General features: G+C 70.1%; 48 protein-coding genes, 2 pseudogenes and 1 riboswitch (1 of these 51 running past the window's edge). Of the genes and pseudogenes, 29 read left to right on the top strand and 21 right to left on the bottom strand.

Translation table 11 applies throughout. The features are described from left to right. The 6 genes from Raf01_RS43645 to Raf01_RS43620 form a co-directional block, all read left to right on the top strand. A protein-coding gene (locus Raf01_RS43645; RefSeq protein ID WP_203924039.1) for an AfsR/SARP family transcriptional regulator crosses the window boundary here: on the top strand, positions 1 to 1,682 show its end. Its footprint begins 1,762 nt before the window's first position; the window shows 1,682 of its 3,444 coding nt (coding positions 1,763-3,444); its start codon lies off the left edge, out of view; it ends in the stop codon at positions 1,680 to 1,682. 926 nt (positions 1,683 to 2,608) lie between these two features. Beyond that, a complete protein-coding gene (locus Raf01_RS43640; protein ID WP_239134440.1) occupies positions 2,609 to 5,485 on the top strand; it encodes a beta-glucosidase in 2,877 nt (958 codons plus the stop codon). Positions 5,486 to 5,601: 116 nt separating this feature from the next. Then, positions 5,602 to 5,991 (top strand): MmcQ/YjbR family DNA-binding protein, encoded by a 390-nt coding sequence (locus Raf01_RS43635; protein ID WP_203924037.1) that lies wholly within the window; start codon positions 5,602 to 5,604, stop codon positions 5,989 to 5,991. Between the two features lie 36 nt (positions 5,992 to 6,027). Beyond that, entirely contained in the window at positions 6,028 to 6,426 is a 399-nt protein-coding gene (locus tag Raf01_RS43630; protein ID WP_203924036.1) for a MarR family winged helix-turn-helix transcriptional regulator, read from the top strand. Continuing rightward, a complete protein-coding gene (locus Raf01_RS43625) occupies positions 6,426 to 6,857 on the top strand; it encodes a hypothetical protein (protein WP_239134438.1) in 432 nt (143 codons plus the stop codon). Before Raf01_RS43630 ends, Raf01_RS43625 begins: the two co-directional genes overlap by 1 nt. Before the next feature lie 94 nt (positions 6,858 to 6,951). Then, entirely contained in the window at positions 6,952 to 7,263 is a 312-nt protein-coding gene (locus Raf01_RS43620) for a helix-turn-helix domain-containing protein (protein WP_203924035.1), read from the top strand. Between the two features lie 271 nt (positions 7,264 to 7,534). On the opposite strand, the gene Raf01_RS43615 is transcribed toward Raf01_RS43620, so the two are convergent. The 6 genes from Raf01_RS43615 to ppdK form a co-directional block, all read right to left on the bottom strand. Continuing rightward, complete coding sequence (locus Raf01_RS43615; RefSeq protein WP_203924034.1) at positions 7,535 to 9,409, bottom strand: hypothetical protein; 1,875 nt, start codon at positions 9,407 to 9,409, stop codon at positions 7,535 to 7,537. Between the two features lie 127 nt (positions 9,410 to 9,536). After that, on the bottom strand, positions 9,537 to 10,790 hold the full coding sequence (locus tag Raf01_RS43610) for an NAD(P)/FAD-dependent oxidoreductase (RefSeq protein ID WP_203924033.1): 1,254 nt from the start codon (positions 10,788 to 10,790) through the stop codon (positions 9,537 to 9,539). Between the two features lie 96 nt (positions 10,791 to 10,886). Beyond that, complete coding sequence (locus tag Raf01_RS43605) at positions 10,887 to 12,224, bottom strand: deoxyguanosinetriphosphate triphosphohydrolase (protein WP_203924032.1); 1,338 nt, start codon at positions 12,222 to 12,224, stop codon at positions 10,887 to 10,889. After that, on the bottom strand, positions 12,208 to 13,338 hold the full coding sequence (locus Raf01_RS43600) for an AI-2E family transporter (RefSeq protein WP_203924031.1): 1,131 nt from the start codon (positions 13,336 to 13,338) through the stop codon (positions 12,208 to 12,210). The genes Raf01_RS43605 and Raf01_RS43600 overlap by 17 nt, the downstream gene beginning before the upstream one ends. 109 nt (positions 13,339 to 13,447) lie before the next feature. Beyond that, positions 13,448 to 13,795 (bottom strand): VOC family protein, encoded by a 348-nt coding sequence (locus Raf01_RS43595; RefSeq protein WP_203924030.1) that lies wholly within the window; start codon positions 13,793 to 13,795, stop codon positions 13,448 to 13,450. A gap of 97 nt (positions 13,796 to 13,892) precedes the next feature. Beyond that, positions 13,893 to 16,574: a pyruvate, phosphate dikinase gene (gene ppdK / locus Raf01_RS43590; RefSeq protein ID WP_203924029.1), complete on the bottom strand. Its 2,682-nt coding sequence runs from the start codon at positions 16,572 to 16,574 to the stop codon at positions 13,893 to 13,895. A 694-nt stretch (positions 16,575 to 17,268) separates the two neighbouring features. On the opposite strand from ppdK, the gene dusB reads away from it, so the two are divergent. Beyond that, complete coding sequence (gene dusB / locus Raf01_RS43585) at positions 17,269 to 18,378, top strand: tRNA dihydrouridine synthase DusB (protein WP_275413192.1); 1,110 nt, start codon at positions 17,269 to 17,271, stop codon at positions 18,376 to 18,378. A gap of 15 nt (positions 18,379 to 18,393) precedes the next feature. Here the strand turns inward: dusB and Raf01_RS43580 are convergent, their stop codons facing one another. The 4 genes from Raf01_RS43580 to hrpA all read right to left on the bottom strand — a co-directional run bounded on the left by Raf01_RS43580 (position 18,394) and on the right by hrpA (position 25,785). After that, positions 18,394 to 20,019: an asparagine synthetase B family protein gene (locus Raf01_RS43580; RefSeq protein ID WP_203924028.1), complete on the bottom strand. Its 1,626-nt coding sequence runs from the start codon at positions 20,017 to 20,019 to the stop codon at positions 18,394 to 18,396. Between the two features lies 1 nt (position 20,020). Then, positions 20,021 to 20,890, bottom strand: a complete 870-nt coding sequence (locus Raf01_RS43575; protein ID WP_203924027.1) for a DUF5715 family protein — start codon at positions 20,888 to 20,890, stop codon at positions 20,021 to 20,023. Positions 20,891 to 21,284: 394 nt separating this feature from the next. Beyond that, entirely contained in the window at positions 21,285 to 21,836 is a 552-nt protein-coding gene (locus Raf01_RS43570; protein ID WP_203924026.1) for a universal stress protein, read from the bottom strand. A 46-nt stretch (positions 21,837 to 21,882) separates the two neighbouring features. Beyond that, positions 21,883 to 25,785, bottom strand: a complete 3,903-nt coding sequence (gene hrpA / locus Raf01_RS43565) for an ATP-dependent RNA helicase HrpA (RefSeq protein ID WP_373319759.1) — start codon at positions 25,783 to 25,785, stop codon at positions 21,883 to 21,885. Between hrpA and Raf01_RS43560 the strand changes: the two genes are divergently transcribed. From Raf01_RS43560 to Raf01_RS43550, 3 genes are all read left to right on the top strand, one after another. Further along, positions 25,750 to 26,235 (top strand): XdhC family protein, encoded by a 486-nt coding sequence (locus Raf01_RS43560; RefSeq protein ID WP_203924024.1) that lies wholly within the window; start codon positions 25,750 to 25,752, stop codon positions 26,233 to 26,235. The two genes, hrpA and Raf01_RS43560, sit on opposite strands and share 36 nt — an antisense overlap. Positions 26,236 to 26,347: 112 nt before the next feature. Continuing rightward, on the top strand, positions 26,348 to 26,851 hold the full coding sequence (locus tag Raf01_RS43555; protein ID WP_203924043.1) for a SigE family RNA polymerase sigma factor: 504 nt from the start codon (positions 26,348 to 26,350) through the stop codon (positions 26,849 to 26,851). Continuing rightward, a complete protein-coding gene (locus Raf01_RS43550) occupies positions 26,848 to 28,020 on the top strand; it encodes a hypothetical protein (RefSeq protein ID WP_203924023.1) in 1,173 nt (390 codons plus the stop codon). The genes Raf01_RS43555 and Raf01_RS43550 overlap by 4 nt, the downstream gene beginning before the upstream one ends. A gap of 108 nt (positions 28,021 to 28,128) precedes the next feature. Here the strand turns inward: Raf01_RS43550 and Raf01_RS43545 are convergent, their stop codons facing one another. The 4 genes from Raf01_RS43545 to Raf01_RS43530 form a co-directional block, all read right to left on the bottom strand. Beyond that, the gene (locus Raf01_RS43545) at positions 28,129 to 28,950 is read right to left on the bottom strand and encodes an SGNH/GDSL hydrolase family protein (RefSeq protein WP_203924022.1); all 822 of its coding nucleotides are present in this window, start codon (positions 28,948 to 28,950) and stop codon (positions 28,129 to 28,131) included. Between the two features lie 180 nt (positions 28,951 to 29,130). Beyond that, entirely contained in the window at positions 29,131 to 30,510 is a 1,380-nt protein-coding gene (locus tag Raf01_RS43540) for a glycine--tRNA ligase (RefSeq protein WP_203924021.1), read from the bottom strand. A gap of 114 nt (positions 30,511 to 30,624) precedes the next feature. Continuing rightward, positions 30,625 to 31,323, bottom strand: a complete 699-nt coding sequence (locus Raf01_RS43535) for a hypothetical protein (RefSeq protein ID WP_203924020.1) — start codon at positions 31,321 to 31,323, stop codon at positions 30,625 to 30,627. Further along, positions 31,320 to 31,679 (bottom strand): antibiotic biosynthesis monooxygenase family protein, encoded by a 360-nt coding sequence (locus tag Raf01_RS43530; protein ID WP_203924019.1) that lies wholly within the window; start codon positions 31,677 to 31,679, stop codon positions 31,320 to 31,322. Before Raf01_RS43530 ends, Raf01_RS43535 begins: the two co-directional genes overlap by 4 nt. A 66-nt stretch (positions 31,680 to 31,745) precedes the next feature. On the opposite strand from Raf01_RS43530, the gene Raf01_RS43525 reads away from it, so the two are divergent. The 3 genes and pseudogenes from Raf01_RS43525 to Raf01_RS43515 all read left to right on the top strand — a co-directional run bounded on the left by Raf01_RS43525 (position 31,746) and on the right by Raf01_RS43515 (position 33,151). Further along, positions 31,746 to 31,991 carry a hypothetical protein gene (locus tag Raf01_RS43525; protein ID WP_203924018.1) on the top strand — a complete coding sequence of 82 codons (246 nt, stop codon included), beginning with the start codon at positions 31,746 to 31,748 and terminating at the stop codon, positions 31,989 to 31,991. Positions 31,992 to 32,010: 19 nt separating this feature from the next. Beyond that, a pseudogene (locus Raf01_RS43520) lies at positions 32,011 to 32,295 on the top strand (ArsR/SmtB family transcription factor); the annotation flags it as partial. 226 nt (positions 32,296 to 32,521) lie between these two features. After that, positions 32,522 to 33,151, top strand: a complete 630-nt coding sequence (locus Raf01_RS43515) for a hypothetical protein (protein ID WP_203924016.1) — start codon at positions 32,522 to 32,524, stop codon at positions 33,149 to 33,151. 10 nt (positions 33,152 to 33,161) lie between these two features. On the opposite strand, the gene Raf01_RS43510 is transcribed toward Raf01_RS43515, so the two are convergent. Continuing rightward, on the bottom strand, positions 33,162 to 33,638 hold the full coding sequence (locus tag Raf01_RS43510) for a hypothetical protein (RefSeq protein WP_203924015.1): 477 nt from the start codon (positions 33,636 to 33,638) through the stop codon (positions 33,162 to 33,164). Next, positions 33,635 to 34,159, bottom strand: coding sequence for a SigE family RNA polymerase sigma factor (locus Raf01_RS43505; protein ID WP_203924014.1), 525 nt, complete (start codon positions 34,157 to 34,159; stop codon positions 33,635 to 33,637). The genes Raf01_RS43510 and Raf01_RS43505 overlap by 4 nt, the downstream gene beginning before the upstream one ends. Before the next feature lie 236 nt (positions 34,160 to 34,395). On the opposite strand from Raf01_RS43505, the gene Raf01_RS43500 reads away from it, so the two are divergent. Together Raf01_RS43500 and Raf01_RS43495 are read left to right on the top strand one after the other, a co-directional pair. Next, entirely contained in the window at positions 34,396 to 35,802 is a 1,407-nt protein-coding gene (locus Raf01_RS43500; RefSeq protein WP_203924013.1) for a S8 family serine peptidase, read from the top strand. After that, positions 35,799 to 36,605, top strand: a complete 807-nt coding sequence (locus tag Raf01_RS43495; RefSeq protein WP_203924012.1) for a hypothetical protein — start codon at positions 35,799 to 35,801, stop codon at positions 36,603 to 36,605. Before Raf01_RS43500 ends, Raf01_RS43495 begins: the two co-directional genes overlap by 4 nt. 118 nt (positions 36,606 to 36,723) lie before the next feature. On the opposite strand, the gene Raf01_RS43490 is transcribed toward Raf01_RS43495, so the two are convergent. Then, on the bottom strand, positions 36,724 to 38,556 hold the full coding sequence (locus Raf01_RS43490) for a hypothetical protein (protein ID WP_203924011.1): 1,833 nt from the start codon (positions 38,554 to 38,556) through the stop codon (positions 36,724 to 36,726). A gap of 225 nt (positions 38,557 to 38,781) precedes the next feature. Here Raf01_RS43490 and Raf01_RS43485 point away from each other — a divergent pair, with 225 nt between their 5' ends. Continuing rightward, complete coding sequence (locus Raf01_RS43485; protein ID WP_203924010.1) at positions 38,782 to 39,174, top strand: MmcQ/YjbR family DNA-binding protein; 393 nt, start codon at positions 38,782 to 38,784, stop codon at positions 39,172 to 39,174. A gap of 239 nt (positions 39,175 to 39,413) precedes the next feature. On the opposite strand, the pseudogene Raf01_RS43480 reads toward Raf01_RS43485, so the two are convergent. Further along, a pseudogene (locus Raf01_RS43480) lies at positions 39,414 to 41,447 on the bottom strand (acyl-CoA dehydrogenase family protein); the annotation flags it as partial. A gap of 148 nt (positions 41,448 to 41,595) precedes the next feature. Then, positions 41,596 to 41,706, top strand: a riboswitch (TPP riboswitch). 65 nt (positions 41,707 to 41,771) lie between these two features. Between Raf01_RS43480 and Raf01_RS43475 the strand changes: the two are divergent. The 5 genes from Raf01_RS43475 (at position 41,772) to Raf01_RS43455 (ending at position 47,756) form a co-directional block, all read left to right on the top strand. Next, positions 41,772 to 42,350 carry an ECF transporter S component gene (locus tag Raf01_RS43475; RefSeq protein ID WP_203924009.1) on the top strand — a complete coding sequence of 193 codons (579 nt, stop codon included), beginning with the start codon at positions 41,772 to 41,774 and terminating at the stop codon, positions 42,348 to 42,350. Continuing rightward, complete coding sequence (locus Raf01_RS43470) at positions 42,347 to 43,876, top strand: ABC transporter ATP-binding protein (protein WP_239134437.1); 1,530 nt, start codon at positions 42,347 to 42,349, stop codon at positions 43,874 to 43,876. Before Raf01_RS43475 ends, Raf01_RS43470 begins: the two co-directional genes overlap by 4 nt. Continuing rightward, entirely contained in the window at positions 43,873 to 44,622 is a 750-nt protein-coding gene (locus Raf01_RS43465) for an energy-coupling factor transporter transmembrane component T family protein (RefSeq protein WP_203924008.1), read from the top strand. The genes Raf01_RS43470 and Raf01_RS43465 overlap by 4 nt, the downstream gene beginning before the upstream one ends. Before the next feature lie 135 nt (positions 44,623 to 44,757). Continuing rightward, complete coding sequence (locus tag Raf01_RS43460; RefSeq protein ID WP_239134436.1) at positions 44,758 to 45,993, top strand: LCP family protein; 1,236 nt, start codon at positions 44,758 to 44,760, stop codon at positions 45,991 to 45,993. Positions 45,994 to 46,190: 197 nt separating this feature from the next. Further along, positions 46,191 to 47,756, top strand: coding sequence for a PstS family phosphate ABC transporter substrate-binding protein (locus tag Raf01_RS43455; protein WP_203924007.1), 1,566 nt, complete (start codon positions 46,191 to 46,193; stop codon positions 47,754 to 47,756). A 19-nt stretch (positions 47,757 to 47,775) separates the two neighbouring features. Here the strand turns inward: Raf01_RS43455 and Raf01_RS43450 are convergent, their stop codons facing one another. Together Raf01_RS43450 and Raf01_RS43445 are read right to left on the bottom strand one after the other, a co-directional pair. After that, on the bottom strand, positions 47,776 to 48,639 hold the full coding sequence (locus tag Raf01_RS43450; protein ID WP_203924006.1) for an ABC transporter permease: 864 nt from the start codon (positions 48,637 to 48,639) through the stop codon (positions 47,776 to 47,778). Next, positions 48,636 to 49,547 carry an ABC transporter ATP-binding protein gene (locus Raf01_RS43445; RefSeq protein WP_203924005.1) on the bottom strand — a complete coding sequence of 304 codons (912 nt, stop codon included), beginning with the start codon at positions 49,545 to 49,547 and terminating at the stop codon, positions 48,636 to 48,638. The genes Raf01_RS43450 and Raf01_RS43445 overlap by 4 nt, the downstream gene beginning before the upstream one ends. Before the next feature lie 132 nt (positions 49,548 to 49,679). On the opposite strand from Raf01_RS43445, the gene Raf01_RS43440 reads away from it, so the two are divergent. The 7 genes from Raf01_RS43440 to Raf01_RS43410 all read left to right on the top strand — a co-directional run bounded on the left by Raf01_RS43440 (position 49,680) and on the right by Raf01_RS43410 (position 55,823). After that, positions 49,680 to 50,849: a sensor histidine kinase gene (locus Raf01_RS43440; protein ID WP_203924004.1), complete on the top strand. Its 1,170-nt coding sequence runs from the start codon at positions 49,680 to 49,682 to the stop codon at positions 50,847 to 50,849. Beyond that, positions 50,846 to 51,475, top strand: coding sequence for a response regulator (locus Raf01_RS43435; RefSeq protein WP_203924003.1), 630 nt, complete (start codon positions 50,846 to 50,848; stop codon positions 51,473 to 51,475). The genes Raf01_RS43440 and Raf01_RS43435 overlap by 4 nt, the downstream gene beginning before the upstream one ends. A 109-nt stretch (positions 51,476 to 51,584) precedes the next feature. Beyond that, positions 51,585 to 51,956 carry a nuclear transport factor 2 family protein gene (locus tag Raf01_RS43430; protein WP_203924002.1) on the top strand — a complete coding sequence of 124 codons (372 nt, stop codon included), beginning with the start codon at positions 51,585 to 51,587 and terminating at the stop codon, positions 51,954 to 51,956. A gap of 72 nt (positions 51,957 to 52,028) precedes the next feature. Beyond that, positions 52,029 to 52,619, top strand: a complete 591-nt coding sequence (locus Raf01_RS43425; protein WP_203924001.1) for an SMI1/KNR4 family protein — start codon at positions 52,029 to 52,031, stop codon at positions 52,617 to 52,619. A gap of 223 nt (positions 52,620 to 52,842) precedes the next feature. Next, positions 52,843 to 53,490 carry a TIGR03086 family metal-binding protein gene (locus Raf01_RS43420; RefSeq protein ID WP_203924000.1) on the top strand — a complete coding sequence of 216 codons (648 nt, stop codon included), beginning with the start codon at positions 52,843 to 52,845 and terminating at the stop codon, positions 53,488 to 53,490. 47 nt (positions 53,491 to 53,537) lie between these two features. Then, a complete protein-coding gene (locus Raf01_RS43415; protein ID WP_203923999.1) occupies positions 53,538 to 54,563 on the top strand; it encodes a sigma-70 family RNA polymerase sigma factor in 1,026 nt (341 codons plus the stop codon). A 93-nt stretch (positions 54,564 to 54,656) separates the two neighbouring features. After that, positions 54,657 to 55,823, top strand: a complete 1,167-nt coding sequence (locus Raf01_RS43410; RefSeq protein WP_203923998.1) for an aminoglycoside phosphotransferase family protein — start codon at positions 54,657 to 54,659, stop codon at positions 55,821 to 55,823. A gap of 46 nt (positions 55,824 to 55,869) precedes the next feature. Here the strand turns inward: Raf01_RS43410 and Raf01_RS43405 are convergent, their stop codons facing one another. Continuing rightward, entirely contained in the window at positions 55,870 to 56,541 is a 672-nt protein-coding gene (locus tag Raf01_RS43405) for a YwqG family protein (RefSeq protein ID WP_203923997.1), read from the bottom strand. Between the two features lie 204 nt (positions 56,542 to 56,745). Here Raf01_RS43405 and Raf01_RS43400 point away from each other — a divergent pair. After that, positions 56,746 to 57,671 (top strand): glycoside hydrolase family 25 protein (locus tag Raf01_RS43400; protein WP_203923996.1); only part of this gene is annotated, 926 nt, incomplete at its 3' end.

The raw sequence follows: 57,671 nt of genomic DNA, 5'->3' as shown, positions 1-57,671 counted from the left end.
CGCTCGCCGCCGTCGTGGGATGGAGCTGGGATCTGCTCGACGACGCGGAGCGGACGCTGTGGCGGCGGCTGTCGGTGTTCGCCGGCGGCGCGACGCTGGAGGCCGTCGAGCGGGTCTGCGCCGACGACCTGGTCGCCACCGACCGGGTGCTCGACCTGCTGGCCGCGCTGGTGGACAAGTCACTGCTGGAGATGCGCGAGGACACCGGGACGCCGCGGTACCAGATGCTGGAGATCATCAAGGCGTACGGTCACGACCGGCTGGTCGAGGCGGGCGAGCTGGACGCGGCACAGCGGGCCCACGCCGGATACTTCCTGGAACTGGCCGAGAACGCCGAGCATCACCTGCTGACCGCCGAACAGTTGGCGTGGTTGGCCCGGCTGAGTGCCGACCACGACAACCTGCAGGCCGCGGTACGCGGCACGGTCGCGGCCGGCGACACGCGCAGCGCGTACCGGTTCGTCGCTTCGCTCGGCCTGTACTGGTGGTTGCGCGGGCACAAGATCGAGGGCGCCGAGCTGTCCAGCGCGGTACTGTCGCTTCCCGGCCCGGCCGAGGAGAAGCCCGACGCGGTACCCGAGGAGTCCCGGGTCGCCGCGTACACGCTGGGTGCCCTGCTGGCCGTGGACAGCCGGTACAGCGCGGAGGCAGCACTGGGCTGGTTCCGGGAGGCCGGGCGGCTGGCCGAACGGATACCGGATCCGGGGCACCCGTTGATCCGGCTGATCGGCCCGCTGGCGCACGTGTTCGAGAACTCGTGGGAGGCTGGCAGGCCGACGTCCGTGGCGGCCCTGGACGCGCTGGTGGACGACCCGTTTCCGTGGCTCGGCGGGACCGCCCTGATGATCCGGGCACATCTCGCGCTGAACTACGGTCACTCGCACATCGACGCGGAGGCCGACATCCGTGCCGCGCTGGAGCGGTACCGCGCGCTGGGCGAACGGTGGGGCATCTCGTTCGCCACCGGCACCCTGGGGACCTTCGCCCTGTGGCGGGGCGACTTCGCGGAGGCGACGGCCTGCTGGAGGCAGGCGGTGGCGGCGATCGCCGAGTTGGGCGGTCCCGAGGAGGAGGTCCAGTCCCTGACCCAGTTGGCCCGCGCCCTGTGGCTGCGGGGTGACCGGGACGGGGCGCGCGAGCAACTGGCCCGGGCGCGGCGCAACGCACAGCGCCTCGGCCTGCCCGAGCCCCGGGGAATGGCCGGGCACGTGACCGGCGACCTGGCCCGGCTCGACGGGGACCTGCCGCTGGCCCGGTCCGAGCTGGCCAACGCGGCGCGGTTCGCCGGGAACCGCACCGTTGCCCCCCAGCTGCGCGCGGTGATCGCCGCCGCCCGGACCCACCTCGCCCTGGCCGACGGGGACCTGCCCGCCGCCCGGGCCCGGTACGCGGAGGCGGTGGCCGCGGCGACCAGCTCGGTCGACGCCCCGGTGACCGGGGTGGTCCTCGTCGCCGGTGCCGACCTCTCCCTGTACGGCGGCGACCCCGTCACGGCCGCTACGCTGCTCGGCGCCAGCGCCGGGGTACGGGGGATCCGCGATCTGTCCATTGTGGACGATGAAAGGGTGGCCGCGGCGGCCCGGGACGCGCTCGGTGATACCGGTTTCGACGAGGCGTACCGGGCGGGCCTGGCAGCGACCGTCGACACCTGGCGCGAGTTGCCCGGCGTCGCCGAGGGGTGACGTCGGGGGTGCTCGCCCGCCACAAGACCGGCCCCCCACAAGACCGGCTCCCCCACAAACCGGCTCCGGCCGCGCCCCCCGAGAACACGTTGGGGTGAGCCTGGCCGCGGGTACGCGCCGGTCCGGCACTCGCCCGAGTTCCGCCGGGCAGGCCACGGACCCGCGGCCAGCCAGCGCCCGGCCTCGACTTGCCCGGTCGAGGCACGAACAACTGGGTGGCCCTCCGGTCCGGCCGACCCGAGTGCCGAATTTCAAGCCCGGAGCGGCGCCCCGGACCCGATCGACGCTATGCCGCCGCTGAGTTTCGGGTCAAGGCACGCTCCGCCACGAGAAAGCCCGATCTGCCGGTTACGGACGCGTTGCGGAATTGTTACCCGCAACAACAAATCTAACTCTCTCGAATACTTGCGCTGAGGCAATCGATCGCAATATGTTCTGGCACACAACAAAGCTTCGTCGCACCTCCGGCCAGGTCGGCGAGGCACCAGCGGTGCGATGTTCCAGCCCGGTATCGCCGGGCACCTCGCCTGATCCGCCGCCGGTCGACCGTTGGTCACCGGGTGTGCCCGCACCCGGGACGGCCCACCCCCAGCCAGTGTCGGACCCGCCCCCAGACCACTGCCCAGCCCAGACCACTGCCCGGCCCAGACCACTGCCCGGCCCCGGCCCCGGCCTGCGCGGTATGGCCCTGGCGCCGTCCGCACCCGTTCCCCCGGGACCGCTTGACCCGGCTCACCCACAAACCGGGCGAGCCTGGCGGCCCTGAATTCGCGGAGCCCCCGGCTCCGCATCGACCATAGGGAGAACCGACCGTGTCTTCCACTCAGACAACCTCCGCGTCACCACCTCCCCTCCGCCGCTCACCGCGACCAGGGCGGCTACGGCGTGCCGGAATCGCCGCCGCGTGCCTGGTCGTCGTGTCCGCGATGGTCCCCACGCTCAACTCGGCCGCCGCCAGCTCGCAGGCCGGCTCGGCCTGGGGCCAGGGCACCCTCACCGACTCCGACATGCTCAAGCTGGTCTCGCAGTTGACCCTGCCGGAAGAGACCGGCATGGTGCACGGCTCGTCCGACACCACCTGCGCGACCACGCTCCCGCTCGGCTGCGTCGGCCAGGCCGGCTGGATCCCCGGCGTACCACGCCTGGGCATCCCCCCGCTGCGGATGACCGACGGTCCGGCCGGCATCCGGCTCAGTCACGTCGAGACGGCGATGCCGGCGCCGGTCGGCCTGGCCGCGTCGTTCGACACCGCGGCGGCCGCGACGTTCGGCCGGACGGTGGGCGCAGCGGGACGCGCGACCGGTGAGGACGTGTGGCTCGGCCCGATGATCAACGAGGTGAACTACCCGACCGGCGGGCGCAACTTCGAGACCCTGGGCGAGGACCCGTACCTCGCCGGCCAGTTGGCCGCCGGTGAGGTCACCGGCGCGCAAAGCCAGGGACTGGTCACCGAGCTGAAGCACTACATCGAGAACGACTTCGAGAACGGGCGCAACTCGACCAGTGTCACCATCGACGACCAGACGCTGCACGAGACCGAGTTGGTCGCGTTCGAGGCGGGCATCCGGGCCGGCGCCGGCTCCGTCATGTGCTCGTACAACCGGATCAACGACCTCACCGGGTGCGGCGACAACGACACCCTGATCACGATCCTGCGCCAGCAGCTGGCGTTCACCGGCTTCGTGCAGTCCGACTGGGGCGCCGTGCACCAGACGACCGACCTGGTCAACGGTACGGACATCCAGCAGCCCAGCCCCTCGTTCTTCTCCGACGCGACCCTGGCCGCGGCGGTGGCGAACGGTACCCCGGCCGTGGCGGCCACCGCCGACTACCCGGCCTACCCGGCGATCTCCGGCGCACAGTGGAAGCAGGCGCTGGACACCGCCGTGTTCCACATCCTGTCCACGATGAACCAGGCCGACCTGTTGGAGGGCACCCAGTACGGGTCGCACTTCACCGGTACGCCCACCCCGTGGGTACCGGCGCGACCCGACCTGGCCAACCTCAAGGACTCGGCGGCCGCCAGCGCCCAGTCCATCGCCGAGGACAGCGCGACCCTGCTGAAGAACGGCGACCAGATCCTGCCGCTGACCAACGCCGACCTGAAGGCCAAGGCGGGTGGGGTCGTGGTGATGGGCCCGACCGCCATCGCGTCGTACTACGGCGGCGGCGGTAGCGCCCACGTGACCCCGTACGACGGCTCCGCCAGCCCGTACTCGGCTCTGGCGGCCCAGGCCGGCTCCGGCGCCGCGCTGTCCTACCAACCCGGGTACGACCTCGACGGCACGGTCGTCCCGTCCACTGCGCTGACCGCCCCGAACCCGGCCGACGCGTACCCGAACTGGACGCTGACCCCGGCCGACGCGGCCTTCGCCGGCCAGCCCGGCCTGGTGCGCCAGCAGATCACCACGTCGGCCGTCGCCTCCGGGGCGCAGCCGGTGCTCTACACCGGCAGCGACGCGGCTCCCGACCGGCTCGACCCGACCGTGAACTACACCGGATCGTCCACCCTGCCGGCCGGTACGGCGTGGCGCTGGTCCGGCCTGCTCACCGCGCCGAGCAACCCGGGCGGTACCGGCTGGCAGCTCAAGGTATTCGTGCAGAACCAGGCCGGCTCGCAGTTGTTCGTCGACGGCCTGACCACCACCCAGCGCCGGATCAACGTCGCGGCGTACCCGGCCGCCCCGTCCTCCTCGTACGCCGGCCTGGCCGAGGCCGCCCGCTCGCACGACCCGGCGAACCCGGCGCTGCAGCAGGCCAGCTACTCGGTCACCCTCACCCCCGGCCAGCAGCTCCACCTGGACCTGCGGGTGACGGCCGGTACCCAGCCCACCCAGGTCCAGCTGCGTTGGGTGCCGCCGGACAACCAGACCACCGCGATCAACAACGCCGTCACCGCGGCGAAGAGCGCCAAGAAGGTCGTGGTGTTCGCCTACGACGACGGCCAGGAGGGCTCCGACCGGGGCGGCTCCGACCAGGCCACCGGGCTGACCCTGCCGGGCTACCAGAACAGCCTGATCAGCGCGGTCGCGGCGGCGAACCCGAACACGGTCGTCGTGCTCAACACCGGAGACGCCGTCCTGATGCCGTGGGCCACGTCGGTCAAGGGCATCCTGGAGATGTGGTACCCGGGCCAAGAAGGCGGCAAGGCGACCGCCGACGTGCTGTTCGGCAAGGCGAACCCGGGCGGCAAGCTGCCCATCACCTTCCCAGCAACCGCCGACCAGCAACCGATGTACGACCCGAACTGCACGGACACCTCGGCGACCGGTAACTGCCCGCTGTACCCGGGCGTCGCGGGACCGAGCAAGTACCTCGCCGGCGCGACCGCCAGCTACCGGACCATCACCGGCATGGCGGTCAACGGGATCGACGAGGGCTACCGCTGGTACGACGCGAAGGGCGTCACGCCGCTTTTCCCGTTCGGGTACGGGCTGTCCTACACCAGTTTCGGCTACTCCAAGCTGAAGGTCAGCGCCGACAAGGCCGGCGGGATCGATGTGAGCTTCACCGTGAAGAACACCGGTTCCCGCAAGGGTTCGGAGAGTCCGCAGGTCTACCTCGGCGCATCGCCGGACCTGCCGTCGAGCGTCCAGCAGGCGGTACGCAAGCTGATCGGGTTTGACCGGGTGACCCTCGCGCCCGGCGCGTCGCAGTCCGTCACCGTGCACGCGACCGCGGAGCAACTGTCGTCCTGGTCCACCACGGCCGGAAAGTGGACGCTCGGAACGGGCAGCCGCACGGTCTCCGTCGGCTCGTCCTCCCGCGACTCGCGCCTCCAGGTCACCTTCACCGTGAAATAGCGCGCGAGACGACACCGCACGAGCAGCCGCCGTGGCGACCAGCCGCGGCGGCTGCCGGCTTGAGGCATATTTCCGCTCGTACCCTGGGCGCCGGCCGGCCGCCATAGAGTGAGGGCATGGCCACCTGGGACGACGTGCGCCAGATCGCGCTGGCGCTACCGGAGACGACCGAACAGGCATCGCGTGAGGGAACCGCCCAGTGGCGGGTCAAGGACAAGGGATTCGTCTGGGAGCGGCCGCTGCGGCGCGGAGACCTCGAAGCGCTCGGCACCTCCGCGCCGACCGGGCCGGTCCTGGCCGCCCGGGTGCCCGACCTGGGTGCCAAGGAGGCGCTGATCGCCGACGACGAATCCGTGTACTTCACCACGCCGCACTTCAACGGGTACCCGGCCGTGCTCGTGCGCCTGGACCGGATCCCGGTACCGGAGCTGGAAGAGCTCATCGTCGAGGCGTGGCTGGCTCGCGCCCCGAAGCGCCTGGCGGCGGAGTACACCGGTACCGTATAGTTCATTTCCGTGATATCCAAGTCCGGACTAACCTCGGTGCTGCTCCCCCTTCAACGGGCGACCCACCGCACACTGCACGTGCTGGCCGCGGCGCTCGCCGACCTCGACCTCACCCCATCGGAGATCAACACTCTGGCGAACCTGAGCGACGGCAGGGCGCGCAGCGTGCGCGAGCTGGCCGCCGACACGGGCACCCGGGCGACCACCCTCACCGGCGTGCTGGACCGGCTGGAGCGGCGTGGGCACCTCACCCGGCAGCTCGATCCGGCGGACCGCCGCTCGTTCCGGCTGTGCCTGACGGACTCGGGCCAGGCGGTGGCCGCCCGGGTCCGCGACGCGGTCACCGGGCTCGAACACGACGCGCTGGCCGGACTGTCCGCCGACCAGCTCGCCGGGTACCACGCCGTCGTCAGCGCGCTTCAGGAGGTCCGGTGATGTCCGCTCACCACCCGCAGACGCCGGCCCACGGTGGAGTCGACCCGGAGCTGACCGCGATCCTGCGCGACATCACCGGCCCGGACGGCCGGTTCGGGCACCGGCAACACATTCACCTCGCATTCCTCGCCGTGCGGCGCTATGGCATGCCGGACGCGACCGAGAAGGTCTGCGGGTGGATCCGCCAGGTCACGGTCTACGAGCGGGCGCCGCAGAAGTACCACCACACGGTGTCGCGGGCCTGGGTGGAGCTGGTCGCGCACCACGTCGCCGCCGGGGACACAGACTTCGACGCCTTCGCCGGGCGCTGTCCGGAGCTGCTGAACAAGCGCCTGCTGGCCCGGCACTACCGGTCGAGCACGCTGGCGGCGGACGCGGCCCGGCGCTCCTGGACGACTCCCGACCTGGCCCCGTTCCCCTGGGCCGCCTGACCGCATCCCACCCCGCGGTCCCATGTTCGTCTCGCTCCGTCAGGTTCAGAATATTCTTAACCCGAGGGCGCCCTCTCGTGGGTACGGTGACCGCATGAAACGCTGGCGAGACACCGACAACCTCGACAAGGCGATCGAGACCGCAGGTGGTAAGGAAGCCTTCGACTCCGCGATCGGACGCATGCTCGACGAGGCGCGTGGGTGGCGGCTCGCCGACATGCGCAAGGGCCGGGGCCTGATCCAGGAACAGGTCGCCGACCGCATGGGTGTGTCGATGTCTCGCGTCTCACAGATCGAGGCGGGCGACGTATCGACACAGGACGTGCTGACGCGGTACATCGCGGCGCTCGGCGGCACGCTGAAACTGATCGCAGACTTTGGCGATGAGCAATTGAAGGTCGCGTAGCGAGCCCAGGTGCCGTATGCATAACCACCAGCGACGTTCCGGCTGTGAACCTGCACCGGCTGCCGACGGAGAAAGCCGGGCTCCTGGCACAGCGACCCCGAACCGCGAATCCCTCGACCGCCGCCGGCTCGCTGCCGCCGCCGACTGGCATGCCTCGTTGACCGGCGACGATGCCACCGCGCTCGCGGAGTTCGACGCGACTTGGTAACCGGCCGCGAAGAAGGGCGGGTACCGGCCGAAGCCGGCACCCGCCCGAGTGAGCTCCGACGCGTCAGTCGGAGTTGACGTTGAAGTAGTACGTACCCGGATCGGACACCACGCTGCCGTTCTGGTCGACCGCGAACACGTCCAGTTCGTGGAGACCGTCGTAGTCCGGCGTATACGAGACCGTTGCCGTGCCGTCCGGTCCGACGGGCACCGTGAAGCTCTCGTTCCAGTCGATCCAGTACTGGTAGCCCGCGATGCCGGACAGCGGCGAGTCGAACGTGAAGTGCCCGGTGACCCCGACGCCACCGCCGCTCTCATTGGTGGCGAAGTAGTCCGGGTAGATGTCCGAGGTCACCGTGGGCGCGTTGGTGAGGGACGTCGAGTACCTCGCCAGCGGGCTCACCCAGCCGTTGGCGCTGTGGCTGGCCGCCTGAACCGTGAACTGGCCATAGTTCTGCGGAGTGACCGTGATGGTCGCCGAGCCGTCCGGCTGCGCCGCGACCGTTTGCGTGGCGCTGTTGTTCACCTGGTACGTGTAGTTGAGCACCTGCGTCACCGCCGGGTTCGGGGTGAGGGTGAGCGTCAGCGGCTGACCGACCGCCGGCGTACCGGACGCGGTGATGGTGGGCGAGGTGTCGTTGACGTACACCTCGTAGGTGAACTCTTCGGAGACGTTGCAGGCGCGGTCGACGCTCTGCACGTAGAGCCTGTTGGGCCCGGCGTTGGGCGGTGAGAGGTCGACCGTCGCGGATCCGCCGAGGGCGTCGGCGCGCACCATCCCGGGCAGCGTGTACGGGTCCCTCCACTGTGGCTCGCCGTCGGGGCTGGTGGTGTACCCGCAGTTGACGCTCAGGTCGTTCCACGAGTATTGGAACCCGGCCACGTCCGGCGCGCCGTTGGCGTCGAAGGTGAAGTGTGCCGGTGTGCCGCCGTCGACGAAGGTCGACTCCGGGTAGTTCGACGAGCTGACCGTCGGCTGGCCCGGCGCCGTCGCGTCGGTCGTGAAGTAACAGGTCGTGGACGGGGCCGACGTCTCGCTGTCGTCGTTGAGGGTCGCCTGCCACGCGTAGGCGGTGTTGTCGGCGAGCGCCCCGGCCGGGACCTGCGCGCTGCTCCAGTGGCCGCTCACCGCCGCGTTGGCGTTGAACACGGTTCGCTGGTCCGGGTGGTCCACCGGCCAGACGGCGAACGACGCGGTGAGCCGGTCGTTGGAGTCGGCGTCCTGGAACAGCGCCGAGAGCACGGGGCCGGCGAACGCGGGACGCATGGCCAGGTACGGGCCGGGCGCCTGGTCCACGCACGCCTGCCCGGCGTTGTAGAGCTTGGTCGGTTGGGCGGGCAGGCTGTCGTAGTTCACCGACAGCGTCACGCCGTAGTACCCGCTGAGGAAGCGACCGAGGTCGAGCTTGCCTTCGTCGTGAGCGGGTACCCGCAGTTCGAGGCTGAGGGTGGATTGCCCGGCGGCGAGTGCCTGCTGCACCAGCGAAGTCAGATCGAGTTGCAGATTGGCGGGGCAGGCGGTCGTGGTGCCGATGGTGCCGGCCAGCGCCAGTTCGGCCGGCGGCTTGACCCAGGTCGGGTTCGTGGCCGGCGCGGTCTTCCACACCTGGATGGCCCGGTCGGCGCAGTCGGTCGCCTGCGACTCCCGCGTGAACAGTGTGGCCGTGTAGAGCTTCTTGCTGGCGAACGACGAGATGTCGAAGGCCGCGTAGACCCTGGAGATGTGCTGCGTTCCGTTCGCGTCGCGCCAGGCACCGACCGGGATGTCGCCGTCCGGAGTGTTGCTGGCGTGGACGTCACGCGAGTCGGTGTACCGCAACGAGGTCTGTTGCGCGTACTGGTTGTTGTGTCCGGCCGCTGCCGGCTGCGCCGCCGCGAAGGCTCCGACCGTCCCCGCGACCAACGCGGCGACGATCATGGCAACTGCACGGCGGCGCACGAATGGGCTCGTTCGCATCTCGCACCCGATTCCCCGTGGACCCGCGATCATCGCGGGATGAGAATCGCAGGTTAACGCCGTTCGGCCCGGGTGTGATCGGCCGGACGGTCGCGCGGGATTCGCCCGTTCAGATGATCAATTCGGTCAGCGGCACCTGCGGATCGGCGAGCTTGTCCAGGTTCACTTTTCCGCCCGAATAGCCGGCCCGGATCAGCGCCTGAACGTCGTCGGTCACGTCCCAGACGTTGACGTTCATCCCGGCCAGTACCCGGTCGTCCTTGACCCAGAACGCGATGAACTCCGGCACCTTGCCGTCCACAAAGGACGGATCACCGCGGTACACGATCCGGTCGTAGCCGCCCGGCTCGACATAGCCCGAGTACTCCATGCCCAGGTCGTACTGGTCGGTGAAGAAGTACGGCACCCGGTCGTAGGTCACGTCCTCGCCGGCCATCGACCGGCCCGCGGCTTCGCCGCCATTGAGCGCGTTGGCCCAGTGCTCCACCCGGATCGGCCGGCCCAGCAGAGCGTTGTGCGTGCTGGCGACGTCGCCGGCCGCGTACACGTCCGAGTCGGAGGTGCGCAGCGCGGCGTCCGTGACGATCCCGTTGTCCACGGTCAGGCCGGAGGTCTCCGCCAGCTCGGTGGCCGGCTGGATGCCGACGCCGACGATGGCCAGGTCGGCCGGCAGCTCGGTGCCGTCCTCCAGCACCACGGCGGTGAGCGTGCCGGCCGAGCCACGGAACTCCCGGACCCCGGCGCCGAAGCGCAGCGTGACGCCGTGCGCCTTGTGCAGCTCGGCGAAGAACGCGGCCAGCTCGTCGCCGAGCGGGCGGCGCAGCGGCAGCGTGTCCAGCTCGACCACGGTCACCGTGGCGCCGTACCCGCGGGCCGCGGCGGCGGTCTCCAACCCGATCCAGCCGGCCCCGATGACCACCACGTTGCCGCCCCGGCTCAGCCGCTCCCGGAGCCCGTCGGACTCCGGCATCGTGCGCAGGTAGCGCACCCCGTTCAGCTCGACACCGGGCACGGTCAGCTGGCGTACCCGCGATCCGGTGGCCAGCAGGAGCTTGTCGTACCCGACCGTCTCGACGCCGTCCAGCGTCAGCGAGTGCGCGGCGGGGTCGAGGGCGGTGACCCGGGTGCCCAGCCGCAGGGTCACGTCGTGCTCGGCGTACCACTGCTCGGGGTGCACGAACGCGCCGTCGCGCGGGTCGTTGCCCTGCAGGTAGCCCTTGGACAGCGGAGGCCGCTCGTACGGCCGCTCGATCTCCTCACCGATCAGCATGATCTTCCCCTCGAAGCCGGCATCACGCAGACCTTCGGCTGCTTTCGCGCCGGTCAGCGAGGCCCCGACGATGACGAAAACCCGCTCGTCCACGCTGCCACCTCCATCTAGAGAACTACCGACGTCAACCTAACCCCACGCGCCGGTTCCGGCATCCGGTTCACTCCCCTGCGGGCTTCGCCGGACGGGTCAGCCCCCGACCAGACGGCGGTGCCAGGAGATCGCGGCCGGGTCTGTCAGGCTCGCCACCTGGTCGATGATCACCCGCAGCCTCGCCGCGTCGTCCGGAGCGGCCTGCCAGAGCGGAGCGAACACCGGGTCGAGCCCGTGCGGGGCGCGCAGGGTCAGCGCGTGCACCAGCCCGGTCAGGATCTCCCGCTGCTGCTCATACCACGGCCGGGCGCCCGGACGGCGCATCACGTACCGCAGTGCGAGCCCCTTGAGCAACGCACACTCTGCCCGGGTGAATCGCGGTACGACCAGATCGGCGGCGTACCGGCGCAGCGGGCCGGGTCCGGCGGCCGAACGGGTGGCGCCCACCGCCGCGGCGACGAACCTGCCGGTCAGCACGCTGGTCACCTGCTTGAGCGCGACCAGTGCGCGGTGGCTGCCGTCGTACTGGTAGAGCGGGGCGAGCACCGGGTCGGAGAGCAGCTCGTCGAGCACGGCGACCAGGTCGGACGGCGACTCGGCCGAGTAGGAACCGGCCACGTCGGCACACAGCGCGGCCCGCTCGACGTTGTCGTCGCGAAGGTTGCGCAGCGCGATGTACCCGCCGTGGATGCCGTCCTCGACGTCGTGGACGGAGTAGGCCACGTCGTCGGCCCAGTCCATGACCTGGGCCTCCAGGCAGCGCCGGCCCGGATCGGGCACGCCGGTGCGCAGCCAGTGGAAGACCGGCATGTCGTCGGCGTACACCCCGAACTTGCGCATGCCATCGGCCCGCGGCCACGGGTACTTGCAGCAGGCGTCGAGCGAGGCCCGGGTGAGGTTGAGGCCCGCGGAGCTGCCGTCGGGCGCCACGGCCTTGGCCTCGAGCCGGGTGAGCACCCGCAGGGTCTGCGCGTTGCCCTCGAACCCGCCGCACGCGCGGGCCATCTCGTCGAGCGCGGCCTCCCCGTTGTGTCCGAACGGCGGATGCCCGAGGTCGTGAGCGAGCCCGGCGGTGTCCACGACGTCGGGATCGCAGCCCAGCTGGGCACCCATCTCCCGGCCGATCTGCGCGACCTCCAGGGAGTGGGTCAGCCGGGTGCGCAGGAAGTCGTCCGAGCCGGCCGTGTGCACCTGGGTCTTGGCGGCCAGCCGGCGGAACGCGGCCGAGTGCAGGACCCGGGCCCGGTCGCGTTGGAACTGGGTGCGCTCGCCGTCGACCGGCAGCGTACGGGTGTCCTTGGGCGGCTCTTCGACGCAGCGCTCCTGCTCGAAGCGGGACGCGGCGTCGGCGTCCGGGTCGTGCGCGACGGGCGGACCGGCGAGGCCGGTGCCGCTGGCGGGTCCGGCCAGATCCAGGTCATCGTTGTGGGCCATCGGCGTCGAGCGTAGCCCCGGCCTGCTCCGCATCGCGGGCGCGGAGCACGGGTGTCATGATTACCTTCACGGCGGCGGCCAGCGGGATCGCGATCAGCGCGCCGACCAGGCCGAGCACGGTGCCGCCGAGCAGGGCCGCGAGCAGCACCGCGAGCGCCGGGATGGCCACCGTGTTGCGCAGCACTCTCGGAGCGACCAGGTAGTTCTCCAGCTGCTGGTAGAGCAGGAAGAACAGGCCGAGCAGGATCGCGTGCGGCCACAGGTCGGTGGTGGCCAGCGCCACGATCACGGCGACGAGCGCGCCGAGCGCGGCGCCGATGAGCGGGATCAGGTCGGTGACCGCGACGAACACGGCCAGTGGCAGCGCGAACGGAATCCGCAGGGCCTCCAGAGCGGCCAGAGACGTAACGCCGGCGATCCCGGAAATGATCAGATTTCCGATCATGTACGAGCCGACCTTGTCGATGACCACGTTCACCGCGTCGTTGACCGGCCGCCGGTACCGGCGGGAGAACAGCCGCACCAGGCTCCGGCGCAGCCTCGGCAGGTCCGCCATGAAGTAGATGGTCAGCACCAGGATCAGCAGCGCGGAGACCACCGCGCCGAGGAACTTCTGGGTGAAGCCGAGCGCCTGGCGGCCGAGCCGGGCGGGCAGCGTCCGGGTCAGGTCGTCGATCGTGCCCTGGAGATGAAACCGGTTCTCCAGTTTGCGCAGCCCGGGTGAGCTGGACCGCAGGTGGTTCAGGTAGTCCGGGAAGCTACTGGTCAGCTTGCCGCCCTGCTGGATCAGCGGCGGGATGAACAGCATCAGCAGCCCGGCCGCCACGATCAGGACGAGGACCAGGACGATGGCGACCGCCCGGGAGCGCTTGATCCCGTGCCGGATCAGCCACCGTACCGGCGGGTCGAGGCTGATCGCGATGAACGCGGCGATGAGGATCTCGACCAAGACGTCGCGGACGGCGTTCACCACGCGGTACGCGAGGTAGACCGCCACCACCCCGAGACTGGCGGCCACCGCCCAGCGGAAGACGGTACGGGGGCTCACCGGCTCGGGCGGTGCCGCCTCCTCCTCCTCCTCCACCGACCTGGCCAGGTCCTTCTCGGTCGCCATGCCGGATAGCCTGACATGAGCCGACGGCCGTCGCCCGGCGGTTACCCGGGGTAGTTGGGGCGACGGAGCCCGGAATCAGAGATCCGCTCGGGTCAGCGCAGCGGCGGGTTCAGCCGTCGTGCCTCGTCAGGATGATGAACTCGTTGCCCTCGGGATCGGCCAGCACGATGCGGGCTCCGCCGGCCGGCCCCGCGGCCACGTGCCGGGCACCCATGTCCAGCAGCCGCTCCAACTCGGCGTCCCGATCGTCCGGGTCGAGTTCGATGTGCAGCCGGCCACGATCCGGTCTCGCGGCCGGCGCCCGAGTGAACAGCAGCCGCGGCCCGCCGTCGCGGCCGATGACCACCTCCCCGGCGACCTCGCGCAGCAGCCGGAAGTCGAGCACCTCCGCCCACCAGCGGGCGAGCCGGTTGGGGTCCATCGCGTCGACGACGACGGAGTACCACCGGCTGCCCATGCATACCTCCGCGTTACCCGGGATGTCCGGCACAGGTTACGCGCTGGACATCCCGGCCACGCACCCGGACGGTGGCCGGGCCGGTGTCTGGCAACCGTCAGCGGCTGTCCGATCCCCCCGTCTCGATCGCGGCGCGACCCGCCTCCAGCCGGGCCACCGGGACTCGGAACGGCGAGCAGGACACGTAATCCAGGCCGACCTCGTGGAAGAAGTGCACCGAGTCCGGGTCGCCGCCGTGCTCGCCGCACACTCCGATCTTGAGGTCCGGACGGATCGCCCGGCTCTCGCTCACCGCGATGGTGATCAGGCGGCCCACACCGTCCCGGTCGATCGACTCGAACGGGGACACCCGGAAGATGCCCAGATCCAGGTACCGCGAGAAGAACGAGCCCTCCACGTCGTCCCGGGAGAAGCCCCAACCCATCTGGGTCAGGTCGTTGGTTCCGAAGGAGAAGAACTCGGCCGCCTGAGCGATCTGCGCGGCGGTCAGCGCCGCCCGGGGCACCTCGATCATCGTCCCGATCAGGGTGTGCGGGGTGTTGTCCACCTCGTCCAGTACGGTCAGCGCCTCGGCCTTCACCGTCTCCAACTCCTGTACGGCGCCGACCAGCGGCACCATGACCTCCGGATGCGGATCCTCGCCGGCCAGGCCGACCGACGCCGCCGCCTCCGCGATCGCCCGCACCTGCATCGCGAACAGCCCCGGGATCACCAAACCCAGGCGCACGCCGCGCAGGCCGAGCATCGGGTTCTCCTCGTGCATCCGGCGCACCGCGGCCAGCAGCCTGCGGTCCCGGCCCGGATCCTCGCCGCGCTCCTCGGCGAGGGCCACCCGCACCGACAGGTCCTCCAGCGACGGCAGGAACTCGTGCAGCGGCGGGTCGATCAGCCGGATCGTCACCGGCAGCCCGGCCATCGCGGTGAACAGGCCCTCGAAGTCCTTGCGCTGCAACGGCAGCAGCGCGTCCAGCGCCAGTTGCCGGTCGGTGTCGGTGTCGGCGAGGATCAGCGACTCGACCAACTCCCGCCGCTCGCCCAGGAACATGTGCTCGGTGCGGCACAGCCCGATGCCCTGCGCCCCGAACCGCCGCGCCCGCGCCGCGTCCTCGGGAGTGTCCGCGTTCGCGCGTACCTTCAGCACCCGGCGCTCGTCCGCGTGCGACAGCAGCCGGTGTACCGCCACGACCAGCGCGTCGTCGCCCACCTCGCCGGTCTCGAAATACCGCACCACGGCCGAGTCCTGCACCGGCATCTCGCCCGGGTAGACCCTGCCGGTGGTGCCGTCGATCGAGATGACGTCGCCCTCGGACACCGTCGTGCCGTCCACAGTGAACTGTCCACTCGCGACATTCACGTCCAGCGCGTCGGCGCCGCACACGCACGTCTTGCCCATGCCCCGGGCCACCACCGCGGCGTGGCTGGTCTTGCCGCCCCGGGAGGTCAGGATGCCGCGCGAGGCGATGATGCCCGGCAGGTCGTCGGGGTTGGTCTCGCGCCGTACCAGGATCACCCGCTCCCCGGCCCCGGCCAGCTCCACCGCCCGGGCCGAGGCGAACACCACCTTCCCGACCGCGGCACCCGGCGAGGCGCCGATCCCCTGCGCCAACCGCTCCGGCTCATCCGACAGGTCGAACGTGGGGAACATCAGCTGGGCGAGCTGGTCGCCGGTGACCCGCCGTACCGCCTCGTCAAGGCTGATCACGCCCTCGTCGACCAGTTGGCTGGCGATGATGAAGGCCGCCGCGGCGGTGCGCTTGCCCACCCGGGTCTGCAGCAGCCACAGCTTGCCGCGCTCGATGGTGAACTCGATGTCACACAGGTCGCGGTAGTGCCCCTCCAGGGTCTCCATGGCACGCATCAGGCTGTCGAAACTGGCCTTGTCCAGCTGCTCCAGCTCGTCCAGCGACACGGTGTTGCGGATGCCGGCCACCACGTCTTCACCCTGGGCGTTGGCGAGATAGTCGCCGTACACGCCCTGGCGCCCGCTGGCCGGGTCGCGGGTGAAGGCCACGCCGGTGCCCGAGTCCGAACCCAGGTTGCCGAAGACCATCGCGACCACGTTGACCGCCGTACCGAGGTCGGACGGGATGCGCTCCTGGCGCCGGTACAGCACGGCACGCTCGGCGTTCCACGAGTCGAACACGGCACGGATCGCGAGGTCCAGTTGCTCGCGGGGCTCCTGCGGGAAGTCCCGGCCGGCGTGCCGGGCGAAGACGTCCTTGAACGTGGCCACCAGCCCGCGCAGGTCGCCGGCGTCCAGGTCCAGGTCGGACTCGGCGTTCTTGGCGCGCTTCGCCTCGTCCAGCGCCTCTTCGAACGCCTCGGCCGGAACGTCGCACACGGTCCGGCCGAACATCTGGATCAGTCGCCGGTACGAGTCCCAGGCGAACCGCTCCCCGCCGTCGCCGCCGGCCTGCGCGGCCAGGCCGTGCACGGACTCGTCTGTCAGGCCGACGTTGAGGACCGTCTCCATCATCCCGGGCATGGAGAACTTCGCCCCGGACCGCACCGAGACGAGCAGCGGATCGGCCGGGTCGCCGAGCTGCCGACCCATGGTGCCTTCCAACTTCAGAAGGTGTTCGTCGATTTCGGCGGCCAATTCGGGGGGTTGGCTGCCGGTATCGAGGTACACCCGGCAGGCGTCGGTGGTGATGGTGAAACCGGGGGGTACCGGAAGGCCGAGATTGGTCATCTCGGCGAGATTCGCACCCTTGCCGCCGAGCAAGTCGTTCAGGTCTTTGTTTCCCTCGGCGAAGTCGTAGACGAGTTTCTCAACCATGTCGCGCCCTACCTCTCTCGGCAGGGGTGTGCCCCGCCGCCTCGCAGCGGCTTGACCGGCTCACCCGCGTTCCGAACGCCGTGCCCTATGTAAGTGGTACCCCGGAGGTAAGGCCGGACACTAGGGCAGTTCTCACTGCGTTGGCGCCGTTCGTGATTATTGGCACAGGGGTACCCGCCAATCACGTCCGTACCATTCTGCGAGAGCGCTCTCACGCGCACTAATGCGCACCTCAGTCGGATTTCCGTCGTGGCTGAATCGACAATTCAAATTGATTGACTTTTTCTGGTTTAGCGACCAGTGGCGGAGGGCATTAGGCCAAACCTGTGCGACGTGGGACTGTGCTCGCCTCCGCCACAACCCGGCTCCGGCTGCGCCCAGTCGGGTGCGACGTGGGACTGTGCTCGCCTCCGCCACAACCCGGCTCCGGCTGCGCCCAGTCGGGTGCGACGTGGGACCGGTGACTGTGCACACCATCCGCCCTCGGCTTGCCGGCGTGCCGGGCCGGCGTGCGATCCTCGAAGGCGTGACCGGCACGCTCACCCGGCCGATTCCCGGCCCGAACCCGACCCCGGACCCCTCCGGGCCGGATTTCCGCCATGCTCAGGACCAGCCCGCCTACGACCAGCCCGCCCACGACCAGCGCGCCCAGGACCAGCCCGCCCAGGACCAGCGCGATCCGCGGGGATCGGGTTTGCGCCTGGGGCCGTTCTCGGTCGATCCGCCGGTGGTGCTCGCGCCGATGGCCGGCATCACCAACGTGGCCTTTCGCCGGCTGTGCCGGGAACAGGGAGCGGGCATCTACGTCTGCGAGATGGTGATGACCCGGGCACTGGTCGAGCGCAACCCGAAGACGCTCCGCATGATCGCCTTCGGGGCCGAGGAGCGCCCGCGCAGCCTCCAGCTCTACGGCGTCGACCCGCAGACCACGGCAGCCGCGGTACGGATGATCGTCGACGAGGACCTGGCCGACCACATCGACCTCAACTTCGGCTGCCCGGTGCCCCGGGTCACCCGCAAAGGCGGCGGATCCGCGCTGCCCTGGAAGCGGCGGTTGTTCGGCCGCATCGTCGCGGAAGCGGTCGCCGCCGCCGGCGACATCCCGGTCACCGTGAAGATGCGCAAGGGCATCGACGACGACCACCTGACGTACCTGGAGGCCGGCCTGGCCGCGCAGGACGCCGGTGCGACCTGGGTGGCGCTGCACGCCCGTACGGCGGCCCAGCGATACTCCGGCTCCGCCGACTGGGACGCGATCGCGGCGCTGAAGCAGGCGCTGGACGTTCCGGTCCTGGGCAACGGCGACATCTGGGAAGCCGATGACGCGCTGCGGATGATGCGCGACACCGGATGCGACGGCGTGGTGATCGGGCGCGGCTGCCTGGGCCGGCCCTGGCTGTTCGCGGATCTGGCGGCCGCGATGGCCGGCCGGTCGGAACGGGCACTGCCGCGGCTCGGTGAGGTCGCCGCCGTCATGCGCCGGCACGCCCGGCTGCTGGTCGAGTGGATGGGTGTCGAGGCCGACGGCGTGGTCGACTTCCGCAAGCACGTCGCCTGGTACCTCAAGGGGTTCCCGGTCGGCTCGGAGCTGCGCCGGTCGATGGCGATGGCCTCGTCGCTCACGGAGTTGGACGACCTGCTGGACAAGCTGGACGCGGACGCGCCGTACCCGACGGCGATCCTCGGCCAGCCGCGCGGCCGGACCAACTCGCCGGGCAAGGTCGCGCTGCCGGAGGGCTGGCTCGCCGACCGGGACGACGAGGCGGTACCTGAGGGGGCCGAGATCGAGGATTCCGGCGGCTGAGCTCGCCGGCTGCGCTCAGACTGAAGGCTCCACCGTCCGGTCGGCCGGCGGCGCGGACGGCGGTACCGTCGCCATCGCCTTGCGGCGCATCATCGCCCGCGCGTTCCAGCGCAGCGCGCCGGCCAGGTCCCGGGCGTGCTCCAGCAGCGTGTAGTCCTGCCGCGCCGCGATCTGGCCGAGTGCCCGGTCGAGGTCGTTGCCGCACTTCATCAGGACGCTGTCGAAGTCCCGGCGGATCGGCTCCAACAGGTCGTAGCCCATCTCCCGGTGCAGCCGGGCGAACCGCGGCTTGTAGAGCCGGGCCCGGTCATGCAGGCCGGTCGAGTAGGACATCGGGTTCTTCGGGCGCGTGCGGATGTAGTCGGGCAGCACATCGGCGAACGCCTGGCGGACTATCCACTTCTCCTGGCCGTCGCGCACCTTCAGCTCCACCGGCAGGCGCATAGCCAGCTCGACGAGCGCCAGATCGAGGAACGGTACCCGCGCCTCCACGCCCTGGCCCATGCTGGTCCGGTCGACGCGTTGCAGCTCGGTGCGGTACAGGTTGGCAATCTTGTGCAGGAACAGCCGGCGGGCCGAGGCCGGCCCGACCTCGTGGTACATCGGGTACCCGCCGAACAGCTCGTCCGAACCGTCGCCGGTGAGCACGACCTTCACGCCGGTCTCGTGCACCCGCCGGAACAGCGGCACCGACACCACGGCGTTGATGATGTCGCCGTACTCGGTCAGCTCCGCCATCCGGATCGCCTCACGGATCTCTTCCGCGCGTACGTCGCGTGGTCGCAGCTCGATGACCTCGTGCGGTACGTCCAGCTCGGCGGTCAGCCGCCGGGCGTAGGCCAGGTCCGGGCTGTCCGGGGTGCCGACCGTGAACGCCACGCAGTCCGGGTGCGCCTCGCGCACGGTCAGCAGGGTGAGTGAGCTGTCCAGGCCGCCGGAGAGGATGACACCGACAGTCAGGTCGGTGTCGACCCGGACCCGGATGCTGTCCTCGATGGCCGCCCGGACCAACTTCGCGGCCTCATCCGGATCGTCGACGCGCGGCTGGCTCTCGCCGAGCCGGTTCAGGTCGGCGTACGGGCTCAGCACCGGCTCGCCCTGCCGCCGCGACCAGCCGTGGTGGCCGGGCGGTACCTCGCGGATCGCGGCACCGACCGGAACCAGTGCCTTGGCCTCCGAGGCGACATACAGCCGGCCACGGGCCCGCGACCAGTACAGCGGCTTGACCCCCAGCGGGTCCCGGGCCAGGTACACGTCGCCGGTGTCGCGCTCCGCGATGGCGAACGCGAACTCCCCGCGGAACCGGCCCACCGCCTCCGGTCCCCACTGGCGGAACGCCTCCAGTACCACCTCGGTGTCGCTCTCCGAGCGCGCCGGCCCGCAGCCGGCCGCCAGTTCGGCGCGCAGCTGCCGGTGGTTGAAGACCTCGCCGTTGTAGCACAGCACCAGCCGGCCGTCCCGGCTGCGCCACGGCTGGACCGCCCGCTGGCGGTCGACGATGCGCAGCCGGTGCACCCCGGCCAACAGCCCGTCCTCGGCCAGCATCTCCTCGACCTCGCCCCGGCCCGCCAGGTACTCCATCAGGTGCTGGAACTCGGCGCGGTCCGGATCCGGCCCAGCGGCCAAGACGATGCCGCACATGTCAGCCGGCCGGGGTCTCGCCGGTGTCGCGGCGCAGCCGGGCGACGGCGGCAGGGCTCAGGCACACGTGCCAGACCTGACCCTCGTCGATGACGTTGACCTCACCGGTCGCCAGGTGCTCGAACAGGATCCGCTGCAGCGCGGTGTGCGCGTTGAACCGGCGCATCCAGGTCATCTCCAGATCCATCGCGTACCCGACGCAGTGCGCGCTGGGCAGCACGGTCAGGTAGCCGAGGCCACGCAGGTGGTTCTGGTGCTCGATGGTGCGCGCCATGCTGTTGACCCACAACGGTGGCGCGGCGGCGTCGCCGCAGGCCGCCCGGAACTCGACGCCGAGCGCGTTGAGCCAGGCCACCGCCTCCGGTCGGGCGTACGGGAACCGCATGCCGGCGGTGTGCGGCACCCGGTGCGGCCACACCCGTCGCTCCGCCTTGCGCAACGCGCGACCGGGCAGCCCCCGGGGTTGCCGGCGGTAGCGGAAGCGGAGTGCACCCTGCCGGCGCAGCGCGGCGAGGCTGGCCAGATCGTGCGAGTTGACCAGATCGGCCCGGGTCAGGTACGGGTCGAGGTGCCCCCACCACGCGACGTCGACCTGCGACTGCAGGTACACCCGCATCCAGGTGGCCAGCAGCGACATCGGCCCGTGTTCGTCGGGCCGGAAATTCCAGATCTCGCGCAACAGCGTCTGCGCGACGGTCTGCGGACCGCCCGGCGTGCGGGACAGCACGTCGTTCATCGCGGCCATGGCGAGGTGCTCGTGGATGGTGCCGGCCACCCTCACCACGCCGTCCGGCCCGGCGTTGCCGTCGACGGCGGTCAGCAGGTCGGCGACCGCGGCGCGGTAGAGGTCAAGCGTGTTGTCGGATGCCATCGCGCCGGCGGATCCCGTCGCGTCTCGGGATGCCACCGCGCCAACGGCTGTCGTGGCGCCGGTCGTTGTCGTGGCGCCGGCAGATGCCGTCGCGCCGGCGGATGTGGTTGCGGCAGCGGTTGTCGTTGCGGCAGCGGAGAGCACCGCGGCACCTTCCGCCCCCGACGTCACGGATCCGGTCTGAAGATCCCGCCCAATGGTTGCCAAGGCAAATCATCCCCAATCAACTGGTACGGGCACAACTGGGGTAAAGCTAACATCGGCTCATCATTAGCGAACAGCAACTTCGCCGATTTCAGGCATCAGTGAGACACGAAGAGACCAACGAGCCGCGAGCGATGCTGTCGCTCACGGCGCGCGATTAATTCGACTAAGGGCCTGTTGGCAACAGGCTCTAACGCTCGTCGAGCGGTCGCTTGCCCTGCGCCTTGTGGTCCGGTTTCGACTCGTGACGCACGACGAGTACCGGACAGGTCGCATGTTCGAGGACGTCACGGGAGGTACTTCCCAGAAATCTGCTGCTGATCGGCCCGCGGCTGTGCGAGCCCAACACGATCGCCTGACCATCAAGTTCCCGCGCGAGCCGCACCAGAGTGTCGGCCACCGTTTCCTGGTCGGCGGCGGCCATCGCGTCGGCGGCCAGCCCGGCCTGCCGGGCCAGCTGCGCACCGCGTTCGGCCGTGCGCCGGGCGGCGTCGTGCATGTCCTCATCGACCTGGAACGCGTCGCCGGAATCCAGCGGCGCGGCCGGCGCCTCGAACGCGCGCACCGGCAGCGCCGAGACCTGGAACCCGATTCCCGCTTCCCAGACGGAGACCACCAGGGCATGCCGGGTGGCGAACACCGCGGCGCCCTCGCGCAGCGCGTGCTCGGCGGCGGGACTGCCATCGAAGGCGTAGATGACCGGACCGGAGCGCATGACGCTGTCCACGCTACCTGCGAGCACGCTCAGTAGCGGGTACAACACGCAAGAGTGCGCCCTGAAGCGCGGCTCACGCCGACAGGTCGTCCAGCGCGCGGGTGATCCGCTTCTCCGAGATCGGGTACGGCGTGCCGAGCGCCTGCGCGAAGTAGTTGACCCGCAGCTCCTCCAGCATCCAGCGCACCTGGCGCAGCCCCTCGGGGATCGGATGACCCGCCGGTACCTGGTCGAGCAGGTCGCGGTACTCCCGCTCGATCCGCTGGACCGCCTGAGTCCGTTCCCGGTCCCGGCCCGGGTTCTCGGCGAGCTTGTCCAGCCGGCGGTCGATGGCCAGGACGTACCGCGGCAGGTCGGCCAGCCGCGCCGCTCCGGTCGCCTCGACGAAGCCCGGGAACACCAGGCGGCCCAGCTGGTCGCGGACGTCGGTCAGCGACACGACGAGCACCAGGTTGGTGGTGCCGGCAAGCCGGCGGGAGACCTCGTACGCCGCGGTCAGCACCGGCCCGACCCGCTCCACCACCTCGACCAGGGTGCGGCCCAGCCCGGCACGCACCCGATCCTCCAGCGCGGCATAGGACTGCGCGTCCCAGGCCGGCCCGCCGGCCTCGACCATCAGCGCGTCGATGGCGGCGGCGACGCAGTCGTCCATCAACGCCGGCACGCTGCCGTGCGGGTTGCGGCTCAGCGCGAGCTTCGCCTGGTTGGACAGCCGGCCCTGCAGCGCCTTCACCGGCGCGGGAACGTTCAGGGTGAGCAGCCGGCGGGTGCCGCGCCACATCGCGTAGGCCGCCTCGTCCTCGGTGTCGAACAGCCGTACCGCGACCGAGTCGCCCTCGTCGCGCAGCGCCGGGTACGCCTTCACCGGGTACCCGCCCCGCTGCTGCGCGAAGATCCGGGGCAGCGTACCGATCGTCCAGGACCGCAGCCCGGAGCGCTCGATGTTGCCGGCCGCAGCCGCGATCGCGGCCTGGGTCCGGGGGCGCAACTGCTGCTTGAGGGCGGCCAGGTCCTTGCCCTCGGCGACCGTGGCGCCCTTGTCGTCGACGATCCGGAACGTCATTTTCAGGTAGTCCGGTACCCGGTCGAGCTGCCACGCCTCGCGCGGCACCACCACGCCGGTCAGCCGGTGCAGTTCCCGCTCCAGCCCGTCCAGCAACGGCTCGGCGTACGGCGTCAGGCCGGACAGCGCCGCCCGGGCGTGGTCCGGGGCGGGCGCGAACTCCCGGCGGATCGGCTTGGGCAGGCCCCGGATCAGCGCGGTGACCAGATCCTCGCGCAGTCCAGGGATCTGCCACCCGAACGCGTCCACCCCGATCTGGTTGAGTACCGGCAGCGGCACCTGGGCGGTCACCCCGTCCACACCGGAGCCCGGCTCGAACTGGTAGGTCAGCGGCAGCTCCAGACCGTCTTGCCGCCAGGTGTCCGGGTAGTCCCGCGGGTCGACCAGCGAAGCCGACTCGTTCACCAGCAGAGCGGCCGAGAACGACAGCAGGTCCGGCTGCTCGCGCCGGGCCTTCTTCCACCAGCTGTCGAAGTGCCGCCCGGAGACCACGTCGGCGGGGATGCGCCGGTCGTAGAAGTCGAACAAAGTCTCGTCGTCGACCAGGATGTCGCGGCGGCGGGCCCGGTGCTCCAGGTCCTCCACGTCCTCGCGCAGTTCCCGGTTCTCGTGGAAGAACTGGTGGTGAGTCTGCCAGTCGCCCTCCACCAGGGCGTTGCGGATGAACAGCTCCCGGGACAACGGCGGGTCGATGCGCCCGTAGTTCACCTTGCGCCCGACCACGATCGGCAGGCCATACAGGGTGACCCGCTCGTACGCCAGCACCGCGGCCTGTTTGCGTTCCCAGTGCGGCTCGCTGTAGGTCCGCTTGACCAGGTGCCCGGCGTGCTCCTCTATCCACTGTGGATCGACGCGCGCCACCATCCGGGCCCACAGCCGGGAGGTCTCGACCAGTTCGGCGGCCATCACCCAGCGCGGCTGCTTCTTGAACAGCGCCGAACCCGGGAAGATGGCGAACTTGGCGTTGCGGGCGCCCAGGTATTCACGGGTCTCCGGGTCTTTGAGCCCGATGTGCGAGAGCAGGCCGGGCAGCAGGGACTGGTGGATGCGCGCGGACTCCTCGGGCGCGCTGGACAGCGGGATGCCCAGGTCCTTGACCACCTGGCGCAGCTGGCTGTCCAGGTCCTGCCACTCCCGCACCCGCAGGTAGTTCAGGAACTCGGCGCGACACATCCGGCGGAACTGGTTGGCCGACCGGTCCTGCTGCTGCTCCCGCAGGTACGCCCACAGGTTCAGGTACGCCTGGAAGTCCGACTCCGGGTCGGCGAAGCGCGCGTGCGACTGGTCGGCGGCCTGCTGCTTGTCCGACGGCCGCTCTCGTGGGTCCTGAATGGACAGTGCGGCCGCGATGACCAGAACCTCGCGCACGCACCCGTTGCGCTCGGCCGCCAGCACCATCCGGGCCAGGCGCGGATCGATCGGCAGCCGGGCCAGCTTGCGCCCGATGCCGGTCAGCCGACCGTTCTCGATCGCACCCAGCTCGGCCAGCAGGGCCAGGCCGTCGGTGATGTTGCGCCGGTCCGGCGGGTCGATGAACGGGAACGACGCGACATCGCCCAGCCCGGCCGCCGTCGCCTGAAGGATGACCGAGGCGAGGTTGGTGCGCAGGATCTCCGGGTCGGTGAACTGCGGTCGGGCCTCGAAGTCCGCCTCGGTGTAGAGCCGGATGCAGATCCCGTCCGAGGTGCGTCCGCAGCGACCCTTGCGCTGGTTCGCGGACGCCTGCGAGATGGGTTCGATGGGCAGCCGCTGCACCTTGGTGCGGTGGCTGTACCGGGAGACGCGGGCGGTGCCCGGGTCGATGACGTACTTGATGCCGGGCACGGTCAGCGACGTCTCCGCGACGTTCGTCGCGAGCACGATCCGGCGCCCGGTGTGCGAACCGAACACCCGATGCTGCTCCGGGGCGGACAGCCGGGCGTACAGCGGCAGCACCTCGGTCAGCGGTAGGTCCCGACGGCGCAGAGCCTCCGCGGTGTCCCGGATCTCCCGCTCACCGGACAGGAAGACCAGGATGTCCCCCTGCCCCTCGGTGCGCAGTTCGTCGACCGCGTCCAGGATCGCCTGGGTCTGGTCCCGAACCCCGGAGCCCTCCTCCGCGTCGGCGTCCTCGTCCGGCGAGTCGTCGACGATCGGCCGGTACCGCACCTCGACCGGGTAGGTGCGGCCGGACACCTCGACGATCGGTACGTCCGAGAAGTCGTCGCCGTCCAGCTTGCTGAAGTGGCGGGCGAAGCGCTCCGGGTCGATCGTCGCCGAGGTGATGATCACCTTGAGGTCCGGCCGGCGGGGCAGCAGCCGCTTCAGGTACCCGAGGATGAAGTCGATGTTCAGGCTGCGTTCATGCGCCTCGTCGATGATCAGCGTGTCGTACCGGCGCAGCTGCCGATCTCGCTGGATCTCGGTCAGCAGGATGCCGTCGGTCATCACCTTGACCAGCGTGTCGTCGCCGACCCGGCCGGTGAACCGCACCTGGTACCCGATCGCCCCGCCGAGCTGGGTGTCCAGCTCCTCCGCGATGCGCTCGGCCACGGTACGGGCGGCCAGCCGGCGCGGCTGAGTGTGCCCGATCATCCCGTTGATCCCCCGGCCCAGCTCAAGGCAGATCTTCGGAAGCTGGGTGGTCTTGCCGGAGCCGGTCTCCCCCGCGACGATCACCACCTGGTGGTCGCGGATGGCCGCCAGGATGTCGTCCTTCTTCTGGCTGACCGGCAGCGCCCCGGGATAGCTGATTTCGGGTACGGCGGCCCGCCGCCGGTCCAGGCGGTCAGACGGATCGGTACGGGGAGCGCTCATGGGCCCGTCAAGGATAAGCCGTGGGGCACCCCCGCCGACCAGTGATTTACCTCCGCCCGGACGTCTGGCATCCTCGGGAATATGCAGCCCATCGACGAAGCGTGCGCGTTGGCGCACGGCGACGCGGCCGGCCCGGCGGGCGACCGTACCCTGGTGGCGGTGTTCTCCTCGCCGGTGGCGCGGTACCTGCTGCACTTCGGCGCCGACCTCGGCTACCGCACCGTGCTGGTCGACCCGACCGGCGACGTACCGACACTGGACAAGTCCATTGTGGACGGTGAGACGGACGTGGTGGTCACCGACCACCACCGGCCCGAGTTGGGCGAGGTGCTGCGCGACGCGCTGCGCCTGCCGGCCCGGTGGATCGGCGTCATGGGCAGCCCCCGGCACCCGGCGCCGCACCTGCCGGCGCTGCGCGCCCTCGGCGTCGACGAGGCCGACATCGCGCGGGTGCACCGGCCGATCGGGCTGAACATCGGGTCGCACACCCCGCCGGAGATAGCGATTTCCACGCTCGCCGGCCTGATCGCCGACCGCAACGGGCGTCCCGGCGGCTTCACCCACTGACCGTGCTTGCTGCGGCCCGCCCCGCGCCGGGGACCGCCGCCCGCGACCCGCAACCCTGGAAACTCAGCCCGCCGATGCAACACAGCGCGTGGATCGCCTCGTGCTCATAGGTGTGACCTTCGAGGAGTACGTCCAACAGCGTGGCCCATCGCTCGTCCGGTTGGCCGGCCTGCTGGTCGGGCAGCGGCAACTGGCCGAGGATCTGGTACAGGAGGTGCTGGCCAAGGCGTACGCGCGCTGGAACCGGGTGGCCCGCGCCGACGACCCCGACCTGTACGTGCGCCGCATGCTCGTCAACGAGCACATCTCCTGGTGGCGTCGCCGGTCCTACCACGAAACGGTCGGTGTACCGGCCCGGGAGGAGAGGTCGGCCGACGTTCTCGACGCCGACATCGCCGAGCGTGACGCCATGTGGCGGCTGATCATGACCCTGCCCGCCCGGCAGCGCGCCGCTGTCGTTCTCCGCTACTACGAGGATCTCGACGACGTCAGGATCGCGGCGATCCTCGACTGCTCTGCGGTCACGATCCGCACCAATGTCATGCGGGCGCTTGCCACCTTGCGGGAACGCCTGGGTGAGCCGTCCGCAGATGTCACTGTGAGGAGTAAGCGGTGAACCAGATCGAAGATCAGATAATCGCCACACTCAATGACAAGGCCGTCGACGGCGTCGACGTCGCGGACCTGCTCGCCGCCTCCCGCAAGCGGGGGCAGCGGTACCTGAAACGACGCCGAGCCTGGCAGGCGTGCGGGGGCGTCGCGGCGGTCGCGGTCGCCGTCGTCGGCACGGCGGCGGTGGTACCGCACGTGAGCGTCAACGGCGGGCCGGACAACACGGCCGGCGGCTACCCAGCGGCGAACACTCCGTCGGCGCCGCAGCAGTCGGCGACCGTGCCGTCGCCGCCGCTGCCGCAGTCGCTCGAGCCGACACTGAGGCCCGTGCAGGGCGAAGGCACGCTCACGACGTTCCGGCCGCCGGCCACCAACGCGCCCTCGGCGGTCGCCAATCCGAAAGTCGTGGGCGCCAACCCCGGCCTGCTGCACTTCGACATCGCCTCCTCGGTGCTGCCCACACCGGTGACCCTCGCGCAGTGGTCGTCGGTCGACGGGCTGGAGTGGCTGAACGTTCAGGGCGGCGCGCCGGGAACGGGGTCGGTGGCCATGGTTCAGGTACAGGTCAGCAGAGATCGGTCCATGATCGACCCGCTTTCGGGAGACGTGCACACGGTGCGGGTGGGGTCCCGATCCGGATCGGTGGTGACCACGAGCGTGGGGGGAAACCTGTCCTCGCAACTGCGGTGGCAGCCGTTCAGCGGGGTGTGGGCCGAGATTCAGGCGCCGGGAGATGCCTCGGCCGCCGTCAAGCTGGCCGAGGCCGTGACGTTCGATCACGTCATGCGGTGTACCGTGCCGTTCCGGCTGAGCTGGGTGCCAGCCGGTACGACGTTGGAGGGGTGCAACGTCGTGTTCCAAACCTCGACCGGGACTAGCGCGATGGCCTCCGTGCACGTCGGCAATTCGACGGTGACCGTCACCTTCGAACCGGGCGGGACGATACCGTCCGCCCCGCCGACGACGATCGCCGGGAAGCCGGCGGTCGACCTGGAGTACCCCGGCGACGGGGGCGCCAACATCTTCCAGGTCGACATCGACTACGGCGACCACGTCGCCGACCTGGTCGCGGAGGGCCACTACGACAAGTCGACCGTGCTGCGGATCGCGGGTGGATACCAAGACGTGCCCGGCTCGGATCCGAGCCAGTGGCCGGCGAGCCCGCTGGGCTGACGCCAGAAACGGACGCAGGACAGGCCCTCGTCGCCGCCGTTGCGGACCCAGCGGCCCGGGCCGGGCGAGGATCTCCGCTCGCCCGGCCCGGGCCAGCCAGTGGCGCGGTCAGGCCAGCAGCGCCGCCTTCACCAGGGGCGCGTAGCCCGAGGAGTGGCCGGTGCGGTTGGGGTGGTACGACTCGCTGGTCGGGTTGGAGAGGCCGTTGATCCACTCGGTACTGTCGCAGATCGCGTGGCCGGTGAACGCGGTACGCGGATCGACGAACCCGAACCCGTGTGCGGTCGCCCGGGTGTGCATGGTGTTGTCCAGCAGGTCGGCGCCGCCGTTCAGCTCGCTCTGCTCGGACGGGCTGATCCGGGCCAGCGACTGGCAGTCGCTGACGTTGAACAGCCGCGGGTAGCCGACCACCACGACCTTCGCGGCCGGAGCCTTGGTCCGGATGGCGGTGTAGAGCTGGTCGAGCCTGCCCGGGAGGGTGTTGGTAATGAAGGCTTCCGCGCTGGCGATCTGGCTCTCACAGGTCCACGGCCAGGGCAGCGCACACTGCTGGATGACGTCGGAGAACCCGGCGTCGTTACCGCCGACCGACACGGTGACGTAGGTCGTGCTGGCGTTCAGGCTGCCGAGCTGAGTGTTGAGCACGTCGGCTACCTTGGCGCCGCCGCAGGCGGCGAAGGTGAGGGTCGCGCCGAGGCTGGAGGCGTCGAGTTCCGGGTACGCGTACGTCGAGCGTTGGCAGCTGGTTCCGTCGGAGATGTAGGTCCGGGTACCGACGCCGGAGGAGTACGAGTCGCCGAGCGCGGTGTAGGTGACGGTGGCCGCGGCGGCGGGCAGCGCCCCGGCCACCAGGCCGGCGGTGGTCACGAGGACGGTGACGGCGGTCGTCACGAGGACGCGACGCCGCCCGGACAGCACAGAGCTTCGCATGGGCGCTCCTGCGGGAATATTGACACATGTCAAACAACCTGATCAACAGATCATGACCGCAGGAGGCATCACAATCAATACCTCGGCGTGGCGGACCCGTAACCGCCCGCCAAACTCGTCGGGACCCGGGTACGCGAAAGGGCCGGGCCCGTGTGGACCCGACCCTCTATGGCGCGACGATCAGCAGCCGGGAAGCCGCTCGATCAGGTACCGCTCGACCTGATCGATGGAGATGCGCTCCTGGCTCATGGTGTCCCGGTCCCGTACGGTGACCGCGTTGTCCTGCAACGTGTCGAAGTCCACGGTCACGCAGAACGGGGTACCGATCTCGTCCTGGCGCCGGTAGCGCCGGCCGATCGCCTGGGAGTCGTCGAACTCCACGTTCCACCGCTGGCGCAGCGTGGCGGCCAACTCCTTGGCCTTCGGCGACAGGTCGGCGTTGCGCGACAGCGGGAGCACCGCGACCTTCACCGGAGCGAGCCGGCGGTCGAAGCGCATCACGGTGCGCTTGTCCACGCCGCCCTTGGTGTTCGGCGCCTCGTCCTCGTCGTATGCCTCCAGCAGGAACGCGAGGACGGCACGGGTCAGGCCGGCTGCCGGCTCGATGACGTAGGGCACCCAGCGTTCGCCCTTCTCCGCGTCGAAGTAGGACAGGTCGACGCCGGAGTGCTTGCTGTGCGTGCTCAGGTCGAAGTCGGTCCGGTTGGCGATGCCCTCCAGCTCCGCGAACTCGGTGCCGCCGAAGCGGAACCGGTACTCGATGTCGACCGTGCGCTTCGAGTAGTGCGAGAGCTTCTCTTTCGGGTGCTCGTACAGGCGCAGGTTCTCCTCGGATAGGCCGAGGTCCCGGTACCAGTTGAAGCGCTCCGACAGCCAATATTCGTGCCACTGCTCGTCGGTGCCCGGCTGGACGAAGAACTCCATCTCCATCTGCTCGAATTCGCGGGTACGGAAGATGAAGTTGCCCGGGGTGATCTCGTTGCGGAAGCTCTTGCCCACCTGGGCGATGCCGAACGGCGGCTTCTTGCGGGCCGAGGTCTCCACGTTCTTGTAGTTCACGAAGATGCCCTGCGCGGTCTCGGGCCGCAGGTAGTGCAGGCCCTCCTCGCTCTCGACCGGGCCCAGGTAGGTCTTCATCAGGCCGTTGAACATCTTCGGCTCGGTGAACGTGCCCTTGTTGCCGCAGTTCGGGCAGGAGATCTCGTCCAGCGATGTCGGCGGCCGGCCGTGCTTGGCCTCGAACGCCTCCTCCAGATGGTCGGCGCGGTACCGCTTGTGACAGAACTGGCATTCGGTCAGAGGGTCCACGAACTCCGCGATGTGACCGGAGGCCGCCCAAACCTCGCGAGCGAGGATGACCGCCGAGTCCAGGCCGACGATGTCGTCGCGCTGCTGGACCATGGTCTTCCACCACTGGCGGCGGACGTTGTCCTTCAGCTCGACACCGAGCGGACCGTAGTCCCACGCGGACCGGGTGCCGCCGTAGATCTCACTGGACGGGTAGACGAAGCCACGGCGCTTGGCCAGGCCGGTGACGGCGTCGACGCGATCGATGGGCATGCTTCCTCCAGAAGGATGCCGCCGGCTGGCTGTCGGCGGAGGTCCGCGGGCGCGGACTGTGGAGCTGTCGGATACCGCGAGCATACGGTCCGGGAGGCTTCCAACCCGACCAGATTACCTGGGTCCCCCGCACAGCCTCAGGGCACCGGCCCGGCGGTCGCTGATCACCAGGTAGTCCTCGGTCCCGGTCGTCTCCGGCGTCTGGACCACGGCCTGCACCCGGAACCGGGCGCCATCGGTCACCGGCTCGTGGACCGTGAACCGCTCGACCTCGGGCAGCGTGCGCTCGTACGCGGTGAACTCGTCCAGCGACTGCTCCGTGCGACGGGCGGTGCAGAGCTGGTCGTACGCCTCGCGGAAATCGTGCTTCTCGAGCCCGTCGAGGAAGTCCCGCACCGTGTTGCGGGCCTCGGTCACGGTGGCCTGCCCGGATGTCACGATCAGCGCGCCGAAGCCGACCACGCCGCCCACGCAGCACAGCAGGAGCGCCGCGCCGCCGACGCCCAGGCTGATCCACAGCCGCTTGCGGTCCCGCTCGGCCGGCGGCGCCGCGAACGGAACCCGCACGCCCGGGCCGCGCGGCGGCTGCGGCGGCCACTGCTGGGACGGCCCGCCCGGGCCCGGCGGCACGGGCGGCGCCACCGGCTGGCCCGACCCGTACGGCCCCCATCGCAGGGACGCCGGCTCCGGCATCGGCGGCCGAAACGGGGCCGGCTCGATCGCCGGCGGGTCGAACGGGGTCGGCTCGGGCGCGTCGGGCCGGGAATACGGCGGCGTCGAGGGCGGGAAAGGCGTCGACGGCTCGTCGGTCATGATCCGGGCTCCGACAGCGGATCGGGTGCCCGATCGCTGGTCGCGCCCACCGCCCGTCCTGCCGGATCCGCCCTGGCCAACACCTCGAACGCGGACGGCTCGTCGAGCGATTCCGCCAGCAGCGGGGTGGCCTGCACCTTGACCTCGAACGCGCTCAGCGCCCGCCGGTACGCCCCGACCGACTCCCACTCGGTGACCAGGCTCCACCGGGTCGGATCGTCGTAGGCCCGGCCCAACTGACCTCGCAGGTATCCCGGCCGGGCGGCGAGCGCCTCGACCGCCGCGCCGGCCCGTTCGGTGAAGGTCGCCACGGCTTCGTCATCGGTCGAGATGACAAAGCGGTTGACCACCAACACGTCGCCCTCCGTAAAGGTCTATGGTGCGGTTGAACACGACCGGTCCAGCCTATCGGGGGGTGCAGCATGGCGAGTCAACGGTTCGCCCCGGCCCGGGTCAACGGTACCTACGTCTTCGTGGCCGCGCTGGCCGGCGTGCTGCTGGGGCTGTTCGCCCCGGGCTGGTACGGCGCGCTGATCCTGTTCGCGATCGTGGCCGGCCTGCTGGTCCTGCTGGTCGCCACCTGGCACGCCCGGAAGCCCGCCGAGGTGCTGGCCCGGCTGGTGATCATCGCGGTCTTCGCGATCCTCGCCATTACGAAGATCACCTGAAAACGATTATCATCAGGCCATGGCTCATCCGGACGGGTACGAAGCGGCCGGCGAACTGCTGCGCGCGCTCGCCTCGCCGCTACGCATCGCGATCGTGACCGAATTGGGAGCCGGTGCCCGGTGCGTACATGAGCTGGTCGACACGCTGGACGTCCCCCAGCCGCTGGTCTCCCAGCACCTGCGGGTTCTGCGCGGGGCCGGGGTGGTCCGCGGCGACCGGCGCGGCCGGGAGATCGAGTACTCGCTGACCGACCAGCACATCGCCCACATCGTCGCGGACGCGATCAGCCACGCCGGGGAGAGCCGCCCGGCCAAGCGGGCCGGCCGGGTCGCCCCCTCCCGCCCGGAGCAGCCCGACGCCGCCCCGCCCGCGGCCCGCGCTGGCTGAGCCCGACGGCGGCCTTCGCCTCGCGGCCCGCGCCCGCCTCGCCGCCCGCGCCCGCCTCGCCGCCCGCGCCGGCTAGGGATCTTGTCGAGCGCGGCGCGTCGATCGAGATGCGCGGTCCCGGGTCCCGGAGGACCCTGGACTCATGAAGATCTATGCCGATGTACCCGCCACCCGCATCCGGCAGCTGTTCACCGATCTGTTCATCGTCGCCTGGCTGTGGTTCTGGATCTGGCTCGCGGTGAAGCTCTACCACCTCGTACTCAAACTCGCCGTACCCGGCCAGAAGCTGTCCGGCGCGGGCGACGACATGGCCGGCGGGCTACACGACGCGGGCTCCACAGTGGACAAGGTGCCCGGTATCGGGGGCCACCTGTCCACGCCCTTCGACAAGGCCGCGGACGCCGCCCGGTCGCTGGCCGACGCCGGCCGGGAACAGGTCGCGCTCGTGCACGACCTGGCCTGGGCGATGTCCCTGGCGCTGCTGGCCGGTCCGGTCATCGTGGTACTCGCGATCTGGCTGCCGCTGCGCCTGCGCTGGATCCGCCGGGCCAGCGCGGCGGCCGGGCTGCGCTCGGACACCGCCGGCCGGGATCTGCTCGCGCTGCGCGCCCTGGCCAACCAGCCGCTGCGCCGGCTGACCAAGGTGAACACCGATCCGGTAGCGGCTTGGCGCAGCGGCGATTCGGAGACCGTGGACGCCCTGGCGGCGCTGGAACTGCGACGGCTCGGAGTACGGATGCGGTCGGAGAATCTGGCCGTGACCGGGCGGTGAGTCTCTTCTGTCAGTGCGCCTTCTCGCTGTGCCCGGGGATAGGTACGGGGCTGGTGCTGGGCCCGGGCGCCTGCTCGCTGTGCCCCGCGGTGGGCACCGGGCTCGTGCTGGGCCCGGGCGCCTGCTCGCTGTGCCCCGCGGTGGGCACCGGGCTCGTGCTGGGCCCGGGGGCACGGAAGCTCTGCCCCGGCGCGGGCTGGCTCTGCCCCGGACCCGGCCAGCTCTGACTCGGCGCGGGACTGGTGCTGGGTCCGGGGCCCGTCGATGCCGATGTCGGTCTCGCCGGCGCGCCGTTCTGAGGCGGGTTGATGCTGGCGAGAGCCAGCGGCGTCACGCCCAGTGCGAGAGCGACGACGGCCGCCGCTCCGGTACCGAGCAGAATCGCCCGGCGCCGGACGGCGCCGCTCATTGCCTTGTCCGTGAGGTCCACGGGTACTGCCTCCTCTGCTATGTCGCGCAGGATCGCGCGGATCGTTTCCTCGCTCATCGCCTCACCTCGGTGCCTTGCCTGGCCGGGGCCCCCAGTTCTGGTGCGACCGCTCGGAACCTGGCCATCGCGCGGGCGGTCTGGCTGCGTACGGTGCCGACCGAGCAGTTCATCAACTCGGCCACCTGCTGTTCTGGCAGGTCCTCGAAGTAGCGCAGTACCAGCACCGTGCGCTGTCGCGGGGTGAGCTGCCGTAACGCCTCGCCGACCACGACCCGCAGGTCGGTACCGGTGCTGGGATCGGCCGCCGGCCGGTCCGGCATCGGATGGGTCGGCGACTCGCGGCGCCGGGTGAACCGGCGCCACCAACTGATCTGTTCGCGGTACATGACCCGGCGGACGTACGCCTCGGGGTCGGTGTGCCGGATGGAGCTGAACCGGGCGGCGGTACGGGTCAGCGCGTTCTGCAACAGGTCCTCGGCGTCGTGCTGGTTGCCGGCCAGCAGATACGCGGTACGCATGAGCGCCGGCGTACGAGCCGCCACGAACTCCCGGAACTTCTGCCGTTCCTCGCCGTTCACCGCACCTCCCCGGGCTTCGTAAAGTCAGACGCCGGCCGGGGTGGTCCGCTATGTCGCCCGGAAAGTGACCCGCGACACAGCGCCGTTAACAATCCATTAGCAAACCGCTTGCCCCGGCGGCCGATGCTGCTGGGCAGGTATCCGCTGCCGACTCTCACCCCGCACCCGCCGGTGGCAGTGGGTCGGGCTGCCCCTCCTTCGGGCGGCCGATGATCACCACACTCCAGGGAGCACCATTGAGGTCGCAATACCGCCACGCCCGACGACGCACGGCAGGCTCGGGCAACTCGGCGGCCCATCCTCCGCGCCAGCGCTCCGCCATCGTCACCGCCGCGCTGCGCGGTGTCACCGCCGCACTGCGCGGTGTCGCGGCCGTGGTCGTCGTCGCGGCCACCACCGGGTTGGCGAGCGCCGGTCCGGCTTACGCCGGGCCGGCGGTGAAGCCCAATGCGCAGCAGTGGTGGCTGACCGACACCTGGCACGTCGACCGCGACGTCTGGCCGTTGTCACAGGGGCAGGGCGTGACCGTGGCGGTGATCGACACCGGTGTCGGCGGCGGCCACTATCTGCCGCCGGAGATGGAGGGTGACTTCATCCTGCCCGGTACGAACCTCAACGATGGGCAGTCCGGCAACTTCGACGACAACGGGCACGGTACCGAGATGGCCGAGCTCATCGCGGCGCGTGGCACCGGCGGGGGGTTCGCTGGCCTTGCCCCGAAGAGCACGATCCTCCCGGTCGCGGTGATCAGTGGCACTCAGGTCTCCGCCGGCATCCGCTGGTCCGTCGACCACAACGCCAAGGTGATCAGCATCTCGCTGGGTGGGCTCGCGATCGACGACGAGTGCTCGCCGGACATGCAGGGGGCTGTCGACTACGCCGTGGAGCACGACGTCATCATCGTCGCCTCGGCCGGCAACTCGGGCAACGGCGACAACGACACGGAGGCGCCGGGCGCGTGTCCCGGGGTCACCGCCGTCGGCGCGGTCGACCGGTCCGGCCAACCCTGGGAGAAGACGCAACGCAAGCCCTACGTCGCCGTGGCGGCTCCCGGCGTGGACCTGCCGGTGAAGAACAACTTCGACGAACTGCAGAGGACCTCGGGTACCAGTGACTCGACGGCGCTGGTGTCGGCCACCATGGCACTGGTACGGGCGAAGTACCCGAAGCTGTCCGCCCGTGAGGTGGTGCAGCGGGTTGTCGGTACCGCCCGGGACTCCGGCCCGAAGGGGCGCGACGACACGACCGGCTACGGAATCGTCGACCCGGCCCGCGCGCTGACCCAGACCGTACCGCCGGGCACCGCCAATCCCGCCTACGACCGCTACGACGCCATGAAGGCCGACGCGCGGCACGCGGTCGAGCGCCGTCACCGCAACAGCCTGCTACTCAAGCTGGGCGGGGCGGCGTGCGTCGGCCTGGTGGTGCTGGGGCTGGCGATGCTCGTGCTCTGGAGCGTGCGTCGCGACCGTCGGGCCAAGCGGATGCGTTCCGCCGGCGGCGGCGTGCCGCCCGCGTGGCCCGCCGCTCAGCCGGGCACCTTCCCGCCGCCTCAGTACCCCGCCGCGCCTCTACCCGGTGCGCCCCCGCCTCAATACCCCGCCGCACCGTCGTGGCACAACCCGAACCAGGAGCACCGGTGACCTCTCCCTATCCCCCAGGCCCGCCGCCCCAGCTCGGCTATCCGACCAATGTCCCGGGCCCGCCACCCCCACACCGGTCGTACACAAAGCTCATCGTCATCGGTATAGCCGCGGTCGTGGTGGTTCTGGTCGTGGTCGGGATCGGGGGTGCCACGCTTTACGCCAACCGCGACAAAGTTTTCGGTGGCAAGGCCCCCGGTCCGTTCCAGTCGGCTTCCTCGGGCAAGCCCATCTACCGCAAGCTGCCCGGCTGCGACGCGATGCCCACCGCCGCGCTCGCCAGGCTGGTGCCCGCGATGGACAACACGCTCAACGTCCGCAGGGAGCCCGAGAACGCCTCCGACGGACCCTACGGTGTCTGCCAGTGGGACAACCTGGAATCCGACAACAAGCCGCCGAACGAGGACCGGAGCGTAAAGGTCACGCTGCAGGGCTACGCGGACAATGTCACCCCAGGGATCGCGGCGGCGAAACAGAATCTGGCCGACGCCCGGGACACCGCGGACGATCTGACCGGGAAGACCGACGGCGACCACAAGTACGGTCGGGTACGGGAGCTTGCGGACCTCGGCCCCGGCGCGTTCGCCCAGGATTACACGGTCAACTCCCCCACCTGGCTCTACGGGGGAACCGACGTCTACCTCCAGGCCGACAACCTCGTGGTGACGCTGGAAGTCATCGGCGCGGACGGGCCCGACAGCAAGGAGAAGCCGATGGCGGCCGCACAGGCGGACGCGGGAGCATCCGGTGTCGCCAAAGACGTGATGGGCTGGCTGTCGTCCTGCGCCGACTGCGAGAGCTGAGGACGGCGCATGCGGGCGACGAGCTCGGATCCGACGACTGGCCGGCGCGCACCGTTACGGCGGCCGTGGATGTGCCGTCCCGGCCGGGCGGCGGATCACCGCCGCCCGGCCTCAGCCGCTATCCGACCGTGAAGAAGTAGTAATACGGGTCGGAGGCGGTGCCGTCGGCAGTCACCGTCCAGACGTCCAGCTCGTACCAGCCGGCCGCAGTGGGGGTCCAGTCGATGGTCGCAGTGCCGCCCTGCCCCACCGGCGCTGTCTGCGTCGTCGCCTCGGAGTCGAACGAATAGGCGAACTGCGTGCTGCCGGGCATCTTCGCTGTGAAGGTGAAGGACCCGCTGACGCCGGCCCCGCCCGCGTCGCCACTCTCCGGGTAGTCAGCCGAGCTGACCGTCGGCGTGGTGTCGAGATAGAAGAGGCTCTGGTTCGCCGGGGAGACCCAGCCGTTCGACCCCTTGCTGGTCACCGACAGCTGGGCGAACCCGGGCGTGGCAAACGTGATCTGGGTGCTAGCCGTACCGTCCGCTGCCGCGACGACGGTCTGGGGCTGGCCATCGTTGATCTGGTACGTGTAGCTGACGGGGAGATACCCTGGCCGGTCGGTGACGCCAGGGGCGAAGGTGACCGCGAACGGAGTGCCGAAGGCTGGCGTACCGGTGTAGCTGACGGTCGGCCACGTCGTCGAGACGTCGAATCGGTAATCCGTCGTGGGCGAACGCCAGCCGGCCCGGTCGATCGCCGTGACCTCCAGATTGTCGACGGAGGACTGTGGAGGCGCGGAGGAGACGGTTGCCGTGCCACCGAGCGCATCCGCCGCGACGTATCCGGGCGCATAGCCGTACCACTCGTAAGCGAAGCCGACCACGTCCGGATCGTTCGCGGTGAACACGAAGGTTCCCGGGATCCCCTGGCCCTCAGAGCCGATCCCGCTGGGATAGTCCGGTGAACTGACGCTCGGAGCGTGAGCGGGCGCGGTGGTGTCGAGCTGGAAATAGCACGGGTCCGACCAGGAGGAGGTCGCCGATCCGTCCGAGGCCCGGATCTGCCACGCATAGCTACCACCATCGACAAGTGCACCGTCCGGCACTCTCGTCTGTCCGACGGACCCGCTTGGCTCACCACTCATGACGAACGTGGTCCGGTTATCCGGTTGGTCGACCGGCCAGATCGCCAACTCCCCAGAGGGTTGGTCGCTCGAGTCCGGGTCGGAGAGCGTCGCGTAGAGCGTCGGATTGGTGGTGTTCAGGAACGGTCCCGGCGCCTGTGACGCGCAGTCGGTCACCGCGCCGCCGAAACCATTACCGTTCCGTAGCTTCGTTGGTGGGTTCGGGGCTTTGTTATAGCTGATATTCAAGAGCACCCTGTTGGCGAACCACCGGCCCAGCTTCGCATCGCCCTCGTGCTTCGCGGGCACGCGCAGCTCGAGCGTCAGCGTGGTCTCGCCGCTCGCCAACGCGTCACGCAGACCGGCTGTCGCATCCCATTCGAGGTAAGGCGACGGGCAGGTCGTTCCGGCGATGTACCCGACGGCGCCTAGCCTCTGCCTCTCCTTCGCCGGGTTCTTCCAAGTGGTGGCGGAGCTGACCGGGCCGGTTTCCCAAAGCTCGACCGCGCGATCCACGCAGTCATCGGCCCGGGTCTCGTCCGCGGAGAAGCCCGCCGTGGTGATCTGAGCTCCTCGTAAGCCGGAGATGTCGAAGGTGAAGTAGGCGCGGGCCTTGAACTGCCTGCCGTCTGCGCCGGTCACCGCACCGACGGGAACGTCACCAGCCTCGTTGAGGTGACTGGTCGTCTGAGTTGCCGAGTTGATGTACGCCCACGACGAATTGCGGGGCGTAACAATAGTTCCCGCGCTGGCCGGTGTCACTGTCACGACCGCGAGTACACCCGTCGCGGTCAGGCTTGCCAACCCGGCGGCGGCAAGCCTGACCAGCCGTCTGCCTCTGTCCATTTATGGCTTCCCTCCGCCCAGAAGAGGATCTTCATGGGCGCCTCATGATCGCAGAACGGGACGGCATCGTCTGTCCCATTTTCTAGACGCCCACGGCGTAGGTCGGGACAGGACCCGTGGCGCAGACGTCAACTACCGACCGTGGCTTCGCTCCTGCATCCAGCGGGCCCGGCGCACCGGGTTAACCTGTACACATGTGGAAGGCGGTGTTTGTGAGCGACCGAGATGGCTGACGCCAACGACGTCCGTCACCTCGCGCTCGCGATGCCCCACGTCGTCGAGATCGACAGCGACGGCTTCGACTTCCGGGTCGCCGACAAGGGATTCGTCTGGTCGTACCCTGAGCGCCAGCCGGGCAAGCCGCGCGTTCTCCGGACCGACATCGCGGTGCTGTACGTCGGCGACGAGGCGGAGAAACAGGCCCTGCTGCTGGGCGAGCCCGAGCTTTTCTTCACCACGCCCGCCTACGACGGGCTGCCCCTGGTCATGCTGCGGCTCGCCCGCGTGGATGTCGACCGGCTAAAGGAACTCGTCACGGACGCATGGCGGATGCGCGCTCCGGATGCGCTCGCCGACGACCTCGACGACGCGGGTTCGTCCAGCCCCGCTCTGGGCTGAGCGGAACGGCACTGAAGCGGGAAGCACGGCGGGGCGGCCGGTTGGCGGACCGGCCGGCCCCGCCGGCAGCCTCCTCGTCAGGTCTCGTCGGGCGTCCCCTCCGGCGCTTCCGTCGGCAAGGCGGTCGCCAGGCGTTCCACCGCGTCCGCCGCGGGTGATTCGCTCGCGGGTGACTCCGCCGTCGGTGGCTCAGGGGCCGGTGGCTGCGGTGCCGGTGTCCCGGACGCCGGTGAGCCGACCGGTGCCAGCCGGCGACGGACGTCCTCGACGGTCGAGGGGCCGGGGCTCCACGTGGAGACCCAGTCGCCCTCCCCCGGCGGTGGGAGCACGCCCTCCTCCAACCACGCGTACCGGCCGTCCACCACCCGCTTCGCGGCCGCCACGTCGACCGCGTCGGTGTTGTCCCACATGCTGCCGAACAGCGCGTCTACCCGCAGCCGGGCCTGCCGGCAGAACAGGTCGGCCAGTTCCCGCTCGGTTTCTCCTGCCGCGCGGGCCCGCACGCAGGCGGCCGACATCGCGAACAGCTCCGCGCCTACGTCTACCACCCGGCTCAGGAAGCCCTGCTTGCGCTCCAGCTTCCCCTGCCAGCGGGCCATCGCGTAGAACGTCTCGCGGGCGAGCTTGCGGGAAGCGCGCTCGACGAACCGGACGTGCGCCGCGAGCGCGCCGTATTCCGCGAAGGCGCCCGGCGCCTGACCCTTGCCGACCACCAGCGTCGGCAGCCAGCGGGCGTAGAAGCCACCGGCCCGGGCGCCGGCTCGCGCCTTCCGGCTGAGGGAGGCGTCCGGGTCGATGATGTCGCCGGCCACCGACAGGTGGGCGTCCACCGCCTCGCGCGCGATGAACAGGTGCATGATCTCGGTCGAGCCCTCGAAGATCCGGTTGATCCGCAGGTCGCGCAGGATCTGTTCGGCGTTGATCGCTCGCTCGCCGCGGGCGGCCAGCGAGTCGGCCGTTTCGTAGCCGCGTCCGCCCCGGATCTGGATCAGCTCGTCGGCCATCAGCCAGGCCATCTCCGACCCGTACAGCTTGACCAGCGCGGCCTCGATCCGGATGTCGTTCCGATCGTCGTCGGCGAGCATGCACGCGAGGTCGAGCATGGACTCCAACCCGTACGTGGTGGCCGCGATGAACGCGATCTTCTTGGCCACCGCCTCGTGCTTTGCCACCGGCAGGCCCCACTGCACCCGTTCGGCGGCCCACTGCCGGGCCACCGCGAGGCACCACTTGCCGGCCCCGACACACATCGCCGGCAGGGACAGCCGTCCTGTGTTGAGCGTGGTTAGCGCGATCTTCAGGCCGAGGCCCTCCCGGCCGATCACGTTTTCCGCCGGTACGAACACGTCGTGGAACCGGGTGACGCTGTTTTCCAGGCCGCGCAGGCCCATGAAGGCGTTGCGCCGTTCGATGGTCACGCCGGGCGAGTCGGCCTCCACCACGAATGCGGTGATCCCGCCGCGGTGTCCCTCAGATTTCGGTATCTGCGCCATCACCACGAGCAGCGTCGCCAGGGTGCCGTTGGTCGCCCACAGCTTGACGCCGTTGAGCTTGTAGCCACCCTCGACCGGGGTGGCGGTGGTGGACAGCCGGGCCGGATCGGAGCCGACGTCCGGCTCGGTGAGCAGGAACGCGGACACCTCACCGCCGGCCAGGCGCGGCAGGAACCGCTTCTTCTGCTCGTCGCTGCCGAACAGCTTCAGCGGCTGCGGCACACCGATGGACTGGTGTGCGGACAACAGGGCGCTGATCGACGGGTTCGCCGAACCGACCATGGCCAGCGCCCGGCAGTAGTCGAGGTTGGACAGGCCGAGACCACCATGCTTCTCATCGATTTTCATGCCGAACGCGCCCAGCTCGGCGAGCCCGCGGATCACCTCGTCGGGGATGCGCGCGTCGCGCTCGATCTGCGCGCCGTCGATGCCGGCGGCGAACTCGCGCAGCCGCTCGTGGAACCCGGCGGCCTTGGCGGCCCGGTCGGGATCGGGCGACGGCCACGGGTCGATCAGGTCCATCCGGAGGCGGCCGAGATACAGCTCCTTGCCGAAGCTGGGCTTGCGCCACTCCGCCTCACGGGCCGCCTCGGCGACCTGCCGGGCCTGCTTCTCGTCGACGCTGGCCGAGCCGGTCGGAGTCTGCCCCGCAGACTCGCCGCTTGGCGGCGTCTGGGTCGTGCTGTCACTGGAAGTCGTCGAGTTATCGCTGGAAGTCGCACCGGCCGGGGTCTCGCCGTCCGGGCCGAGGTCCGCCGGCCGCTGATCCATCGTCGTCATGGCCACCCCCAGGGGTTGGGTAGGGCTCTGTGTGACCCACGTTACTCGCGGGTACTACTCATTGGTAGGTCCATACCCGGTGCTACCGTCAACCACACAACTGAATCCGCGAAGACACCGGGCGGGCGCAGACGCGCCGGACCGGGCCTTCGTCCGACAGGGGAGCGCACAGCGCTGAGAGTGTGGCCGCGGTTTCGGCCACAGACCCTCGAACCTGATCTGGGTAATGCCAGCGCAGGGAGTTCGGTCTCGACCTCCAGCTGCGCCATGTCCGTGAGGACATGGCGTGCGTCTTCTCCTGGTACGCCTACCGGGAGGAATGAAATGGACAACCGTCGCTGGCGGACCGTCGACATCGTCGTGGCCGCCGTGATCGCGGTCGCGTTCGGCGTCGTCTTCTACGCCTGGGACCAGCTCTGGAACGGACTGGAAAACGCGTTCCCCGGCTTCCCGCCGTTGCGCGCGGTGCTCAACGGCGTCTGGTTCCTGCCCGCCGTCGTCGGTCCGCTAGTCATCCGCAAGCCGGGTGCCGGCCTGTTCACCGAGGCAGTCGCATCCACCATCGAGGCGCTGCTCGGCGCGAAGTGGGGCCTGGCCACCATCCTGTACGGGCTGATGCAGGGCTTCGGCGGCGAGATCCCGTTCGCGGCCACCGGGTACCGCACCAGCAAGCTGCCCACCGCGCTGGTCGGCGGTCTGCTCGCCGGCGCCGCGGCCGGGCTGCTGGACGTCGTGCTGTACTACCCGACCTGGTCGGGCGCCTGGCAGATCGGGCAGGTCGCGGTGTCCGCTGCCAGCGGCATGGTCATCACCGGCCTGGGCGGCTGGGCGCTGACCCGTGGACTGGCTCAGACCGGGGTACTGGACCGGTTCCCGGCCGGACGCGAACGGGCCGCCGTTTGAGCGACACGAACGCCACCCGCACGGACGGCATCCGGCTCACCGGGTTCGGCTGGCGGCACGCCGGCCGCAAAGCCTGGGCGGTACGCGGGGTGGACCTGCGCATCGAGCGCGGCGAACGGGTACTCCTGCTCGGCCCGTCCGGGGCCGGCAAGAGCACGCTGCTCGCCGCGCTCGCCGGGCTGCTGCCCGAGGACTCCGGCGAGCGGGAGGGCGAACTCGACCTCGGCGGGCTGCGGCCGGGCATCGTCTTCCAGGATCCGCAGACCCAGTTGGTGATGTCCCGGGCCGGCGACGACGTCGCGTTCGGGCTGGAGAATCACGGGGTACCGGTCGCCGAGATCTGGCCGCGGGTGGATGAGGCGCTTGCCGTGGTCGGCTTTCGGTACGGCCGGGACCGGTCCACGGCGGCGCTGTCCGGCGGCGAGGCTCAGCGGCTCGCGCTGGCCGGAGCGCTCGCGCTGCGGCCGTCGCTGCTGCTGCTGGACGAGCCGACCGCGAACCTGGATCCGGCCGGTGCCGCACTGGTGCGTAAGGCCATCGAGCAGATCCTGGCCGCCGGGGACACCACCCTGATCCTGGTCGAGCACCGGGTGGCCGAGGTGCTGCCGCTGGTCGACCGGGTGGTCGTCCTGGAGCCCGGCGGCGGGGTCGCGGCCGACGGGCCGCCCGAGGTGGTGTTCGCGACGCACGGCGCGTGGCTGGTCGAGCAGGGCGTCTGGGTACCGGGCCACCCGGTCACCCCGTCGAGTGCGGCCAGCCGCGGCGGTCCGCTGCTGCTGCGCGCCGATCGAGTCGCCGTACCCGGCCGTCTGTCTACTATGGACATCTCGGTATCGGCCGGTGAGGCGCTGGCCGTCATAGGCCCGAACGGCGCCGGCAAGTCCACTCTCGCCCTGCTGCTGGGCGGCCTGCTCACGCCGGGTGCCGGCGCGGTTACGGCGACCGGGGAGTTGGCCGGCACGCTCGCTGCCCGGCCGCCGCACCGGTGGCGTGCCGCCGCCCTGGCCCGCCGGATCGGTTCGGTGTTCCAGAATCCGGAGCACCAGTTCGTCACCTCCCGGGTGCGCGACGAGTTGGCACTCGGCCCCCGGCGCACCGGGGCCGGGGAGGCTTCGGTGAGGTCCACAGTGGACGATCTGCTGGTACGGCTTCGCCTGGACAAGCTGGCGGCGGCCAACCCGTACACGCTGTCCGGCGGCGAGGCCCGCCGCCTGTCGGTGGCCACCGCACTGGCCACCGCGCCCCGGCTGCTGGTCCTCGACGAGCCGACATTCGGTCAGGACCGGCGCACCTGGGTCGAACTGGTGGACCTGCTGGCGAAGCTGCGCGACGACGGCCGCGGCGTGGTCGCGGTCACCCACGACACCGACTTCGCCGCCGCGCTGGCCGACCGTACCGTCGCGTTGCCCGATCCGGCGCATCACCCGGCGGGCAACCCGTTGGGCCCGGTCGACCCGGTGGGTGACGCCGTGGACCCGACCGATCCGGCCGGCGCGGCGGCAGGACAGCCGGGTGGGCGACCGTGAGCGCCGTGACCGGACTCGCCGACCGGCGCGCCGTGCTGTCCCGCCGCAACCCGCTGGCGAAGCTCGCCGCGGCCGCGCTGCTCGGCTTCGGCCTGCTGTTCTCGCTCGACCCGCTGACTCCGGCGCTCGCCCTCGCCGTCGACCTCGCCGCCGCGCCGCTGTTCGGGATAGCCCCACAGCGGCTGAGCCGCCGGTACTGGCCACTGCTGGTCAGCGCCGCCGGTGTCGCGGCCGGCCAACTGCTGTTCACCCCCGCCGGGGTGGTGGACGCGCTCGGGTTGGGCCTGCGGGTACTGGCCGTGGCGCTGCCCGGCGTCATCGCGTTCGCCAGTACCGACCCGACCGACCTGGCCGACGCCCTGGTACAGAACGCGAAAGCACCGGCCCGGTTCGCGATCGGTGCTCTCGCCGCGTTCCGGCTCATGCCGCTTCTCGGTGACGAGTGGCGACTGCTGCGCCAGGCGCGGCGGGCCCGGGGCGTGGACGCCGGCTGGAATCCGCTGGCACACGTCCGGCTCGCCGGCTCGCTGGCGTTCGGGCTCCTGGTGGGCGCGATCCGGCGCGGTATCCGGCTGGCTACCGCAATGGACGCGCGAGGGTTCGACTCCGGCCACCTCCGTACCGCCGCACGCCCCAGCCACTTCACGCGGGCCGACGCCGCGCTGATCGCCGGTGCCGCCCTCGCGGTCGCGGCGATCGTGGCGATCAGCGTCGCGGCGGGCGCGTACCACCCGGTCTTCAGCTGAGCGATCGCATGTCCGCTCCGAGACGCCGGACCGGCTCTTCCGTGGGTCCTATCGTGAGACCGGCTCGCACCTGAGGCCCAAAAACCGTAAAGTGCACATCTGTTCTTCCGAGCGTCTCCCGGACAGGAGCCGGTAGTGCAGTATGCCTCGAGAACGGTGCAGGAGAGGTCCGGCGAGCGCTTCGCGGCGGACCAGCGCGGCGGCCCATCGCGGCCGACGAGGACGAAACGGCGCGGCAAGCGCAAGAGCCCACTCTGGGCACGGTTGCTCGTCATCTTCGGAGCGGTGCTGATGGTGGGCAGCACTGCGACCATCGTGGGCATGCGGGTGCTGGTCGCCGCCGCGACCAGCAGTGTGACGCAGCAGGATCTGCTCGGTTCGGGAGGCACGCACGGGAAGCACGCGAGCATCAACGGGGCGAAGAACATTCTGCTTGTTGGCGTGGATACTCGCGTGGGCAACTCGGCGATGGGCTCGCGCTCGGACTCCATCATCATCCTGCACGTCCCGGCGGGCCACGACCAGGGCGACCTCGTCTCGATCCCGCGCGACACCTGGGTCAGCATTCCTGCCTATGACAATGGCAAACAGAAATACGCCGGCGGCCACGACAAGATCAATGCAGCGTTCGAGTTTGGCAGCAGGGGCCTCACCGGGCCGGCGGCCGGTAAGCACGGCTTCGAGTTGCTGGAGAAGACGATCCAGGGGTTGCCCGGCATGTCCGGACTCACCTTCGACGCGGGCGCGATCGTGGACTTCAGCGGCTTTACGGATGTCGTCAACGCGCTGGGCGGCGTCACGCTGTGCGTAGACGAGAAGACCACTTCGATCCACGTCGGTTTCACCAAGAGCGGTAGGGAAGCCGAGCCCTACTATTTCAAGGACGGCGTGCCCACCAGCAGGGTTCCCGGCGTGACGCCGGTCGTCTACAACCCCGGCTGCCAGTACATGGTGGGCTGGAGAGCGCTGGACTATGTGCGCCAACGCGACAAGCTGGCCAACGGAGACGGGGATTACGGTCGCCAACGCCACCAGCAGCAGTTCGTCAAGGCACTCGCGAGCAAAATCATGAGCGGCGAGACGCTGACCAACTATTCCAAGCTGACCAAGGTGCTCAATACCGTCGGCAAGGCCATGACCATCGACCCGGGCAACTTCTCGATCGAGGATTGGATCTTCGCGATGAAGGGCATCGGCGGCAACGGATTGATCACCATCAAGACCAACGACGGCAACTACTCCACCGATTACGTCAACGGTCAAAGTATCCAGACCCTCAACCCCACCAGCATGCAGTTGCTGGAGAGCGTCAAGGACGACACGGTGGACTCGTTCATCGCGGCCCACACGGACTGGGTGGCGAAGAGCTGAGCGGCGCTGGGATGGCGCGGAGCCCACACTGGCAACGACGACCACATCCTCGGCGGGCGATCCATCACACGGCTACAAGGATTTTCCAGAAATGACAACCCGGCCGGTGCCGTTGTTCATTTTTGGCAATCGTGAGAGTGGACGTCGCCCGATAGCCTCGGTGGCGACTGCTGGCACCTTCTCAGGCGGGGGGACCCGTGGCTGCCGCCCTTGGCGACCTGTTCAGCGAGCTCGGTCAGTCGCTGCTCTCCAGTGCCGGTCTGGTGTTCCTGGTCCTCGGCGTCGTCGTACCCGCCGCGGTGAACGTCTACATCCGTCGCCGGGAGAAGCGCCGGGTACGCAAGAAGTTGCTCTACAACGTGCTGCTCAACTCCCGGCTCGGGCTCGACCCGCCGGACGCCGGTGACGTCGTCCGGCTCAACGATCGCAACGACGACCCCATCGAGCAGCCGTCCCTCGCGGTCGTGCGCATCACCAACGACAGCGAATCGGACATCGCCGAAGACGACTACCGCGCGGACACCCGGGTCCAGTTCGACGACGGCGCGGTGCGTACCGTCGACGTCACCGACGCTCATCCCTCCGAACTCAGCGAGCTGATTTCCGAGGGCATCAAAATCGAGGACAACGCGGTCATCCTGCCGCGCAAGCACCTCAACGCCGGCGAACGATTCAAGCTGCTCATCCTGCTCTCCGGCGGGGGCGGCCGGCCCGACGATGTGAAGGTGACCGGCCTGATCCGCGGCGGCGACGTGGTGGACGCCCGACGTCCGAGGAGCCCGGCCGCGCGCCGGTGGCGGGTCGCCACCGTGGTCATCGCCTCGCTGTCGCTCGGCGCCCTCCTCGCCGCCGGGCTGCTGTACTACGCCGGTCCCCGGCCAGGGCAGTTCCCGCCGCACTGCAGCAAGGGCTCGCTGGTCGTCGGTGGCTCCAGCGCGTTCGCCACCGCCACCGCTCAGGTTGCCGGCTCCTACTCCAGCTACTGCACCCGCGCCGCGGTGCAGGTGATGCCCAGCAACAGCCAACAGGGCATGGACGACCTGCAGGCCAGCATCGCCGGCAACCACAAGCAGCAAAGAGTCGCCATGTCCGACGGTCGCGCCGACCCCTCGGTCACCGCGGGCACCGCCGAGCATGCGGTCGCCATCGTGCCGTACGCGATAGTCCTGAACCCGAAGGTGTTCGCGGGCGCAACCGGCCCGGTGAACCTGAGCACGGCACAGGTGCGCGAGATTTTCGGGGGTACCCAGAAAACCTGGCGCGACATCGACCCACGGTTCGCGCCGCTGCCCGTCAAGATTGTCGCGCGGGGGCAGTCGGGCAGCCGGATCGCCTTCGAGCGCTACGTGCTCGGCAACGGTGTGCAGCAGTCCTCCCAGGGGCAGCGCACGTCGACCAACTGCGTGGACCAGGACTACGTGGGCAACAACCAGACCTTCCTGTGCGAGGAGAGTTCGACCGGGGCGGTCATCGACCGGGTGAGGCAGCTCGACGGCGCGGTCGGCTACGCCGACGCTCCCGACGTGACGGCGGCCGGCGCCAGCCTGCTCACCGTGGCGCTGGACGGTCACGGCGACGGGCTGCCGGACATCGTCGGTGGGTACCCGTTCTGGACGGTCGAGCACGCATACTTCCGGGCCAACGGGGACGAGCTGGCGGCGAACTTCGTGGACTACCTCACCAGCCCGGCGCAGGAGTCGGCGCTACAGACCGGGGGCTACCCGCCCTGCAGCGCCAACCGGAAACTCTGCGCCACCCGCTGAGGGCGCTGCTGGCAACCGCCTACACGTCACGCCGGGCGGGTACCACGACGGTGACAATCACCGAGACCACCGCCCAAGCCGCGTACACGATCCACGCGTGCGCCATGGACATGCCGATCGGGCCGGGCCCGGTCTGGTCGCCGATCGCGGGCAGCCGAGCCCATGCGGTGATCGGCATCGCCTCGTCGATGGTCGCGGACAGCCTGCGCTGGTCGAGCAGGAGCGCCGGCACCACCACGTTCAGCACGATCAGCAGAACCATCGTCGTCGCCGGATGCCGCACCACCGCGCCGATGGCCATACCGATCAGCGCGGCGATCGGGGCGAGCAGAGCGGCGGCCACCGTCACCCGCAGCGCTCCCGGGTACCCGATAGACAGGCCCGCGTGCCGCAGCGACAGGATCGCCTCGTCGGCCCAGAACGAGACGCCGACGATCAGCGCGCCGAAGACGACGAACACTCCGGTCGCCAGGACCACCTTGGCCGCCATCACCGAGCGGCGCGCCGGAACGGCCGCGAACGTCGTGCGGATCAGCCGGGTGCCGTACTCGTTGACGACCAGGTTCGCGCCGATCGCCCCGGCCGCGATGACCAGCAGGAACGCTGACCCGTCGTTGAAGGCGTCGCCCAGCGCCCAGTACGGGACGAACACGGCCTTGATTTTGGCGCTGTAGTCCGGGTAGTTGCTGTAGTCGCCCCACGCGCTGAGCAGGTTCTCCCCGAGGACCACGAACGCCGCGGCCAGAAACGACCACTTGGTGGAGCGCAGCGACCAGAGTTTGATCCATTCGGCGGCGACCAGGTCGCGGAAACGCACGCGCGGCGTGCGGGTCGCGGCGGGCCGCTCGACCGGGGTCAGGGTGGGTGCGGTGGTCGTGGTCATCGGGGGTCTCCGGCAAGGTATTCGACGCTGTCGGCGGTGAGGTCCATGAATGCCTCCTCCAGCGAGGTGGCGTGAGTGGTCAGTTCATGCAGCTGTACCCGGTGGGTGAAGGCCAGCTCGCCGACGCGCGCCGCGGCCAGGTCGGCGACCTCCAGGGTCTGCACCCCGGTCGACTGCACCCGCACGCCCTGCTCGCGCAGGATCTCGGCGAACCGCACGGCGTCCGGGGTGGCCACCGACACCGTCGGCCGGACGCTGCGGGCGGCGAAGTCGGACAGGCTCTCGTCGGCGATCAGCCGGCCCCTGCCGATCACCACCAGATGGTCGGCGGTGTGCTGCATCTCGCTCATCAGGTGGCTGGAGACGAACACCGTGCGCCCCTCGGCGGCCAGTTGGCGGAACAGGCCGCGTACCCAGCGCACCCCCTCCGGGTCCAGGCCGTTGAACGGCTCGTCGAACAGCAGCACCTGCGGGTCGCCGAGCAGCGCGGCGGCGATACCCAGCCGCTGCTTCATGCCGAGCGAGAAGCCGCCGATGCGCCGGTTCGCCGCGTCGGCCAGGCCCACCTGGGCCAACACCTCGGCCACCCGGGCCCGTGGGATGTCATTGCTGCGCGCCAGCGCCCGCAGGTGCCCCGACGCGCTGCGGCCGCCGTGCACCTCGGACGCGTCCAGCAGCGCGCCGACGTACCAGAGGCCACGCGGGTTGCTAGCGTGCGGGCGGCCCTGCACAGTCACCGAGCCGCCGGTCGGCCGGTTCAGGCCGATGATCATGCGGAGGGTGGTGGACTTGCCGGCACCGTTCGGGCCGAGGAACCCGGTGACGTGGCCCGGCCGTACGGTGACGGTCAGCCCGTCGACGGCGGTCTTCCCGCCGTACCGTTTGGTCAGCTCTTGAATCTCGATCACCCGAACGACGATTCCCGACACGGGGCCGCGTCGCGTCCGGCCGCGGGCCACAAGTGCCCGGCGGCCGGTAGCCCCGGGGCGTACGCCTGCGGCCCAATGCCCTGACCAGGGCCGCTGGCTACGATCGGTGACATGTCAGCCGCACCGATATCCCTGCGCGGCGGCGCTCCCAGGTCCGCCCGCCGGGGCCTCGCCTGGGCGGGAGCCGTGGGTTACCCGGTCTTGCTGATCCTGGGGGCGCTCGCCCCCAGCAATCACCAGGAGCCCGCCGCGATCCTGATCCTGGCCGCGCTGAGCTTCCTGCCCTACCCGCTGCTGCGCCGGCATCCGATCCCGGCGTTCGTCCTCATGCTCCTCGGCTGGTCGACCGTCATACCCATGCGACCACACTTCGCCGGGCCCTTGGGGATCCTGGGCATCGTGGTGGTGGACTGCTCGGTCGGACGCGTCGCCGCCTCCGCGCGCCGGGCGGTGTCGGTGGCCATCGCCGCACTGGCCACGATCGTGGAGCTCCTGCTCACCTCGTTCTACGTGTCCGGACCGGGGCCGGTGAACCTGATCGCGCCGATCGTGCTCGCGATCGGCGTCTGCTGGCTGATCGGCGATTTGTGGCGGGTAGGGCGGGAGCGCGCCGAGGACATCCGGGTGCGGGCGACCGCGAAGGCGGTCACCGACGAGCGGCTGCGCATCGCCCGCGAACTGCACGATCTCGTGGCGCACAGCATCGGGGTCATCGCCATCCAGGCCGGCGTCGGCGCCCGGGTCATCGACACCCAACCGGCCGAGGCCCGCAACGCGCTGGCCACCATCGAGGCGACCAGCCGGGAGACGCTGGCCGGGCTGCGGCGAACGCTGACCGCGCTGCGCCGGGCCGAACACGAGAGCGCTCCGCTTGAGGCGACCACCGGACTGGGCGACCTCGATCGCCTGGTCGCGACCACGGCCGCAGCCGGCGTCCGGGTGGACGTACGGTGGCTGGGCGACCGGCGGCCGCTGCCGCCGGAGGTCGACCTGGCCGCGTACCGGATCGTCCAGGAGTCGCTGACCAACGTGGTACGGCACGCCGGCACCGACCACTGCCAGGTCCTCGTCGAATACGCGCCGGCCGAGATCCGGATCGAGGTCACCGACGACGGCCGGGGCGGCCCGGTGAGCGGTGCCGGGTACGGGCTGGCCGGCATGCGCGAACGCGCCGACCTGCTCGACGGCGAACTCAGCTTCGGACCGCGGGCGGAAGGCGGGTTCCAGGTGTCTGTGCGGCTGCCGCTGCCCGAGCCGCTGTCTCCGGAGCCGGGCCGATGAGCATCCGGGTCGTACTGGCCGACGACCAGCCCCTCGTCCGGGCCGGGCTGCGCGTGCTCATCAACGACACCCCGGACATCGAGGTGGTGGGTGAGGCGGGTACCGGCGCCGAAGCGATCCGGATGGCGGAGACACTGCGACCCGACGTGGTGGTGATGGACATCCGGATGCCGGGCATGGACGGCATCGAGGCGACCCGCCGCATCACCGGCCCCGCTGTGCTCATCCTGACCACGTTCGACGACGACGAGTACGTCTACGGCGCGCTGCGCGCGGGCGCGAGCGGGTTCCTCATCAAGGACATGGCGCTGGAGGACATCCTCGGCGGGATCCGGGTGGTCGCGGGCGGCGACTCGCTCATCGCGCCCAGCGTGACCCGGCGGCTGATCGCCGAGTTCGCCGCCCGTCCCACGCGGGCGGCGAGCCGCCCGCTGGCCGGCGTGACGGACCGGGAACGCGAGGTCCTGACGCTGGTCGGCCGCGGACTGTCGAACTCGGAGATCGCCGGCGAGCTGTTCATCACGGTCGCCACGGCGAAGGCGCATGTGGCGCGGTTGCTGACGAAGCTGGACGCGCGCGACCGGGTGCAGCTGGTCATCATCGCGTACGAGAGCGGCCTGGTCTGACTTCACGGGACCGGGTTGGTCGTGGCAGTCACAGACAGCTTCCAGGGATCAATCGCGCGAGGGCTGAGACGCTTGCCCTGACACCAGTGGCAACGTCTACCATCCGTGCGTGCAGAACGAGGATGGAGCGGAGGCCGTCGACGCGGCGTTCTTCGCCGCGCTGGTGGCCGGCGACGTGGCTGCGCTGCGCGCGCTGCTGACCGAGGACTTCTTGATCGTGGACGTGATGAGCGGCGCGGTCACCGGCCGGAACGGCTTCCTGGCCGCGCTGGACGGAGGCGAGCTGACGTTCACCGCCGTCGAGCCGGCCGAGGTGGTGATCCGGGAGTACGGCGGCACCGCGGTGGTGGTCGGCCGGACCGCGATGCGTGGCAGCTTCCAGGGCGCCGAGTTCGCGGCCGCCAGCCGCTACACGCACGTATACGTGGACGACGGCGGCTGGCGGCTGGCCAGCGCGCAGGGCACCCCGATCAGCGCCTGAGCGCCTGGCACCCTTCGACCGGCGGGTGGTGACCGCTCCGCGCCGGGAACCCCGGTTGGCATGATGACGATCATGTCTTGGATCCAGCGGATCATCGAAGTGACCGGCGCGAGGCCGGAGCGGCGTGACATCGACTGGGCGCCGGTCGAGGCGGAACTGGGTACGACGCTGCCAGCCGACTACCGCGAACTGTGCTCGCTGCTCGGCGGCGGTTACTACTCGGGATTCCTGCGACTCCTGCAGCCGCGACGTGAGGCTGCGGCGACGGACGGCCTGCTCTATTCCTTCCGGTCGAACCGGCGCCATCCGGAGTATGCGGGGCTGTACGCCCCCTACGACCTGTACGGCGGTCCCGGCCGGGCGGGTCTGCTCCACTGGGGTTCCGATCAGACCGAGGGCGACTATTACTGGCTCGCTGACGCGCGGGTCGATCCGGCGGCGTGGCCGGTGGTCGCTCGCAAGGACGGCATCGAACCGTGGAACCGATATGACCTGAGCATGTCGGAGTTCGTCTACCACATGCTCACAGATCATGACTTCGAGCCGTTCACGGTCGCCGCCACCACAGCGAGGCCGTTCATGCTGCCCGAGGGTGTGCAGATCAGCACGGCGGAGGAATGGAACGCATGGGCGAACCGTACTGACGGCGGTCCCATCGCATGACCATGTCGATTCGCCCCGCGAGGCTCCCTGATCGCGCTACGTCTTCCTCGTCAGCGGGTAAGCCGGGCGAACCGCGGGTGGCCCCCGCCTCGGTGGGGGCCACCCGCTCACGCATAGCAGCTGGCCACGCACCAGGGTCTCCGCTGTGCCCACGCCACCGCCAGAGCCGCCTCCAGGTCCGCGATTCCTTTCCCCGCGCCAGCCGGTCTACCTAATTGAGGCCATGACCGTCGGCCCAGCCGAACACGGCCCAACTCAAAAGGCCGCCACGAGAGGATCGCATAAGTTGGACAGCAAGCACGTTGTCGTACCCATCCGGCGGCTGAATCGCGCGTTTGCCAGCACTCGAGCCGTGCTCGCGACAGTCGGGCCAGACCAACTCGACGCGCCGACGCCGTGCGCATCGTGGGACGTACACGCCCTGATCAACCACTTCATTGACTCAGCCCGATGGGCCGGCGCCGCCCTCGGCGTCGGCGACCAGGCAGTCGACGCCGACGCCGACGCCGCGGAGCAGGATTTCCTCGCCCGTTACGACGAGAGCATCGCGCTTACACTTGCCGCGTTCGAGGCCGAGGGCGCTCTCGAGAAGACCGTCCAGTTGCCATTCGGCGAGTTCACCGGCGTAGCCCTGATGGGCATGGCCACCACAGACCAGTTCACCCACGGGTGGGACCTCGCCCGTGCCATCGGGCACCACACCGACCTGGATCCCGAACTCGCCGATGAACTGCTCGCCCAGGCCAGAGAGACGATCGTCGACGGGTATCGCGGACGGGACGGGGTGGCCCTCTTCGGGCCGATGGTCGAGGCTCCTCCTGACGCATGTCCGGCTGATCGCCTGGCTGCTTTCCTCGGGCGCTCGATCTGACCGGTGTGTAGATTCGACGGTGCGAGAGACCTGACCAGGGAAGCGTAGTGGCAGACAGCGAAACCTTCGTCGAGGACACCGAGCCGTACCGGCGGGAGCTGCTCGCGCATTGTTACCGCATGCTCGGTTCGGTCGACGATGCCGAGGACCTGGTGCAGGAGACGTACCTGCGGGCCTGGCGTTCCTACGACAAATTCGAGCGCCGGTCGTCCGTGCGTACCTGGCTCTACCAGATCGCGACCAACGCCTGCCTTACCGCGCTCGAACATCACAGTCGGCGCGTGCTGCCGTCCGGCCTCGGCGGTCCGGAATTGGATCCCGAGGCCGGACCGGTCCCGGCCGGGCCAGGTGTCAGCTGGCTGCAGCCGATTCCCGACGCGCTCGTGAGTCGCGACTCGGCCGATCCGGCGACCGTCGCCGTCGCGAGCGAGAGCTTGCGGCTCGCTCTCATCGCCAGCCTGCAGTACCTGCCCGGCGCGCAGCGGGCCGTCCTCATGCTGCGAGACGTGCTGGCCTTTCCCGCCGCCGAAGTCGCTGCCATGCTCGGCACCACCACCGCTTCAGTCAAGAGCGGGCTGCAGCGTGCCCGCGTCCGGCTGCAGGAGCTGGCGCCGACGGCCGATGACATCACACAACCGACCTCGCCGGAGGCACGCAAGCTGCTCGACCAGTACATCGCGGCTTTCCAGAATGCTGATGCGAGCGCTCTGGAGCGGCTGCTGTGCCAAGAGGCCACCCTGGAAGCAACGCCGTTTCGGACTTGGTTCGCCGGCCTCAAGACCTGCGTTCCGTACCTGCACACGTGGGTGCTGGGATCGCCCGGCGACTGGCGGATGCTACCCACCAGCGCCAACGGGCAGCCCGCCGCAGCCATCTACACGCGTGACCGGCAAGGCACCTATCAGCCTTACGGACTGGTCGTGCTCACCGTCACCAGCCGGGGCATCGGGCAGATCGTCTCGTTTCACGACCCCTGCCTGGTCGCCAGATTCGGCTTTCCGCCGACCTGGGCCGCTCCGGCCGACGAACGCGATACAGCCGCTGTGGGACAACCTCATCGATTTGACGGGTGACGCGCGGGCGAAGCGCCCGACCCGCTGGTCGGGTACCCATCGCATCGGCGTAATTCGGTCGGAATCCCGCCGACGGGTGGTCACACTGGCGGGATGGGACGCGTGGTGACTGCCCTGGTGACGTACGACGACGCGTGCGTCGGGACGGTCGGGCCGTTTCACGTCGACATCCCGTGGTGGGCCGAGGTCGAGCCGGTCGTGACGCACCTGGAAGAGACGCTGGGCGTGCCGGTCGTCGTTCTCCGGCTGCTGTCCGTGGAAGGATCCGATGGGGGACGCGACGGCCAGGTCACCTACCACGTGGAGGCGCTCCAACCGCCAGGCGACCTGACCGCCTGCGATTTCGTCGTCGACGACCACCCGCTGCGGTTGCCCTGGGCGCGTGTGTCCGGCATCCGAGAACTGTTCCGGTGGGCGTCCCAGTACGTCGACCTCGTCGGGCGGCCGGTACAGCGCAAGACCTGGAACCTCGCGGGGCTGTTCCGCTTGCCCACCGCCGACGGACCGGTCTGGCTCAAGGCCATCCCGCCTTTCGCCGCCGCCGAGCCGGTCGCGATCGCCGCGATCGCCGAGGTCGACCCGGGCCTGGTGCCGAACATTCTGGCCAGCGCTCCAGGGCGCCTGCTGCTGCCCGACGTCCCCGGCACAGACTGCTGGGACGCGTCCCCGCAAGTCGTCGCCGACGCCGTGCGCCGCCTGGCCATTGCCCAGGCCCGTATCGATGAGCCGCCACAGGGCATCCCGGACCGGCGCCCGCAGCTGTTGACCGCCGCCGTCCGCGACCTACTCGATGGCCCGGTCGGTGCCGAACTGGGTCCCGAGGAACTGCGTGCCGCGAGAGACCTGCAGCGGCGGTGGGAGATGCTGGCCGACTGCGGCCTGCCCGACACCGTCGTGCACGGCGACTTCCACCCCGGCAACTGGCGCTGCGGCAACGGCTCACCGGTGATTCTCGACTTCGCCGACGCACACCTGGGCAACCCGGTGCTCGACGGGCTGCGCGCTATCGACTACCTGCCGGCAGATCGACGCCGGGCGGCGGCCAACGCCTGGATCGAAGCCTGGCGGGCCGAGGCGCCCCGGTCACGTCCGGCCGAGGCACTGGAGATCGCCGAACCGTTGGCCCAGTTCGCGTACGCGGTGCGATACCAGGAGTTCCTCGACAACATCGAACCCAGCGAACGCGTCTACCACCTCGGCGATCCAGCAGTCGTGATCCGCCACGCGCTCAACAGCACCCGTACCCGCGACGGGGATTGAGGCGGCGGCATAACGTGTCCCCGCGCTACCGCGACGCACCGCCGCCCTACGAGTCCTGCACCAGTAGGCGCCCCTCCGTGCCATCGGTGGACAGGAACGCGAACGCCACCGGCGCGCTGCCCAGATTCAGGTAGAACGGGGTCCAATTCGTGGCCAGGCGCAGCAATGGCCGCCACGGTCCACCCTCGGGCCAGTCGGCCTCGTCGGTCAGGAAGACCGTCCCGGCGACCTTGTCGTAGTCGACCGCCTCGAAGTACCGGTCGCGGTCGTCGTCCGGCAGGGCCAGGTATGCCTCGGTGGACAGCGGTTCGGGATCCTCGCCCCGCACCAGGTCCACTGTGTACTCCGCCGGGGAGCCGTCCTTGTGATACAGGGTCGGACCGCTCACCAGCGGACTCGTCGGCCCGGCAAACCGCCCGGGCTGGACGACTACCGCGTTCTCCCCGCCGTCGGCAAAGATGACGTCCGGATCGAACTCGTCCACGTCGCGCCCATGCTCGCCGTGGGTGACAAACAGGTAGGCAAGCCGTCCCTCACCGGTGGCGAACTCGGGATCCAGCGCGATCTGCCCGACGAACCGCATCGGGGTACCCCAGGCGGCGCTGAGCGGCCACTGTGGATCGCCCAGCCAGGTCGGCTGACCGCCGAACTTGGTGACCGGCGCGGTCACGGGCTCATCGGCTCGGTGGTACGTCGCGATCCGCCACACGGCAACCATGGCGCCGACCGTAGCAGAGGTCCCAGCCGGAGTCGCTCAGATCGCAGGGGCGTTCCCATCGTCGCCGCATGACGGCCACTTGCACGTATATCAGACGCATAGCGCGCGTATAACCGGTATTCCCCAGGCTGGGAGGCGATCCCGGCCGGTCCCCGCCACAGGCCGATCCGGCCCGACCACTCGTGCTATGGAAAGGGAACGGAATTGAGCAAACCAGCTCCGCGAAGCCTCATCGTCGTGACCCTCGCCGCCGTCCTGGCCGCCCTCGGCGCACCCGCGGCGAACGCCGCGACACCCACGCCCGACCGGCAAGACCCCGGTGTGTCGGCGTACACGCAGAACGCCGCGCCCGCGGGCGATCCCGCCTCGCTCGCTGCCGGCGATCCCCCCTACTGCTCCGTGCACGTCTGCACCTACCCCGCCAGCTACCCGATCAGCGGTGTCGACACCTCGCATTACCAGCACCAGAGCGGCTCGACGACGATCGACTGGTCAGCGGTGCACGCCGATGGCATCAAGTGGGCGGAAATCAAGGCGACCCAGGGCACAACCGTGGATGATGCGTACTTCCTCTCCGACATGGCCGCCGCGCGCGCCGCCGGCGTCGACGAGATGCCCTACCACTTCTGGGACCACTCGTCGGGCAGTGGCGCCCAACAGGCCGCCCACTTCATCGGTGTGGTGCGAGGCTCGGGGTACACCGGACACCGGCCAGGCGACCTGCCACCGATGCTTGACCTGGAAGGGTGCTCGACACAGACGACACTGAGCAACGTCCAGAGCTTCCTCGACGCGGTCCAGTCGGCGTTCGGGCGAACCCCGGTCGTCTACACCAGCGCCGGCGAATATTCGCGCTGTCTCTCCGTCGGCGGTCTGGGCGCCTATCCGCTCGTGGTGGCGCACTACGGCGCGAGTACGCCGCGACTGCCCACCGGCTGGTCGAGCTGGATCATGTGGCAATGGAGTGACTACTGGACCGTCAACGGCATCACCGGCCATGTCGACGGCGACGTCTTCAACGGTACCCAGTCGGACCTCGACAAGCTCGCCGGTCGCCACGGCGCGGACGTGGACGGCAACGGGTACGACGACATCGTCGCGGTCTACAACACCGGCGAACTGATGTGGTA

It is taken from the genome of Rugosimonospora africana (assembly GCF_016862975.1).
GTDB classification, from domain to species: domain Bacteria; phylum Actinomycetota; class Actinomycetes; order Mycobacteriales; family Micromonosporaceae; genus Rugosimonospora; species Rugosimonospora africana.
The sequence above is the reverse complement of the archived record's forward strand: the minus strand, read 5'-3'. Positions and strand labels throughout refer to the sequence as shown.

Excerpts from the sequence above, each read along its gene's own strand:
- Raf01_RS43545 (WP_203924022.1), bottom strand. The coding sequence starts at position 28,950 with ATGCGAAGCTCTGTGCTGTCCGGGCGGCGTCGCGTCCTCGTGACGACC.
- Raf01_RS43595 (WP_203924030.1), bottom strand. The coding sequence starts at position 13,795 with ATGGGCAGCCGGTGGTACTCCGTCGTCGTCGACGCGATGGACCCCAAC.
- Raf01_RS43475 (WP_203924009.1), top strand. The coding sequence starts at position 41,772 with ATGGACAACCGTCGCTGGCGGACCGTCGACATCGTCGTGGCCGCCGTG.
- Raf01_RS43450 (WP_203924006.1), bottom strand. The coding sequence starts at position 48,639 with ATGACCACGACCACCGCACCCACCCTGACCCCGGTCGAGCGGCCCGCC.
- Raf01_RS43490 (WP_203924011.1), bottom strand. The coding sequence starts at position 38,556 with ATGGACAGAGGCAGACGGCTGGTCAGGCTTGCCGCCGCCGGGTTGGCA.
- Raf01_RS43605 (WP_203924032.1), bottom strand. The coding sequence starts at position 12,224 with ATGGCCCACAACGATGACCTGGATCTGGCCGGACCCGCCAGCGGCACC.
- Raf01_RS43560 (WP_203924024.1), top strand. The coding sequence starts at position 25,750 with ATGCAGCCCATCGACGAAGCGTGCGCGTTGGCGCACGGCGACGCGGCC.
- ppdK (WP_203924029.1), bottom strand. The coding sequence starts at position 16,574 with ATGGTTGAGAAACTCGTCTACGACTTCGCCGAGGGAAACAAAGACCTG.
- Raf01_RS43440 (WP_203924004.1), top strand. The coding sequence starts at position 49,680 with ATGTCAGCCGCACCGATATCCCTGCGCGGCGGCGCTCCCAGGTCCGCC.
- Raf01_RS43525 (WP_203924018.1), top strand. The coding sequence starts at position 31,746 with ATGGCGAGTCAACGGTTCGCCCCGGCCCGGGTCAACGGTACCTACGTC.
- Raf01_RS43510 (WP_203924015.1), bottom strand. The coding sequence starts at position 33,638 with ATGAGCGAGGAAACGATCCGCGCGATCCTGCGCGACATAGCAGAGGAG.
- Raf01_RS43485 (WP_203924010.1), top strand. The coding sequence starts at position 38,782 with ATGGCTGACGCCAACGACGTCCGTCACCTCGCGCTCGCGATGCCCCAC.
- Raf01_RS43635 (WP_203924037.1), top strand. The coding sequence starts at position 5,602 with ATGGCCACCTGGGACGACGTGCGCCAGATCGCGCTGGCGCTACCGGAG.
- Raf01_RS43625 (WP_239134438.1), top strand. The coding sequence starts at position 6,426 with ATGTCCGCTCACCACCCGCAGACGCCGGCCCACGGTGGAGTCGACCCG.
- Raf01_RS43405 (WP_203923997.1), bottom strand. The coding sequence starts at position 56,541 with ATGGTTGCCGTGTGGCGGATCGCGACGTACCACCGAGCCGATGAGCCC.
- Raf01_RS43600 (WP_203924031.1), bottom strand. The coding sequence starts at position 13,338 with ATGGCGACCGAGAAGGACCTGGCCAGGTCGGTGGAGGAGGAGGAGGAG.
- Raf01_RS43620 (WP_203924035.1), top strand. The coding sequence starts at position 6,952 with ATGAAACGCTGGCGAGACACCGACAACCTCGACAAGGCGATCGAGACC.
- Raf01_RS43535 (WP_203924020.1), bottom strand. The coding sequence starts at position 31,323 with ATGACCGACGAGCCGTCGACGCCTTTCCCGCCCTCGACGCCGCCGTAT.
- Raf01_RS43540 (WP_203924021.1), bottom strand. The coding sequence starts at position 30,510 with ATGCCCATCGATCGCGTCGACGCCGTCACCGGCCTGGCCAAGCGCCGT.
- Raf01_RS43640 (WP_239134440.1), top strand. The coding sequence starts at position 2,609 with ATGGTCCCCACGCTCAACTCGGCCGCCGCCAGCTCGCAGGCCGGCTCG.
- Raf01_RS43425 (WP_203924001.1), top strand. The coding sequence starts at position 52,029 with ATGTCTTGGATCCAGCGGATCATCGAAGTGACCGGCGCGAGGCCGGAG.
- Raf01_RS43575 (WP_203924027.1), bottom strand. The coding sequence starts at position 20,890 with ATGGCATCCGACAACACGCTTGACCTCTACCGCGCCGCGGTCGCCGAC.
- Raf01_RS43420 (WP_203924000.1), top strand. The coding sequence starts at position 52,843 with ATGACCGTCGGCCCAGCCGAACACGGCCCAACTCAAAAGGCCGCCACG.
- Raf01_RS43515 (WP_203924016.1), top strand. The coding sequence starts at position 32,522 with ATGAAGATCTATGCCGATGTACCCGCCACCCGCATCCGGCAGCTGTTC.
- Raf01_RS43410 (WP_203923998.1), top strand. The coding sequence starts at position 54,657 with ATGGGACGCGTGGTGACTGCCCTGGTGACGTACGACGACGCGTGCGTC.
- Raf01_RS43580 (WP_203924028.1), bottom strand. The coding sequence starts at position 20,019 with ATGTGCGGCATCGTCTTGGCCGCTGGGCCGGATCCGGACCGCGCCGAG.
- Raf01_RS43435 (WP_203924003.1), top strand. The coding sequence starts at position 50,846 with ATGAGCATCCGGGTCGTACTGGCCGACGACCAGCCCCTCGTCCGGGCC.